Genomic DNA, 57,671 nt, shown 5'->3' with positions numbered 1-57,671 from the left:
GTTCTTGGTGGTGAATTCGATCGGCGGCGGCTCCGCCGTTGCGCGGAACCGAAATCAGCTTCAAGCTTTGTCCGGCCGGAGGTCGTTCGCCCATGGAACCGAAAGCGCAGCCGGATCGGTTGAAGCCCTATCGCGAGAAGCGCGATTTTTCCCGCACCTCCGAACCCGAGCCCGCGGCCCCGGTCGAGGAGGGGCGCGGCTTCGTCGTCCAAAAGCACGCCGCCCGCCGCCTGCACTACGATCTGCGGCTCGAATTCGAGGGGACGCTTCTCAGCTGGGCGGTGCCGGAGGGGCCGAGCCTCGTCCCGGCCGTCAAGCGGCTCGCGGTCCGCACCGAGGACCATCCGCTCGCCTATCTCGACTACGAGGGCGTGATCCCCAAGGGCGAATACGGCGGCGGGACCATGATCGTCTGGGATCGCGGCGACTGGGCGCCCGTCGGCGACGTCCGCAAGGGACTCGCCAAAGGCCACCTCGAGTTCGAGCTTCACGGCCGCCGCCTCAACGGGCGCTGGCATCTCGTCCGCATCAAGCCGCGGCCGCGCGAGAAGACCGAGCCATGGCTGCTCATCAAGGCCAACGACGCCTTTGCCAGGACGCCGGAGGCCGACAGCCTTCTCGACGACGAGATAGCCTCGGTGCTGTCGGGCCGCAGCAACGCCGACCTCGCCGCGACCAACGCCATCCGGACGGATCACGCGCAACGCGCAGCCGCCGCCGCCGGACAGCCGGCCGCGCCGGCCGACCTTCGCGGCGTCGCGGGCGCGCGCAAGGCGCTTCTGCGCCCGTTCGTCGAGCCGATGCTCGCATCCGCCGCCGAACGGCCGCCCAAGGGCGACGCGTGGCGGCACGAGGTCAAGTTCGACGGCTACCGGATGCAGGCGCGCATCGACGGCGGCGACGTCCGCCTGCTCACCCGCAAGGGGCTGGACTGGACGAACCGCTTTCCGGCGATCGCCGAGGCGCTGCGTGAGCTCGCCCTCGGCTCGGCGATGCTCGACGGCGAGATTGTCGTTGAGGATTCCGCCGGCGTCTCGCGGTTCAGCGATCTGGTGGGAGACCTGAAGGCCGGCCGCGGCGACCGGTTCCGATATTATGTCTTCGACCTCCTCTACCTCGACGGCTGGGACCTCGCCGGCGCGGCCTGGGTCGAGCGCAAGCGGATCCTGACGGCAGCCTTCGCCGCGCGCCCGCACTCGGACCGGCTGGGCTTGAGTGAGGATTTCGCCATCGACGGCGAGACGTTCTTCCAGCAGGTCAGCCGGCTCGGCCTCGAAGGCATGATCTCGAAGCGCGCCGCCTCTCCCTACCGGAGCGGCCGGACCGGCGACTGGCTGAAGTCCAAGTGCATCCTCGCCCAGGAATTCGTCATCGTCGGCTTCACGCCGTCGACGACCTCGCGCCGCGCGATCGGGTCGCTGGCGCTCGGCTACTTTCGCGGCGACGATCTCGTCTACGCCGGCCGGGTCGGCACCGGGTTCACCGAGGAGGATGCGCGGGCGCTGTTCGCCGGCCTCGACGAGACCCGCGTCGACGCTTCGCCGCTGTCCCAAAAAGCCCCGCCCGACGCGGAGAAGGGCGTCCGCTGGGTCGAGCCGCGCCTCGTCGCCCGGGTCGACCACCAGGGCTGGACCGCCGACGGCCTCGTCTGGCACGCCGTCTTCAAGGGCTTGCGCGACGACAAGGACATTCGCGAGATCGTGCGCGAGGTCGACGCCGCGCCCGCCGCCCCCGCCGCCCCCGCCGCCCCCGCCGTCCCCGGCCTCACCCATCCCGAGCGGCTGCTGTGGCCCGACGCCGGCGTGACCAAGCAGGGCCTGGCGGATTACTACGCCGGCGTCGCCGAGCGGATCCTGCCCCATCTCGCCGGGCGCGCCCTGAGCCTCGTCCGCTGCCCGAGCGGTCTCGCCGCCGACTGCTTCTTCGCCAAGCAGCCCTGGGCGGGACTGAGCGACGCGGTCCAGCGTCTGCCCGTCGGAGGCGGGCACATCGGGCTCGTGGTCCACGATCTCGCCGGGCTTCACGCGCTCGCGCAGGCCGCCGTGCTCGAAATCCATCCCTGGGGCTCGCGGTTCGAGGATCTGGAGCGGCCCGACCGGCTGATCTTCGACCTCGACCCCGGCGAGGACGTGGCCTGGGCGACGGTGACCGACGCCGCGCGCGAGGTCCGCGACCGCCTGCGCTCGACGCTCGGGCTCGCGAGCTTCGTCAAGACGACCGGGGGCAAGGGGCTGCACGTGGTGGCGCCGATCACGCCGTCGCTCGCCTGGCCGGAAGCGACCGCGCTGTGCAAGGGGGTCGCCTCCGCCATGGCGGCCGACAGCCCGGATCGCTACCTCGACCGGATGGCGAAGGCGGCGCGCAAGGGCAAGATCTTCGTCGATTATCTCCGCAACGCGCGCGGCGCGACCGCGGTCGCCGCCTATTCGCCGCGCGCCCGCCCCGGCGCGCCGGTGTCGACGCCGCTCGCGTGGGAGGAGCTCTCCGACGCGGTGCGCGCCGATCACTATCGCCTCGGCGCCATCGAAGGGCGACTGGCTCACCTGCGACAGGATCCGTGGCAGGGGTTCTTCGAACTGCGCCAGACCGCCGACGCCGGCGAGGCCAGGGCGAGGGGCAAGGGCGCCGGGTCGGGCGGGAAAGCGAGGAAGGCCTGACCCGCCGCCGACGGGTTCACCCCGGCCGACCGTCGTTGGTGGCCGCCACCCGGCAGAGATGGGCGAGGCGCCGGATCTCGGTCGCGTCCGCCGGCGACGCCGCGCCGATCTGCTCGAGAAGGCCGGCAGCCGCCGTGAACCGTCCGCTCCGCATATGCAGGAGCGCGGCATTGTGGAGCGCGTCGGCGTAGGTCGGATCGATTGCGAAGGCGCGTTCGTAGCTCCCGAGCGCCTCGGCCTCCCGCCCGGTCTTCTCCTGAAGGACGCCGAGGTTGAACCAGGCGTCCGCCATGTCCGTCGCCCTCGCGATCGCGCGCCGGTAGGCGAACTCCGCCTCCCGCGCGAGGCCCAGTTCGTCGAGGACGTTGCCGAGATTGAAGGGGAGGATGGGATCGGTCGGGTCGAGGCGAACCGCGAGCTCGTACCACCGCCGCGCGGACGCGAGATCGCCCTCGCGTTCCGCCGCCTCGGCGAGGGCGAAGGCGCCGTCGGCGTCGAGGTCCGACCCTTCAAGCGGCAGGAGAAGCTGGCCGTCCATGTCGGCCAACGCGCCCTCGACGACCTGGAGGACGGCGCCCCACGGCGCTTCGGCGAGACGGACGCTCGACAGCCTTTCCCCGCGCCGCTCGAGTTCGAGCGCGGCGGCGACGATCCTCTGGAGCCTGGCGCCGGAAGACAGGAGCTGGCCGACCGCGCGCGCCGCGACGAGGTCGGCGTAGGCGTAGCGGCCGTCGACCGGCGCGACCACGTCGAACAGCGCGAGCGCGCCCAGTTGCGCGCGGCTGAGGCCGGCGTGGCGGATCATCTGATCCTCGGAATAGGGACCGCCCGGCGCCGGCGCCGCTTCGAGCCCCAGCCGGCGCCGGAACGCGCCCTCGGAGGCCAGGCGCGCCCCGGGCTTCAGGCGCAAGCCGAGCCGAAGCTCGCCATCGTCGCAGAGGACGCGGGCGGACGGGGCGTGGCAGACGACGATGGCGTCCGCCGCCGCGCTTGCGCGCGTCAGCGCCAGACCCGCCGCCGCCGTCAACGCCTCGAGTCGCCGCCGGGTGAGCCCCCGAAGCCGGCCGTATATGTAGACTCTTTCAGCTGATGAAGTCATAGTGTCGTAAAGATCGGCTTCGTTGTCAGGTTAACGCCTTAACCACAGCGTCGATTTGCGTGGAGTTCATCCGTCATGGCCCCCCGAGCGAGCTGGAAAGGCTACCTGAAGCTTTCTCTCGTGTCCTGCGCGGTCAACCTCTATCCGGCGTCGAGCTCGTCGTCGCGGGTGGCGTTCAACACCCTCAACCGCAAGACCGGCAACAAGGTGAAGCGGCAGTTCGTCGACGCGGTGACGGGCGACGTGGTCGAGAACGACGATCAGGCGAAGGGCTATCCGGTCGCCGCCGACACCTGGGTGCTGGTCGAGGACGACGAACTCGACAAGATCCAGATCGAGAGCAACCACACGGTCGAGATCGAAAAATTCGTGCCCCGCGCCGAGATCGACCCGAGATACCTCGACGCGCCCTATTACATCGCGCCCGGCGAGCGGGTGGCGGAAGAGGCGTTCTCGATCATTCGCGACGCGATGCGGGACGAGAAGGTGGTCGGGCTCGGCAGGGTCGTGATGGCCCGGCGCGAGCGCGTCATCCTGCTGGAGCCGCTCGGCAAGGGCCTGCTCGGCACCGTTCTGCGCTACGCGTCCGAAGTGCGCAGCGAGGACACCTACTTCGAGGACATTCCGGAGCTGAAGCTCCCCGAGGAGATGAAGGACCTCGCGCACGTCATCATCGAAAGGAAGGCGGGGCATTTCGACCCGGCCGAATTCAACGACCGCTACGAGGACGCCGTCGTCGAACTGATCCGCTCGAAGCAGGCGGGGCTGCCGGCGAGGCCGTCGGAGCAGCCGCGGCCGAGCAATGTCGTCAACATCATGGACGCCCTGCGCAAGAGCATCGCGGCGGTCGGCGCCGCCGAACCGGCGACGAAGGGCGAGACGAAGCCCGCGGACGCGCCTGCGGCGGCCGCTTCGAAGCCGAAGGCCGCGTCGAAGACGCGGGGCGAGGCGGCGCCGGCCAAGGCCGCGCCGAAGGCCGCCGCCGGGACGCGGTCGCGAAAGGCCAAGTGACCGAGAGGGCGCCGTCCGCGGCGGCTCGCCGACGCCGCTGAGCGACCAACCGCGCCTCCGCGAGCGGAGGCTTTCCGCTCAACATTAAGGCACGGCGCCCAGAAAACGGGGCGGCTGAACGGCGCGGCCTGCGAAAAAAACTGCGACAATCGGCCGCGCCTCGCGGCACGCTCCTTGCGACCGCCTGTCCCCGGGGAATGGCGCGGCATTCGCGTCGGAAACGAGCAAAGGACGCCAGGATGTCGGGACCGGAAATCTCTCGCCGCACGCTGATCAGGACGACCGCGCTGGGGCTCGCGGGCGCGACGCTGAACCTCGGCGCGCTGGGCCGGGCGTTCGCCGCCCAGGACCTGACGGTCGGCGTGGTCTACGTCGGCGCGCGCGACGATTTCGGCTGGAATCAGGCGCATGCGGTCGCGATCAAGGCGCTGAAGGAGGTGCCGGGCGTCAAGGTCGTCGAGGAAGAAAACGTGCCCGAGACCGACGCCGTCTCGAAGTCGATGGAATCGATGATCAACCTCGACGGGGCGGCCCTGATCCTCGCCACCTCGTTCGGTTACTACACGCCGTTCGTCGTCGACCTCGCCAAGAAATATCCCGACGTGCAGTTCCGCCACGCCGCCCCGTTGTGGAACAAGGACAAGGACCCGAAGAACGCCGGCTCCTACTTCGGCTATCTCAATCAGGCCCATTACGTGGACGGCGTCGCCGCGGGTCTTTGCACCAAGACCAACAAGATCGGCTTCGTCGCGGCGAAGCCCATCGCCAGCGTGCTGTCGAACATCAATTCGGTGCTGCTCGGCGCGCGCTCGACCAATCCCAAGGCGACCGTGCAGGTGATCTTCACCGGCGACTGGTCGATGCCGGTGCGCGAGGCCGAAGCCGCCAACGCCCTGGTCGACGCCGGCTGCGACGTCATCACCTGCCACGTCGACGGGCCCAAGGTGGTGATCGAGACGGCGGAGAAGCGCGGCGTGATGAGCTGCGGCCACAACGCCAGCCAGGCCCCGCTCGCGCCCAAGGGCTTCATCACCGGCGCCGAATACAAGTGGGAAACGATCTACAAGGGTTACGCCGCAGACATAGCAGCGGGAAAGACTCCGCCGAATTTTCTCGCCGGCGGCTACGAGGTCGACTTCGTCCGCAACACGCCGTTCGGCGCGGCGGCGACGCCGGAGGCGCAGAAGGCGGCCCTCGCCGCGATCGAGGGGCTGAAGGCCGGCAAGCCGATCTACGTCGGTCCGCTCAAGGACAACAAGGGCAAGGTCGTGATCGACAAGACCTACGGCAACCTCGATCCGTTCCTCGACAAGATGGACTACCTGCTCGAAGGCGTGAGCGGGTCGACCACCTGACGCCGGCGAGACGGAGCAAAGTCCCATGTCGGACGCGCCAGCGACCGCAAAGTCCGCCTCGGACCTGACCCAGCCGGTCGGGCCGGAGGCGGCGCGTTCCGATTGGGCGCTGCGACTGCGCGTCAATTCGGAATATGTCGCCATCCCCCTGCTCGCGATTGCGATCGCCGCGGCGCTGTTTGCGCTGTTCCTGCTCGCGATCGGCAAGTCGCCGGTCGATTTCGTGTCCTATATCTGGCGCGGCGGCTTCGGCACCGCCTTCTCGTTCCAGAACACGCTGCAGCGCTCGGCGCCGCTGATCCTGACCGCGCTCGCCGTCGCCATCCCCGCCCGCATCGGGCTGATCATGATCGGCGGCGAGGGCGCGCTGGTGCTCGGCGGCTTCGCCGCCGCCGTGCTCGCCATCCCCATGATCGGCGTCCTGCCGCCGCTCGTCGCGCTGCCGCTGATGGCGGCGATGGCGATGATCGTCGGCGGCTTCTGGGTCGGCGTCGCCGGATTCCTGCGCTACGCCCGCGGGGTGAACGAGACGATCTCGTCGCTGCTGCTGACCTACATCGGCATCGCCATCATGAACTTCTTCGTCGAAGGGGCGCTGCGCGATCTCTCCAATCCCAACAAGCCGTCCACCAGGCCGCTCGGCGACGCCTACATGGTGGGCAAGATCCCCGGGACCGACGTCCATTGGGGCTTCGCTTTCGGCATCCTTCTGTGCATCCTCCTCTACCTCCTGCTCGAGCGCACGACCTTCGGCTTCGCCGCCCGGGTCACCGGCGGAAACTACCGGGCCGCGCTGGCGCAGGGCCTGCCGGTCGGCAAGCTGATCGTCGCCTGCTCGTGCATCGCCGGCGCCTGCGCCGGGCTCGCCGGCTTCTTCGAGGTCGCGGCGATCCAGGGGCGCGCCAACGCTTCGCTGGCGGCGGGCTACGGCTTCACCGGCATTCTGGTGTCCTTCCTCGCCCGCCACAATCCGCTGGTCATTCCGCCGGTCGCGATCCTGTTCGGCGGCATCGTCGCCGCCGGCGGCCTGATCCAGCGGCGCATGGGGCTCCCCGACGCGACGGTTCAGGTGCTCGAAGGCCTGATTTTCGTCGTGCTGCTGACGTCCGAGACTCTTTACGGCCGCTTCTCGATCTTCAAGCCGCCGGCTGCGAGGGATCGCCCATGAGCGACGCCATCCTTACGGTTCTCATCGCCATGCTGGGCGGCGCCATCCGCGTCTCGACGCCCTTCATGTTCGTCGCGCTCGGCGAATGTCTGACCGAAAAGTCGGGGCGGGTGAATCTCGGCCTCGAGGGCACGCTGGTGATGGGCGCCATGGTCGCCTACGCCGCTTCCTATCACACCGGCTCGCCCTGGCTCGGCGTGCTCGCGGCCGGCGTCGCGGGCTCGGCGCTCGGCGCGATGCACGGCTCGATCTGCGGCCTGCCCAAGGTCAACGACGTCGCGGTCGGCATCGCCATGATGCTGTTCGGCGTCGGCCTCGCCTTCTTCTTCGGCAAGCCGTACATCCAGCCGACGGCGCCGCGGCTCGATTCGATCCCGCTCGGATTCTGGAGCGACAACGTGAACCTCAAGAGCGCGCTGCAGGTCAATCCGCTGTTCTTCGTCGGCATCGTCGTCGCGCTGGTTCTCGCCTGGGCCTTGCGCAACACGCGCTGGGGGCTCGTCGTGCGCACCGTCGGCGACAGCGCGCCCGCCGCCCGCGCCATGGGCATCTCGGTCAACCTCGTGCGCTTGCTGACGACGACGGTCGGCGGCTTCCTGGCCGGCGTCGGCGGCGCGTTCCTTTCGCTCTCCTATCCCGGCTCCTGGAACCAGGGCCTGTCGTCGGGCCAGGGCCTGATGGCGGTCGCGCTGGTCATCTTCGCTCGCTGGAGCCCGGTGCGCTGCGTCTACGCCGCGCTGCTGTTCGGCGCCGCCGGCGCGATCGGGCCGTCGCTGCAATCGATCGGCGTCACCCAGGGCTACTACTTCTTCAACGCCGCGCCCTACATTTTGACGCTCATCATCATGATCGCGACCTCGAGCGCCACGCACTCGGCGCGCGACATGCCGGGCGAACTGTCGATGGCGAAGTGAGCCTGGAAAATTAGGGGAGCGTTCTCTTTGCCGACCCTCGCCGCCAATCCCTACCCGTGGCCCTGGAACGGCGACTGGCGCCCCGCCAACACGGCCGTCATCGTCATCGACATGCAGACCGATTTCTGCGGCGAGGGCGGCTATGTCGACGCCATGGGCTACGACCTGGCGCTCACCCGGGCGCCGATCGGCCCCATCAAGGCGCTGCTCGCGGCGCTGCGCGCCAAGGGCTACACCGTCATCCACACCCGCGAAGGCCACCGGCCCGACCTCGCCGACCTTCCGCCCAACAAGCGCTGGCGCTCGCAGCGGATCGGCGCGGGCATCGGCGACCCGGGCCCCTGCGGAAAGATCCTGATCCGCGGCGAGCCCGGCTGGGAGATCATCGAGGAGCTGAAGCCGCTGCCCGGCGAGCCGATCATCGACAAGCCCGGCAAGGGCTCGTTCTGCGCCACCGACCTCGAGCTGATCCTGCGCACGCGCGGCATCGACAATCTGGTGCTGACCGGCATCACCACCGACGTCTGCGTCCACACCACGATGCGCGAAGCCAACGACCGTGGCTTCGAATGCCTCATCCTCGAAGATTGCTGCGGCGCGACCGACCCCGGCAACCACGCCGCCGCGCTCAAGATGGTGACGATGCAGGGCGGCGTGTTCGGCGCGGTCGCCAATTCGAAGGCCTTCATCGAGGCGCTGCCATGAGTCATCCCGCGCGTGGGCCGTCGCTCGAAACCGTCGGCATGAGCAAGCACTTCGGCGCCCTCAAGGCGCTGCAGGACGTGTCGGTGTCCGTTCCGGCGGGCTCGTTCCATGCCCTGCTCGGCGAGAACGGCGCCGGCAAGTCGACGCTGGTCAAGTGCATCATGGGCTTCTACACGCCCGACAGAGGCAAGCTCCTGATCGACGGCGCGGAGGTCGCGGTGCGCAATCCGCGCGACGCGCAGGCGCTCGGCGTCGGCATGGTGTACCAGCACTTCACCCTGGTTCCGGCTTTGACCGCGGCGGAAAACCTCGTCGTCAGCCGCGCCGACGCGCCGGCCTTCATCGACTGGCGCAAGGAGCGCAAGGCGCTGGAGGCCTTCCTCGAGCGCATGCCGTTCCGCGTGCCGCTCGATCGGCCGGTCTCCGGCCTCGCGGCGGGCGAGAAGCAGAAGCTCGAAATCCTGAAGCTGCTCTATCTCGACCAGCGTTTCCTGATTCTCGACGAGCCGACCTCGGTGCTGACGCCGGGCGAGGCGGACGAGATTCTCGGCCTCCTGCGCGAGATGGCGCATCGCGGCGAGATCACGGTCGCGATGATCAGCCACAAGTTTCGCGAGGTCGAGGCGTTCTGCGACGACTTCACCGTGCTGCGGCGCGGCCAGCGGGTCGGCGGCGGCAAGGTCGGCGCGGTCTCGACGCGCGAGATGGCGGCGATGATGATCGGCGACGCCGTCGTCCGTCCGTCCGCGGCGCGAGCCAAGGCGCCGAAGAACGGGGTCACGCTCGAGGTCGCGGGCCTGTTCGCCGCCAACGACGAGGGACGCGACTCGGTCAACGGCTTCGACATCAAGGTCAAGGCCGGCGAAATCGTCGGCATCGCGGGCGTGTCGGGCAACGGCCAGAGCGAGCTGGTCGAGGCGCTTTCCGGCCAGCGGCCGATCAAGCTCGGCCAGGTGCTGATCCACGACCAGAATTTCGAGCCGACGCGCGACCATTTCGACCGCTTCAAGGTGTTCGGTCTGCCCGAGGAGCCGCTGAAGAACGCCTCGGTCCCCAACATGTCGGTCGCCGAGAACATGGCCTTCCGCAAGTTCGACAAGGTTCCGATGGCGCGGCTCGGCTTCTGGATGTCGCGCGAACCGATCCGCGCCGAGGCGCGCGAGTTGATCGCCCGCTACAACGTCAAGACGCCCTCGACCGAGACGCCGATCCGCGACCTCTCCGGCGGCAACGTGCAGCGCGCGATCCTGGCGCGCGAACTGTCCGGCGACGTCGACGTGCTGATCGTCGCCAATCCCTGCTTCGGCCTCGACTTCGCCTCCGTCGCCGACATCCGCGCCCAGATCATGGAGCAGCGCAACCGCGGCGCGGCCGTGCTGCTCGTCTCCGAGGACCTCGACGAGATTCTCGAACTGTCCGACCGCATCGCCGTCATGTCGGGCGGCAAGGTCGCCTACCTCACCGACGCGGCCGGGGCGGACCGGACCACGATCGGCCGCCACATGGCCGGACATTGAGCGCGATGATCGAAGTTCCGGCTCAACCCTTCGCCTACCGCTTCGATCCGGCGCGCACGGCGCTCGTGGTGATCGACATGCAGCGCGACTTTCTCGAGCCCGGCGGGTTCGGCGAGACGCTCGGCAACGATCTCGCGCCGGTGGTCGAGATCGTGCCCACAGTCGCGGCGCTGATCGCGACCTTCCGCGACAAGGGCTGGCCGATCCTGCACACCCGCGAGAGCCACGCGCCGGACCTGTCCGATTGCCCGCCGGCCAAGCTCGCCCGCGGTTTGCCGTCGCTGCGCATCGGCGACATGGGGCCGATGGGGCGCATTCTGGTGCGCGGCGAGCCGGGCGCGGCGATCGTCGAGGCCTGCGCGCCCGCGCCCGGCGAGTTCGTCGTCGACAAGCCCGGCAAGGGCATGTTCTACGCGACCGCCGTCGGCGACATCCTGCGCGAGCGCGGCGTCACCCACCTCGTGTTCGCCGGCGTCACCACCGAGGTTTGCGTGCAGACCTCGATGCGCGAGGCCAACGATCGCGGCTACGAATGCCTGCTGATCGAGGATGCGACGGCGAGCTACTTTCCGGCCTTCAAGGCCGCGACTCTCGAGATGATCCGCGCACAAGGCGCCATCGTAGGATGGACGACGCCGCTCGCGGCTTTTCGGAGTGCGATCGCATGATGGCCCCTCCCTTTGACCCCGGCGCGCTGGCGGACGCCGCTGCGCCGCTCCTCGGAATCCCGCTGACCGCGGAATCGCGGGCGCAGGCGATCGTTCATCTGTCGATCGCGGCGCAGCAGGCCGAACTGCTGCTGTCCGCCGGGATCGGCGACGAAGACGAACCCGCGCCGGTGTACCGGCCATGACGCCGCTCCTCGACGGGTCGGCCCAGGGCATCGCGGCGGCGGTCGAGGGCGGCTTCGCGAGCGCGGTCGAAGTGACCGAAGCCGCGCTCGGGCGCATCGAGGCGCGCGACGACGCCTACGGCGCCTTCACCGACATCGTCGCACGGCGCGCGCTCGCCAAAGCGGCGGCGATCGACGCGGCGCGCGCCCGCGGCGAGCGGGTCGGACCGCTCGCCGGCGCGCCGTTCGCGGTCAAGAACCTGTTCGACGTGAAGGGCCTGGCGACCCGCGCCGGCTCGAAGATCAATCGCGACCTGCCCCCGGCGGCGGCCGACGCGACGCTCGTCGCCAAGCTGGAAGCCGCCGGCGCCGTTCTCGTCGGCGCGCTCAACATGGGCGAATACGCCTATGACTTCACCGGCGAGAACGCCCACGACGGACCGTCGCGCAATCCGCACGACCTCGCGCACATGGCGGGGGGGTCGTCGGGCGGCTCCGGCGCCGCGGTCGCCGGCGGCCTCGTGCCGATCGCGCTCGGGTCCGACACCAACGGCTCGATCCGGGTTCCGAGTTCGTTCTGCGGGACGTTCGGCCTCAAGCCGACCTACGGCCGCCTGTCGCGGGCGCGCACGTTCCCGTTCGTCGCCAGCCTCGACCATCTCGGGCCGTTCGCGCGCTCCGTCACCGACCTCGCCCTCGCCTACGACGCGATGCTCGGCCGCGACAGCGACGATCCGGCGCAGGCCGACGTCGCGCCGATGCCGTCCGCGCTCACCCTGCACGACGGGATCGGCGACCTCAGGATCGCCAAACTCGGCGGCTGGTTCGCCCGCTCCGGCGATCCCTGCGCGTTCGAGGCGGTCGATCGGGTCGCGGCGGCGCTCAACGCGACGCGAACGGTCGAACTCGCCGGCGCCGCGAAGGCGCGCGCCGCGGCCTACCTCATCACCATGGCCGAGGGCGCGGCGCTGCATCTCGGGCGCCTGCGGACGCGGGCGCAAGACTTCGACCCGGACGTCCGCGACCGGCTGATCGCGGGCGCGATGTTGCCGGGCGCCTGGGTGGCGCAGGCGCAGAAATTCCGCCGGATCTTTCACACGCAGGCGCTCGACCTGTTCAGGGACGTCGACATTCTGCTCGCGCCCGCGACGCCGGTGCGCGCCCCGAAGCTCGGCCAGAGGACGTTCACGCTCGACGGCGAGGAACTCCTGCTGCGGCCGAACATCGGCCTGTTCACCCAGCCGATCTCGTTCATCGGCCTGCCGGTGGTCGCCGTTCCGGTCTGGACGGCGGGCGAGCGGTTGCCGATCGGGGTGCAGGTGATCGCGCCGCCGTGGCGCGAGGATCTGGCGTTGCGCGTGGCCAGGGCGCTCGAGCGCGACGGCGTCGTCTCGGCCCCCGTGGCGCATGTCCCGTGAGGCCTCGGGCATGACCGGCGAGGACTCGCGCTGGGCGCAGCGCAACCCGATCAAGACCGCGGCGCGCAACCGCGTCTGGGAACGGCTGGTCGCCGCCGGGGTCAATGTCGGGCCGACCTTCGACCGCATCCCGAACTTCGTCGGCGCCGATGCGGCCGCCAAGCGCCTCGCCGACCTCGACGCCTGGAAGCGGGCGCGCGTCGTCAAGTGCAACCCCGATCCGCCGCAGATCCCGGTGCGGCTCCGGGCGCTCTACGACGGCAAGCTCCTGTTCGCGCCCGTGCCTTATCTCAGCGAACGCTTCCCCTATCTGCGCATCGACCCGGAAAAACTCGCCGCCGATCACGTCGACTTCGAGACCGCCGCGACCGCGCAGGGCTTCATGGCCTACGGCGAGCCGGTGCGCTTCGAGGACATGCCGAAGCTCGATCTCTGCGTCGTCGGCTGCGTCGGCGTCACCCGGCGGGGCGGGCGGGTCGGCAAGGGCGCGGGCTTCGCCGACCTCGAGCAGGGAATTTTCCGCGAACTCGGCCTCGTCGACGACTCGACGCCGATCGCCACCACCGTCCATTCGTCGCAGGTGATCGACGAGTCCGAGGTGGTGATGGAGGGCCATGATTCCGCGCTGACAATCATCGCGACCGAGCTGGAGCTGATCGAGACCCACACGCCTTTCCGCCAGCCGGCGGGCGTCGCCTGGGACAGGGTGAGGCCCGACCAGTTTTCCGACATTCCCTTCCTGGCCGATCTGCGCGCTTCGCTCGAACGGAAACGGGGCCCATGACCCTCGACGATCCGGAGGCCCGCGCCGAGGTCGCGGCGGCGTTCGCAGATTACGAGCGGGCGCTGACCGCCAACGACGTCGCCGCCCTCGACGCCTTCTTCCTGGCCAGCGAAGCCGCGATTCGCTACGGCGCGGCCGAAAACCTCTACGGCTACGAGGCGATCAGGGCCTTTCGCGCCGCCCGATCGCCGGCCGGACTCGGCCGCCGACTGGAGAAGACCCGGATCGTGACCTATGGCCGCGACTTCGCCGTCGCCGCGACGCTGTTCCGGCGCGACGGCGCGCCCGGAAAAGTCGGGCGGCAGATGCAGACCTGGGCGCGCTTTCCCGAGGGCTGGAAAATCGTCGCGGCGCACGTCAGCGTGATCGACGAACCGGCATGAGCGCCCGGCTCGAAGGCGTCACGCTGCTGCCGACCGACGGCGCGCCGGCCGGGCCGGCCGTCGACATCGTCATCGCGGACGGCCGGATCGCGGCGATCGAACCGGCGGCGGGCGCGCCGGTTCGGCGGCGTCTCGCTCTGCCGGCGCTGGTCAACGCCCACGACCATTGCCGCGCGTTGTCACCGACCTCGTTCGGCGCGGCGGCGAAGCCGCTGGAGACCTGGCTGATGCGGCTGGCGGCGATGCCGCCGGCCGACCCCTATCGCGCAGCGCTCGCCGCCTTCGGGCGCGCCGCGCGCGGCGGCGCGGGCTCCGTCATGGCGCATTACACCCGCTTCCACGGACCCGGTCTCCCCGAACCCATGTCGCCGGTCGACGAGGCTCGGGAGATCGCGCGCGCCGCACGCGACGTCGGCGTCCGCGTCACCCTCGCCGTCTTCATGCGCGACCGCAACCCGCTGGTCTACGGCGACGAGTCCGCGCTGCTCGCGGCGCTGCCGGACGCGGCCCGCGCGGCCGTCGCCGCCGCCTTCCTCACCCCGATGCCGGGCGGCGAGGCGCAGATCGCCCGGGTCGAAGCGATCGCGGCGGCGGTCGAGAGCCCGACCTTCTCGGTGCAATTCGGTCCCAGCGGGCCGCAATGGTGCTCGGACGGGCTGATCGCTGCGATCGCCGACCGGTCGCGCGCCACTGGCCGGCGCGTGCATATGCATTGCCTCGAAACGCGCTATCAGCGCGCCTTCGCCGACGCCGCCTATCCGGAAGGCGTGGTCGCGCGGCTGAAGACGCTGGGCCTGCTGTCGCCGCGCCTGACGCTCGCCCATTGCGTCTACGCGCGCGACGCCGATCTCGACCTGATCGCCGCCTCCGGCGCGGTAATCGCCACCAATCCGAGCTCCAATTTGCATCTGTCGAGCGGCATCGCGCCGATCGGCGCGGCGCTCCGGCGCGGCTGCCGCGTCGCGCTCGGGGTCGACGCCTCGGCCCTCGACGAGGACGACGACATTGTGCGCGAACTGCGGCTCGGCCAGTTCCTGCACGGCGGCTGGGGTTTCGAGACGGTGGTCGAGCGCGGCGACTGGCTCGCGGGCGTGGTTCGCGACGGGCGCTTCGCCAACGGCGCGCCGGGCGACGGCCGGCTCGCGGTCGGCGCGCCCGCCGACATCCTCGTCCTCGACCTCGACCGGCTCGATCGCGACGCCGTGATGGCGGTCGAGCCGATCGACCTCGTCTTCGCCCGCGCCACCGCCGCCCATATCGACCGGCTGATCGTCGCCGGCCGCGAGGTTTGGCGCGACGGGCGACTGACCGGCGCCGATCTCGACGGAGCGGAAGCAGCGCTGCGGCAGGCCTATCGCGACACGATCGCGACCCGCGCCGGCTTTCTCGCCGCCTGGCGCGATCTCGAACCCGCGGCGATCGCGCATTACCGCGATCTCTGCGGCTGCTGTTGATTGGAGTCGAGGCCATGACCGATGCCTTGCCCGTCATCGATCTCGCGCCGCTCGACGACGGCGAGAAGGGTCTCGCCGACGTGGCGGCGGCGATCGGCGCGGCCTGTCGCGACGTCGGCTTCTTCTACGCGGTCAACCACGGCGTGCCGCGCGCCTTGATCGACGACGCCTTCGCCCAGTCGCGCCGTTTCTTCGCCCTGCCGCTCGAAGCGAAGCAGACGATCGCGATGGATGTCGTCGGCGGCAACCGCGGCTATTCGGCGCTGATGCGCGAGGCGCTCGATCCGGCGCAAGGCCCGGACCGCAAGGAGGCGTTCAACGTCGGCCTCGATCTCGCGCCCGACGATCCCGACCTCGTCGCCGGCAAGCCGTTCCGGGCGCTGAACGCCTGGCCGGCGCTTCCCGGATTTCGCGCGACGACGCTCGGCTATTTCGACGCCTGCGCGGCGCTGGCGTTACGCATCCATCGCGCCTTCGCCCACGATCTCGGCCTGCCGCTCGACTTCTTCGCGAGCAAATTCAGGAAGCCGATGGCGACGCTGCGGCTGTTGCGCTACCCGGCCGCGGCCGAAGACGCGGCCGGCGCCGGCGAGCATACCGATTACGGCAACATCACCCTGCTCGCCACCGACGACGTCGGCGGCCTGCAGGCGCGCCGTCGCGACGGGCGCTGGATCGACGCCCCGCCGCGCCCCGGCGCCTTCGTCGTCAACATCGGCGACTGCCTGATGCGCTGGACCAACGACATCTATGTCTCGACGCCGCACCGGGTCGTCAACGCGAGCCCGCGCGAGCGCTTCTCGATCGCCTTCTTCTTCGACCCGGATCCGGAGGCCGAGGTGGCGGCGATTCCGTCCTGCGTCGGCCAGGGCGGGGCAAAATATCCGCCTATCCTCGCCGCCGACCACCTCAAGCTCCGACTCGACGGCAGCAGACCGATGGAGCCCACGGAGGGCTGACGTCCGGTCCGATCGCATCGAGCCGGGCGCGACCAAATGCCTCGGCGACCCTTCGGCGGGTCGAACACGCCCGGGCCGAGCCATTGCGTCGCATCGCATGCGGTCGACGGCGCAGTCGCCGAGACGGAACGTCCCGGCGGCGGCGGCGACGGGGGTCATGGTCGCGCTCCCTGATTCCTGCGCGGGCGAAACCCCGTGTGGTCAATGCGTTGTCGCAAGGATGGCGACCGATCGTAACCGCCAGGGGCTGTCTGCGAGGAGCCGGACCGGGCGCGCGCTGGGAGGGGCGGCGTCCCGCCGCCCGGGGCGTGAGAGGGGCGCCCTCCCGTTGCGCCGCGATCGCCGCTCGTCCGCCCGGCTTGGGAGATACGTCACTTTGTAACCGCCAAGCCTTGGCGCGCCTTGGGAATGACCGATCTGTGCAAAACCCGCGCAGATCGCCGGCCGGCCTCGGCAACAGTGCGTAATCCTCATGGCCAATGGACGTTCGCGCGCCAGGCCTGATAGTCGGCGCCGTGCGTCGCTTGGGCGCCGGGGAGGAAAAAATGGACGTAAAGCTTGGAAACCCTGCGCCGCTCGGGTTGTTCGCATTCGCGTCGACGACCTGGCTTCTCAGCATGGTCAATTCGGGTCTGGCCGATGAAAAGGGCATCACGATGGTCCTGGCCATGGCGCTGGTGTTCGGCGGCGCGGTGCAGGCGATCGCCGGAATCATCGCATTCGCGCGTGGAAACACGTTCCCGGGCGTCGCGTTCCTGGCCTACGGCGCGTTCTGGATATCGTTCGCGACCTACGCCAAGATTCTCGGCGGCGGCGCGCCGGCGTCGTTCGTCGGCTGGTGGCTGCTGGTCTGGGGCGTCTTCAGCTTCTACATGTGGATCGCGACGTTCCGCCACAACACGGCGCTGCAGCTGACGTTCCTGGCTCTGTGGATCACCTTCCTCTTGCTGGCGGGCGCAGACCTGCTCGGCATGCCCATTCTCCACACGGCGGGCGGCTACCTGGGGCTCGTGACCGCGGCGCTCGCGGCCTATCTGTCTGCGGCGGAAATCATCAACGGCGACTTCGGCCGGGAGGTTCTCCCGGTCGGCCCGTACGCCGCCTGACGACCGAGGGCGGAGGCCGGCAGTCGGCAGTCGGCAGTCGGCGATCCTCCTCTCCCCTTGCGGGAGAGGACAGGCCGCGAAGCGGCCACCCATGACCCGGGGGGAGGGTTCGCCCCGCCGAAAGCGGGCGTTCCGCGCCCTCGCCCCACCGCCTCAGGGCGTGCAACGCCGCGCGCCTTCGAGACGGCCTTCGCACGCGACAATTCCTTGCTCGCCTCGCCAGTACGTTCTATATTTGTTCCCAGAACGGAACCGAGGCCGCCCATGTCCGGACTGCGCCGCCCGCCCGCGCGCCCGTCATCGCGAGCGGAGCGAAGCGACCCAGGGGCCGCTGGGTTGCTGTTGCGCCCTCTGGATCGCCGCGTCGCCGCTCGGGCCCATGCGATGCCGCGAGCGACATCGCCCCGCCCGCCTCGGCAAAGGCGGGCGCCGCACACCGTCGTCATCGCGAGCGAAGCGTGGCGATTCAGGGGCCGCTGGGCTGCCGTTGCGCGCCGTGGATCGCCGCGTCGCCCTTCGGGCTCCTCGCGAGGACGGCGCAGAGCGGCGCCGCCGCGCCCGGGTCGGCGGTTGCAGTCGCCCGTAACTCCCAACCCCGTCATTGCGAGGAGCAAAGCGACGAAGCGATCCACGACGCAGTTTGCGTCCATTTTGCAAGGATTGCTCCGTCTTCTGCTCGCAACGAAGCTCGAGGGACCGCGTGGCGGTCCACGAGCCGCAACAGCAGCCCAGCGGCCCCTGGGTCGCTTCGCTTCGCTCGCGATGACGGCGTTCTTCGGCGTCCACCTTGGGAGATACAGTCGCCGTAACTCCTAAGCCGGTGGCCAACAGCGCCGTCATCGCGAGCGAAGCGAAGCGATCCAGGGCCGCTGGGCCGCTGTCGCGCCCTCTGGTCGTCCAGCCGCCCTTCCTTGCGAGCAATTTCTTCCGCAGGAGGCAAGCGGCGGCATGGGTTGCTTCGTCGCTTTGCTCCTCGCAATGACGGGGTTGGGAGTTACCAGTCGCCCGCAAATTCCGCCGTATCCCCTTGATAAGGTGGAATCTGCGCCCGGAATATCGAAGGTCGGCCGACTGCGCGGCGGCGTCGCTCTCCGACGTCAGGCGGCCCGTGGACCGCCGCGTCGTCCTGCGGCGCCTCGCGGCGACGGTGGAAAGCGTCGTCGCCCCGCCGCCCGCCTCGGCAAAGGCGGGCGCCGCGTCATCGCGAGCGAAGCGTGGCGATCCAGGGGCCGCCGGGCTGCCGCTGCGCGCCGTGGACCGCCGCGTCGCCCTCGGGCTCCCCGCGATGACGGCGCACGGCGCTCGGGGCTCACGCCGTCCAGTCGAGCACGATCTTGCCGCTGTCGCCGCGGCGCATGATCTCGAAGCCGTCGAGAAATTGCGCCGCCGGCAGACGATGGGTGATCACCTTGCGCACGGCGAGGCCGCTCTCCAGCATGGCGATCATCTTGTGCCAGGTCTCGAACATCTCGCGGCCATAGATCCCCTTGAGCGTCAGCTGCTTGAAGATCACCTTGTTCCAGTCGACCAGCGTCGGCGCGGCCGGCAGGCCGAGCAGCGCGACGCGGCCGCCGGTCACGACCGAGTCGAGCAGCTGGTCGAAGGCCGAAGGCGCGCCGCTCATCTCGAGCGCGACGTCGAAGCCCTCCGTCATGCCGAGCCGGGCCATCACCGCCTTGAGGTCCTCCCGCGAAACGTCGACGGGCAGGATGTCGGCGACCTCGGCCGCGAGCGCGAGGCGCTTGGGGTTGACGTCGGTGATCACCACGTGCCGGGCGCCGACATGGCGCGCCACCGCCCCGGCCATGATTCCGATCGGCCCGGCGCCGGTGATCAGCACGTCCTCGCCGACGAGGTCGTAGGCGAGCGCGGTATGGACCGCGTTGCCGAGCGGATCGAGGATGGCGCCGAGCTCGTCGTCGACGTCGTCGGGCAGCGGCACGATGTTGAACGCCGGAACCCGCGCGTATTCGGCGAACGCGCCGGGGATGTTGACCCCGATGCCGCGCGTTTCGGGATCGAGGTGATAGCGCCCGCCGCGCGCCGCCCGGCTCTGCATGCCGATCACGTGGCCCTCGCCCGAGACCCGCTGGCCGACCGCGAGGCGCTTGACGTTGGCGCCGACCTCGGCGATCTCGCCGGCGTATTCGTGGCCGATGGTCATCGGCGTCGGGATCGTCTTGCGCGCCCATTCGTCCCAGTTGAAGATGTGAATGTCGGTGCCGCAGATGCCGGTCTTGCGGATCCGGACCAGCACGTCGTCCGGCCCGATCTCCGGGATCGGCTGCTCGGCGAGCCACAGGCCGGGCTCAGGCTTCTCCTTGACGAGGGCGCGCATGGGGGTTCCGCCTGCTAGAGATCGAAGTTGGTGGGCATCATGACCACGTCGCGGATCGTCATGCCGCGCGGCCGGGTCAGCATGAACAGGATCACCTCGGCCACTTCGCTCGCCTCGAGCAGGCTGCCCTGCGCCTTGAGCTCCTGCAGCTTGTCCTGCGGCCAGTCGGCGAGCAGTCCGGTGATGACCGGGCCCGGCGAGATCGCCCCGACGCGGACGCCGTGCTTGAACACCTGCCGCCGGACGATCTGGACGAAGGCGTTGATCGCCCATTTCGACGACGCGTAGACCGGCTCCCACGGCGTCGGATAATGGGCGGCGAGCGAACTGGTCACGATGACGTCGCCGGTCTTGCGCGCGATCATGTGCGGCAGCACGTCGTGGACGTTCTTCATCACCACGTTGACGTTGAGGGTCAGCATCCGGTCGATCGCGGCGGCGTCGGCGTCGACGAGGTCGCCGCCGACATAGGTTCCGGCGTTGGCGTGGAAGACGTCGATCCGGCCGGCCGCCGAAAGCGCCCGCGGGACGAGCGAGGCGCAGTCCGCAGGGTCGAGGAGATCGACGACCAGCGGCACGACGGCGTCGCCGTGACGGGCGTGCAGGGCCTTCAGCGCGGCCTCGTCGCGGTCCGCCGTCACGACGCGGGCGCCGGCCGCGAGCATCGCCTCGGCGCTCGCCAGGCCGATGCCCGACGCCGCCCCCGTCACGACGGCGACCTTTCCGTCCAGCGCTTTCGTCATGGTTCTCTCCCGTGCCGGCCGGGTCGAAAGTGGATTCGATCGAGCGATTCAAATTTCATGACGACTGGTATCCGCCAGTCCCCGGGGCGAGAAGCCAGTCGGCCCCTCGTGCGGAGACATTCAGAGCAGGCAGACATCGCAGTTTCGTCCAGGGGAGAGTGGAGGGGTCGTATTCCAAGACCTGATATCTGCGCCCGCATGTGCGCCAGCTTCTGCACGGAGCGACGTTGGGAAGCTTGTCCCAAGGCAGGGCCGCACGACGGCGAAGCTCGGAAATCGCTTCCTCAAGAGTCGCATACTCGCCCCCGATCAAGTCGCCATGAATTTCGTCCTCGATGACGAAAACGGTCGACACGAGAACCCCCTGTCATGCCTGTCGCCCGGCCGAAGCCGCGGTCCCCTCGGTCACCCCCAGACGCCGCCCCGCGTCGGCGAAGGCCGACACCGCGAAATCCACGTCCGCTTCCGTCAGCGCCGCCGACATCTGGGTGCGGATGCGGGCCTGCCCCTTGGGAACGACGGGGAAGACAAAGCCCGCGACATAGATTCCGCGCTCGTCGAGCGCGCGGGAAAGATCCTGCGCGAGGCGCGCGTCGCCGAGCATGACGGGGATGATCGGCGTCACCCCCGGCAGGGTCTTGAACCCGGCCGCTTCGACCCCGGCCCGGAAGCGCTTCGTGAGGTCCTGAAGCCGGGCGCGGCGGTCGTCGGCGGCGATCGCGATCTCGAGCGCCTTCAGCGCCCCGGCGGCGACCGGGGGCGCGAGCGAGTTCGAGAAGAGATAGGGCCGCGCGCGCTGCCGCAGCAGGTCGACGATCGGCTGCGGCGCGGCGACGAACCCGCCCATGCCGCCGCCGAGCGTCTTGCCGAACGTGCCGGTGACGATGGCGACCCGGTCGCCGGCGCCGGTCAGGGCCGGCGTGCCGCGGCCCTTCTCGCCCAGGTGCCCGGTCGCGTGGCAGTCGTCGACCAGCACGAGCGCGCCGTGGCGGTCGGCGAGGGCGCAGATGTCGGGAAGCTTCGCCAGGTAACCGTCCATCGAGAACACGCCGTCGGTGGCGATCAGCTTGAACCGCGCGCCGTCCGCCGCAGCCTGTTTCAGGCAGTCCTCGAGGCCGTTCATGTCGGAATTGGCGTAGCGGTAGCGCTTCGCCTTCGACAGGCGCACGCCGTCGATGATCGAGGCGTGGTTGAGGCTGTCGGAAATGATCGCGTCCTCTTCGCCGAGCAAGGGTTCGAACACGCCGCCGTTGGCGTCGAAGCAGGCGGCGAAGACGATGGCGTCGTCCTTGCCCAGATGCGTCGCGATCGCCCGTTCGAGGTCGCGATGCAGCGTCTGCGCGCCGCAGATGAAGCGCACCGAGGCCATGCCGAATCCGAAAGCCTGCATTGCGTCGCGCGCTGCGGCGATCACCTGCGGGTCATCGGCCAGGCCGAGGTAGTTGTTGGCGCAGAGGTTCAGCATCTCCCGCTCGCCGGCCTCCGCGGCGACGCGGATACGCCCGCCCTGGGGCCCGGCGAGGAGCCGTTCGCGCTTCATCAGACCGGCGGCCTCGATCTCGTCGAGCGTAGCGCGGATGTGGCGGAGGAACGCGTCGGTCATGGGCGCCTCAAAAGACGGTCGGACGCGACATTAGCAACGAAGCCGGCCCCATCAAGGCGGCCCGCCTCCGCCCCAGTCGATCAGCCCTTCGCCACGATGCAGCGCATCGGCTTCCGGCGTCAACCGCCCGTCCGTCTGGTGCAGCACGAGCGCCGGCGCAATGCGAAGCGGCGCTTTCGAGCCCTTGACGCCCGAGACGAGGAGCCGGTGCGCCGAGGCCCCGGCGCGCGGATGGACCGGCAGAAGCGCGAGCGCCCCCAGCCGGTTGCCGGCCGCCGCGAGGATCGCCGCGAGAGCGTCGGGCCGGTGGATCATGACGAACCGCCCGCCGGGCGCGAGCACGGAGAGACAGGCCCGGATCCAGCCCGCGAGCGGCTCGGCGCCGGCGTCGGCGCCGAACACATGGGCGCGCGCGCGGCCGGGATCGGCGGACGCCCGGACGGCGCCAGGGGCGAAAAACGGCGGATTGGTGACGACCAGGGCGGCGGCCTCGTCGGCGACCCCGGCCGTGCGCCGCGCCCGGGCGTCGAAGACGTCGACCCGGGCGACCATCGCTCGGGCTCCGAGCCCGTTGCGGGCCGCGTTTTCCGTAGCCAGTCCTGCCGATCGGGCGTCGACCTCGATCAGGTCCGCGACGCCGCGGGCGCTGCGCGCCAGGATCGCGAGGCCGACCGCCCCGACGCCGGCGCCGACGTCGACCAGACGGCCTTCGGCGAGATCGGCCGCGGCGGCGAGAAGCGCCGCGTCCGAACCGACGCGATGGCCTTTCAGCGGCTGCGCCAGGACCAGGCGTCCGCCGAGCCAGGCGCCCACGGACACGCCGTTCGGCTCTTGTTCGCCGAGCATCCCCGGCGCCGGGTCAGACATCGCGCAGTTCGTCCGCGAGTCCCGCCTCGGTCAGGAGCCGCCGCGCCCGCACCGCGTCGTCCTTGTCCACGAGGATGCGGCGCGGAAGGAAGCCGAGCGATCCCTCGACCGCGGCCATGTGCTGATCTGCGACGAAACAGTCGAAGCCCGCCGCCCGCAAGAGCGATTCCACGGCCGAGATCAGGACGAGATCATTGGTTCGGAGGATTTCGATCAAGGCAACCCCCGGAAGGCGCACTTGCCGCGCGGATTATGCGTCTTTATGGTCGTCTCCCGACTGGTGGCAAGGGATAGCGTGTCGTGGGTGTCGTGGTTCCGCTCGAAGAAAAGCCGGTCGATCGCCTGATTGCGCCGCTGGTCAAGCTCGTCGCCGGCGACATGACGCGGGTGAACCAGACGATCCTGTCCCGCACGGGCTCGGAGGTCACGATGATCCCCGAGGTCGCCAACCATCTGATTTCCTCGGGCGGCAAGCGCCTTCGGCCGATTCTGACGCTCGCGACCGCCGGATTGTGCGGCTACGAGGGCGGCGGGCACGTCAAGCTCGCGGCGGCGGTGGAGTTCATGCACACCGCGACGCTTCTGCACGACGACGTGGTCGACGACAGCGAGATGCGCCGCGGCAAGGCGGCCGCCCGGATGCTGTGGGGCAACGAGGCGAGCGTGCTGGTGGGCGACTTCCTGCTCGGACAGGCGTTCAAGATGATGGTCGAGGTCGGGTCGATGCAATGCCTCGACGTCCTGTCTTCCGCCGCGGTCATCATCGCGGAGGGCGAGGTGATGCAACTCTCCGCCGCCAAGGACACCGAAACCACCGAGGACGCCTATCTCGCCGTGATCCGCGCCAAGACCGCGGCGCTGTTCGCCGCCGCCTGCGAGGTCGGCCCGATCCTGGCCGGGCGGAGCAAGGCCGAAATCGCCGCCTGCCGGGCCTACGGCGCCAATCTCGGCGTCGCCTTCCAGTTGATTGACGACGCGCTCGACTACGGCGGGTCGTCGGCCAAGCTCGGCAAGAACGTCGGCGACGATTTTCGCGAGGGCAAGATCACCCTGCCGATCGTGCTGTCGTTCCGGCGCGGCTCGCAGGCCGAGCGCGAGTTCTGGCGCCGCACGCTGGAGAAGGGCGAGATCGGGGAGGGCGATCTCGAATTCGCGCTGGCGACGATGAAGAAGCACCGGGCGCTCGAGGATACGATCGAGCGCGCCCGCCACTACGGCGCGATGTCGGTCGACGCGCTGGAACTGTTTCCCGCCTCGCCCTGGAAGCAGGCGCTGCGCGACGCGGTCGAGTTCGCCATCGGCCGCGCCCACTGAGGCCTATTGCGGACAGGCGTCCGGCTGTCCGTCGAGGCCTTGCGCCTTCTTTTCAAAGGCGGCGCTTTTCTGGTCGCGGTCGATCGTGACAATGTAGACGCTGTCGAAGTCGCTCCTGTCCCATTTGGGAACGACGTCAGGGTCGCCGCCGAAATCCCTGACCAGCTGGCGGGCCGCCTCTTCCGCCATCCGGTGCTCCCACGCGACGAGGACGAGCGCGTCGCGGTACGCGTCCTTCTCGAGGGCTTTCGTCAGCCCGGCGATGTCGTCGTGGCCGTGCTGCGTATCGACCGGCATGCCGAGCGCGATCGCGGTCGGCGCGATGGTGACGAGCGGCCGGATGTAGTCGTACATGACGCCGTGATCGTTTTCCTGGACCGACGGGTTGGGGGCGAAGATGGCCGCCGGCTTGCCATACTCGGGCGCCGGGAACAGCGCCGCGAGCGTCGCCGGCAGTTTCAGCGCGCGATTGAGGCCCCGGCAGTCGATCTGCCCGAGCCCCAGGGCCGGCTTCTCCCCGTGGCGCAGGAAGACGACGGTCTCCTTCGCCTGCGCGGGGGCGAGGCCCAGCGCCGCCGCCAGGGCGAGACCCGCCAGGAGCGCCGCCGCGGGCCGGCGCACGCATGTTTGCGCCCGCAGGAATTCAACGGCGTGGCTGGTGAAAGTTGCAAGGTTCGGCGCGGACCGGCCAAGTCCCGAAGCGGTTCGGCGGCTCTCGCCCGGCATTCTGGCCGACCTCGACACCGGTATCGTGTTCGACCCCGGTTCGTCGGCGGGCGAAGGAGTCCCCGGTTGGCGGAGGCGAGGCGAGAGCGAAGCGAGGCGCATCGAATGTCCGGTTTGGGTCCTGAACGAACAACATACGTTATTGCTTCTGTTTTGTACAAGGGCCGGCGTGCGGAATATCTGCAACGCGAATCCTGAGCGCGACCGTCTCCGTCTCTGGCGCGCCGAAGCGGCGATCGACTCGCAACGCCGTCCGGCACGCGTCGCCGTTATTTTGAGGAGCTCAAGACGAAATACGGGTTCTCGAGACCGACGGAATTCGTAGGGTTCAGACGGAGCTTTCGATCCGTCGCCGACCTGCGACAAGAAGCCTCTGCCTTCCGATGTCTGGAGTTTTTTCGACCGGCAGGGTTCGCGCTCAGCGCCCTCCTTCGGGCGTCCGACGAGGTCGAGTGCATCGCCGTCAGCCGCGCCGGGATCGCCGATCAGGTCTCCCGCATCATGACGAAGCCTGGCCGCCGACATAAGTGCGCCGGTAGCGCCGGCCGAGGCTCGTCAGCAGGCGATAGCCGATCGTGCCGCTTCGCGCGGCGAAATCGTCGATCTCGATCCCGGCGCCGAACAGCTCCGCCCGGTCGCCCGGCCGGACCGCCGCCTCGGGGACGTCGGTCACGTCGGCGATGACGAGGTCCATCGACACTCGTCCGACCAGCGGGCAGCGCCGCCCGGCGAGCAGAACCTCGGCGCCCGGCTGCTCGTCGGTCGCGCCGGCCGCCCGCGGCAGGCCGTCCGCGTAACCGGCGAGGAGGGTCGCGAGCCGGGTTCTGCGCTTCGCCGTCCAGCGGGCGTTGTAGCCGCACGGCACGCCGGCCTCGATCCAGCGGGTCTGCTGCACCGCGACCGTGAGCGTGGCGACCGGCCGCATCGGGTTCGGACGCCCCGGCGTCGGGTTGCCGCCGTAGAGGGCGTAGCCCGGCCGGGCGAGGTCGTGGATCGGGCGCTGCGGCAGAAAGATCGCGGACGAATTGGCGAAGGAAGCGCGAAGGTGCGGAAACGCCGCCCGCGCCGCCGCGAACCGCGCGATCTGGATCGCGTTCAGCGGATCGTCGGGGATTTCCGACGACACGAAATGGCTCATGAGCAGGTCGGCGCCGCTCGCGGCGCCGTCGCGCTCCATCGCGATTGTCAGCGCCGCGAGCGAATCGAAGCCGAGCCGGCGCATGCCGGTGTCGAGATGGAGCGCGCAAGGCGACGGCCGCCCGCGCCGCGCCGCGAAGGCCGTCCATCGCGAAAATTCCTCGGGGCTGCCGATCGCGGGCTTCAAGCGATGCGCGCCGTAGTCGGCCGGATCGGCGTCCCCCTCGAGCCCGTTCAGGACGTAAATCTCCGCTTCCTCCGGCAGGAGGTTGCGCGCAAGGACGCCTTCGCCGAGGTGAGCGACGAAGAACGCGCGCGCGCCGGCGGCCCAAAACGCAGCGACCGCCCGTTCGAGGCCGATCCCGTAAGCGTCGGCCTTGACCACGGCGGCGCACCGGGCGGGCGCCACGCGGCGCGCGAGCGTCGAATAATTGTCGGCGAGGGCGGCGAGATCGATGGTCAGGCGGCCCGGCGCGCTGTCGAGGGGGGCGGTCACCGGAGCGGCTTCTCCATCACTGCGACCGTCGGCCTGTCGAATCCGGCGTGCGCCTCGACGCTGACGCGGACGAAACCGAATCGCCTGAACAGCGCCTCGTTTTCCGGAAGCGCGAGCCGCACCCGGAGTCGCAGGCGCTCGACGGCTTGCGCGCGCGCAGCCTTTTCGCAGGCGACGAGGAGTTTTCGACTCAGTGTGCGCCCGCGATAGTCCGGCAAAGCGCAGACGCGCCCGATCATGACCGCGTCGCCGTCGGGCTGCCAGAGCGCGACGGCGACGAGCCGGGCGTCGTCGAAGACGCCGAACCCGCCGCCCGCGGCGATCCTGGCGGCGATCGCCGCCGCCGTCTCGCGCAGGGCCGACGACGGCGGTTCGGTCGCACGGGGCTGCGCGGCGAAGGCGGTTCGAACGACGGCCGCGGCGGCCTCCGCGTCCGCAATCGACAAGGGTCGCAGAGCAAGGGCGTCGCCTTCGGGGCGCAGGCGTTCGGAGGGGGAAGCGATATCGGTCATGATCGCCCCGCCCTACACCTCGACGATCCGCCGCGGCAAGGCCGGGCCCTCGCGGGACGGTCGGAACCCGCCGCTCGGGATGAAATCGTCCGCCGTGGGCGCGGCGCGATGGGCGACGACCCCTCTACGCCTGGTCCTGGCGCGGCGGCAAAGTCGAAGCGGGCGGCGACAGAGGCCGGGACATCGGATAGCCCGAGTTCATCCCGAATTTCCTGACCGGCGCGCTGACCTCCCGATAGCCCCGCGCGAGATAGAACGCTCGCGCCGTTTCCGTGCTGATCAGCGTGCAGCGCGTCGCGCCGCGCTCGGCGGCGCGGGCTTCCAAAGCGGCGAGCAAAGCCCGGCTCGCGCCGCGAAACCGGAAATCGGGGGACACATAGTCGAGAAGAACCTCGCCGGCGTCGGTGACGGCCCCGACCGCAGCGATCGCGCCCCGATCGACTGCGACAAGGTAGGACACGTCGATCCGCTTCATCCAGCCTGCGATCGCCTCCGGCGTCTTGTTGCTCAGCCACGCCGCGAGGAGGGCCGGTTCGTCGCCATGGTCGACCGCGCAGAGCTCGACGATCGAGCGGCGAAGAACCGCGCAGATATCCGCGGCGTCTGGCGCCGCTGCGTCGCGAATGATCATCCGCGCATTCAGCTTCAGGACGCGGCGCGAGGCAAGCCGCGTCCTCCATGGACGAATCTTAATGTCCCCCGACCGGCGGGTTCATCCGCCCGCCTCGCTTTCGCCGCGGTCGCTGGCCATTCGCCATGGCGCGCGGTAAAGCGCGGAAGGCGAGCGGAGTGGAACTCATGGCGGGGGTCATCACGCGGAGGGCGGCGCTGAAGGCGGCGGGGGCGGGCGCCCTCGCCACGGTCCTTCCCCGCCCGCTCGCGGCGCTTGCCGATGATTCGGTCGAGACCTGGGGCCTGTCGTCGTTCGGCGACCTCGCCCTGCCGGCTGACTTCCCGCATTTTTCCTACGTCAACCCACAGGCGCCGACCGGCGGGCTCCTGTCGCTTCAGACCACCGGCACGAGCGGCAACCAGACCTTCGACACCTTCGACACGCTCAACATCTACAGCTGGAAGGGCAACGGCGCGGCCGGCATGGGCGCGACCTTCGACACGTTGATGACGGCCAACGGCGACGAGCCCGATTCGGTCTACGGCCTCCTCGCCCAGTCGGTGCGCGTCTCCGGCGACAAGCTCGACTATCGCTTCCGCCTGCGCCCCGAGGCGAAATTCTTCGACGGCTCCCGCGTCACGGCGGCCGACGTCGCCTTTTCCCTCACCATTCTGAAGGACAAGGGCCATCCGATCTACGCCCAGCTTCTCAGGGAGGTCGAATCCGCCGCTCCGGAGGGGGACGACGTGGTTCACGTCCGCTTCGTCAAGGACAGAAGCCGCGACGCGCACCTGATCGTCGTCGGCATGCCGATCTTTTCGGCGGCCTGGTGGAAAGGACGCGACTTCACCGCCGCGACCCTCGACGCCCCGCTCGGCTCCGGCCCCTACCTTGTGAAAACCTTCGAGCAGGGCCGGTTCATCGAATACCAGCGCCGGCCCGATTATTGGGGCGCGAAGCTGCCGGTGAACCTCGGGCAGAACAATTTCGACCGGGTGCGGTTCGAGTATTACCGCGAGCGGCAGGTCGCCTTCGAGGCGTTCAAGGGCGGCGCGATCAACTACCACGAGGAATACACCTCGCGCTTCTGGGCCACGTCCTACGACTTCCCCGCCGTCAAGGACGGGCGGGTGAAGAAGGAGACGCTGCACGACGGCGCGCCGTCGCGCACGCAAGGGTGGTATCTCAACACCCGCCGCGAGCAGTTCAAGGACCCGCGGGTGCGCGAGGCGATCGGGCTCGCCTTCGACTTCACCTGGACCAACAAGAACATCATGTATTCCGCCTACAAGCGGGTGGTGTCGTTCTTCCCGAATACGCCGATGGAGGCGAAGGGCCTGCCGGGCGCCGACGAACGGAAGCTGCTCGATCCGTTTCGCGACAGGCTGCCGGCCTCGGTGTTCGGCGAGCCCTATACGCCCCCCGAAAGCGACGGCTCGGGCTTCGACCGCGCCCTGCTCAAGCAGGCCTACGAGCTTCTGATCGCCGCCGGATGCCAGCGCGACGGCAATGTGCTGAAACTGCCCGGCGGCAAGCCGCTGACCATCGAGTTCCTCGATTTTTCGAGCGCCCTCCAGCCGCACACCCTGCCGTTCATCCAGAATCTCGGCCGCCTCGGCATCCAGGCCAACATCCGGGTCGTCGACGCGACGCAATACAAGGCCCGCACCGACGCCTTCGACTTCGACGTGGTCACCGCGGCCAACGGCGGTTCCTCCACCCCCGGGTCGGAGCTCAAGGTCGCCTTCACCTCCGAGGCGGCGGCGCGGCAGGGCTCGCGCAACCTCGCCGGCGTCTCCGATCCGGTGGTCGACGCGCTCGTCGAAACGATCGCCGACGCGAAATCGCGCGAGGCGCTGAATACCGCCTGCCGCGCGCTCGACCGCGTGCTCAGGGCGGGCCATTATTGGGTGCCGATGTGGTATCGCGACACCGCCTGGATCGCCTACTGGGACGCCTTCGCGCGGCCCGAGCGGCAGCCGAAGCTCGGCGTCGGCGCGCCCGGGACGTGGTGGTGGGATGCGGAGAAGGCGAAGGCGATCGGGCTGTGAGGGCGATGCGGCAGTCGGCAGTCGGCACTAGGCAGCGGGAGACGTCCGGGCGGCGCCGATTGCCGATTGCCGACGGCCGATTGCCGACTGCCGTTCTTGCGCCGGCTGCCTGACCGATGCTCGCCTACGTCGTCCGCCGCCTCCTGTTGATGATCCCGACGATCCTCGGGATCATGGCGGTCTCGTTCGCCATCGTGCAGTTCGTTCCGGGCGGGCCGGTCGAGCGGGCGATCGCGCAGCTTCAGGGCGCCGACCAGAGTTCGACCGCGGGCTTCGGCGGCGGGGGCGGGCAGATCGGCGCGGGCGGATCGCAGGCGGCCGGCGACATCGCCTCGCGCTACCGCGGTTCGCAGGGACTCGATCCAAAATTCATCAAGGAACTCGAGAAGCAGTACGGTTTCGACAAGCCGGCGCTCGATCGCTTCCTCATCCTGGTGCGCGACTACGCGACCTTCAATTTCGGCAAGAGCTATTATCGCGACACGCCCGTCTTGATGCTGATCGCGGAAAAGCTGCCGGTGTCGATCTCGCTCGGCCTCTGGATGACGCTCCTGTCCTACGCGATCTCGATCCCGCTCGGCATCCGCAAGGCGGTCAAGGACGGCACGCGCTTCGACACCGCGACGTCCGCAATCGTCATCTTCGGCTACGCGATCCCGAATTTCCTGTTCGCGGTGCTCTTGATCGTGCTCTTCTGCGGCGGCTCGTTCTGGCAGATCTTTCCGCTGCGCGGCCTGACCTCGGACAATTTCGCCGACCTCGATCTCGCCCACAAGGTCCTCGATTACCTGTGGCACATCACGCTGCCGGTGACAGCGCTCGTGCTCGGCTCGTTCGCCACCACGACGCTGCTCACGAAAAATTCGTTCCTCGACGAGATCAAGAAGAACTACGTCCAGACGGCGCGCATGAAAGGGTTGTCCGAGCGCAGCGTGCTCTACGGCCACGTCTTCCGCAACGCGATGCTGATCGTGATCGCCGGCTTTCCCGGAGCCTTCCTCGCTGCCTTCTTCACCGGCTCGCTGCTGATCGAGCAGGTGTTCTCGCTCGACGGGCTCGGCTATCTCTCCTACGATTCGCTGATCCAGCGCGACTATCCCGTCGTGCTCGCCAACCTCTACATCTTCGCCCTCCTGGGCCTGGTGGTGAACCTGATCTCCGACCTCACCTATACCTGGATCGATCCGCGTATCGATTTCGAGACGCGGGAGGTCTAGAGGGTGGAGCCCCGCGACGGCCCTTCGTCCTCTCCAGGCCCGTCCGTCGAGCCGTCGTCGCTCGACGCTCTTCGTTCCGGCGAAGGCGAATCGCTTCTGCCCTTCACGGAGGAAGGCGGCCGGCTCGAAGACAAGGCGCTGGCGCTCGGGCGCGACCCGGCGGTCGGGCCCGGCGCAGACCGCCGATGGCTGAACCTCTCGCCGATGAACCGCCGGCGGCTCGACAATTTCCGCCGCAACCGGCGCGGGGCGTGGTCGCTTCTCATCTTCCTCGTCCTGTTCGTCGCCTCGCTCGGCGCCGAGTTCCTCGCCAACGACAGGCCGCTGGTCGCCTCCTACAAGGGCCAGCTTCTCTTCCCCGTCTTCGTCAATTATCCCGAGGACATGTTCGGCGGCTTCCAGGCGCAGACCGACTATCGCGATCCGTTCGTCGCCGACGAGATCAAGGCGCACGGCTGGATGATCTGGCCGCCGGTCCGGTTCGCCAATTCGACCACCATCCTCAATCCGGCGACGCCGCTGCCGACCCCGCCGACATGGGCGCTCACCGACGCGCAATGCCGCGCCGCGCTGGGGAAGCAGAATTTTCCCGACGCCGAAACAGTCCCCAGGCCCTGCTCCAGGCTCGAGCCGCTGTGGCTGGGCTCCGACCAGGACGGGCACGACATCGTCGCCCGGCTGCTCTACGGCTTCCGCATCTCGGTGCTGTTCGGGCTGATTCTCGCCGGCGTGTCGTCGGTGATCGGCGTGTTCGCCGGCGCGGTGCAAGGCTATTTCGGCGGCCTGCTCGACCTCGTCATGCAGCGGGTGATCGAGATCTGGTCGTCGCTGCCGCACCTCTACATCCTCATCATCCTGTCGGCGATCCTGGCGCCCAGTTTCGTCGTGCTGCTGGTGATCCTGCTCTTGTTCTCGTGGGTGAGCCTCGTCCATGTCGTGCGCGCCGAGTTCCTGCGCGCGCGCAATTTCGAGTACGTCAACGCCGCCCGGGCGCTCGGGCTGTCGAACGCCAAGATCATCGTCAAGCACGTGCTGCCGAACGCGATGGTGGCGACGCTGACGTTCTTGCCGTTCATCATCAATTCGTCGATCTCGACGCTGACCTCGCTCGACTTCCTCGGGCTCGGCATGCCGCCGGGTTCGCCCTCGCTCGGCGAGCTTCTCCTGCAGGGCAAGTCCAACCTCGCGGCGCCCTGGATCGGCGTCTCCGCTTTTGTTGTCATCGCGGCGCTGCTGTCGCTGCTGATCTTCATCGGCGAAGCCGTGCGCGACGCCTTCGACCCGCGAAAGACCTTTTCGTGACCGCCGGTCCGAACCATCCCCTCGCGCCGCGGCGCGGGCGACGCTCGAGGTCGCTGTGCGCGGCCCGGGGACCAGGGGGCCAGCCATGAAGGCCGACCCGCCGCTGATCGACGTCCGCGACCTCTCGATCGCCTTCGCGCAAGGCGCCGCGCGTAAAACTGTGGTCGACCGGGTTTCGTTCCGGCTCGAGAAGGGGAAGGCCTTGGCGCTGGTCGGCGAATCGGGCTCGGGCAAGACGGTGACGGCGCAGGCGATCGTCCGGCTGCTGCCGCAGCCGGCGGCCAGCTATCCGACCGGCGAGATCCTGTTTCGCGGCCGCGACGTCCTCAAAATGCCGGACGCCGAATTGCGGGAGATGCGCGGCCGAAACGTCACCATGGTGTTCCAGGAGCCGATGACCTCGCTCAATCCGCTGCACACGATCGAGGGGCAGATCGGCGAGATCATCGCGCTCCACGAAGGACGTGCGGCGGCGACGCGGGAGCGCATCGTCGAGTTGCTGACCGAGGTCGGCATCATCGATCCCCAAGAGCGGCTCGGCGCCTACCCGCATCAGCTTTCCGGCGGGCAGCGCCAGCGCGTGATGATCGCCATGGCGCTCGCCAACCGCCCCGACCTCCTGATCGCCGACGAGCCGACCACCGCCCTCGACGTCACCGTTCAGGCCCAGATCCTGAAGCTGCTGAAGGACTTGCAGCTGAAGATGGGCATGGCGATGCTGTTCATCACCCACGACCTCGGCGTCGTGCGCCGGATCGCCGACGAGGTGATCGTGATGCAGAACGGCCGGATCGTCGAGCAGGGGCGCACCACCGCGGTGTTCGCCGACCCGCAGCACCCCTACACCAAAGCCTTGCTCGCGGCCGAGCCGAAGGGCGAGCCGCCGCCGGCCGACAGGAGCGCCCGGACGATCGCGAGCGCCGAAGGCGTAAAAGTCTGGTTCCCGATCCGCCGCGGCCTGTTCCGCCGCACGGTCGGGCACGTGAAGGCGGTCGACGGCGTCAGCCTCGCGGTGCGCGAGGGGCAGACGGTCGGGGTCGTGGGCGAATCCGGCTCCGGCAAGACCACGCTCGGCCTCGCGATCCTGCGCCTGATCCGCTCGGAAGGCGCAATCGCCTATTGCGGACGGCCGATCGAAAAGCTGACCGCCCGGGAGATGCGCCCGCTCCGACGCGACATGCAGGTGGTGTTCCAGGACCCGTTCGGCTCGCTGTCGCCCCGCATGTCGGTGGCGGAGATCGTCGAGGAGGGGCTGATCGCGCAGGGGACCAAGCTCAACGCCGCCGAGCGGCGCCGGGTCGCCGAGCAGGCGCTCGGCGACACCGGCCTCGATTCGTCCACCCTCGACCGCTACCCGCACGAGTTTTCCGGCGGCCAGCGCCAGCGCATCGCCATCGCCCGCGCCATGGCGCTCGACCCGAAATTCGTCGTGCTGGACGAGCCGACCTCGGCGCTCGACATGACGATCCAGGCCCAGATCGTCGACCTGCTCCGGGATTTGCAGAAGCGGCGCAAACTCGCCTATCTGTTCATCTCGCACGATCTCAGGGTCGTGCGCGCTCTGGCGAGCGAGATCATCGTGATGCGGCGCGGAAAAGTGGTGGAGAGCGGCGAGGCGCGGGCGATCTTCGCCGCCCCGCAGAGCGACTACACCCGCGCCCTGTTCGCCGCCGCTTTCTCCAACGAGGCGACGTTTTCCGGCGTCGTCAGCCAGTGAGGCGAATCATGGGCCGCGCGATTCTCGTCGTTCTCGACTCGGTCGGCTGCGGCGGCGCGGAGGACGCCGCGGCTTATGGCGACGAGGGGGCGGACACGCTCGGGCACATCGCCGAAGCCTGCGCGCTGGGCCTCGGCAACCGCGACGGCGTGCGGCGCGGGCCGCTCGCCGTTCCCAACCTCGCAGGCCTCGGCCTCGCCCACGCCATGCAGGCCTCGACCGGCCGCGCCCCGCCCGGCTTCGACCTCGACGCCGCCCCGCGCGGCCAGTGGGGCTACGGGATCGAGACCTCGCGCGGCAAGGACACGCCCTCGGGCCACTGGGAGATCGCCGGCACGCCGGTCGAGTTCGACTGGGGCTATTTTCCCGACACGGTTCCCGCCTTTCCGCCGGCGCTGACCGATGCGCTGATCGCCGAAGGCCGCCTGCCCGGCGTTCTCGGCAACATGCGCGCCTCGGGCACCGTGATCATCGAGGAATTCGGCGAGGAGCATGTCCGCACCGGCAAGCCGATCTGCTACACCTCGGCCGACTCGGTGTTCCAGATCGCCGCGCACGAGGAGGCGTTCGGGCTCGAGCGGCTTCTGGACCTCTGCCGCATCGCGCGAAAACTGTGCGACCCGCTGAACGTCGGCCGGGTGATCGCGCGGCCGTTCGTCGGGGCGGACGCGAGCAACTTCGTTCGCACCCCGCACCGCAAGGATTTCGCCGTGCCCCCGCCCGACGGAAACCTGCTGCAGCGCGCAGCGAAGGCGGGGCGCGCGACGGTGTCGATCGGCAAGATCGGCGACATTTTCGCCCATCGCGACACCGGGCGCGAGATCAAGGGCAAGAACAACGACGGCAACGTCGATCTGCTGATCGAAGCGCTGAAGGACACGCCCGACGGCGGGTTGATTTTTGTGAACCTCGTCGATTTCGACACGGAATGGGGCCATCGCCGCGACGTGCCCGGCTTCGCCGCCTGCCTCGAGGCGTTCGACCGGCGCCTGCCGGACATCGAGCGCGCGATGCGCCCCAGCGACGCCTGCCTCATCACCGCCGACCACGGCAACGACCCGACCTACAAGGGCTTTGACCACACGCGGGAGCACGTGCCGATCCTGGCGTTCGGCGCCGGCGCGCCGGCCGGCCCAATTGGCGGGCGGAAAAGCCTCGCCGACATCGCCGAGACGTTGGGGGCAAAGCTCGGCCTGCCGACGGGGCGGTACGGGAAGGCGTGGGCGGCATGAGCTTCTCGCTCCACCCGCGCCTGTCGCAGGATGCGGACTTCGTCGGCGACCTGCCGCTCTGCCGCGTCCTGCTGATGAACGACGCGCGCTGGCCGTGGCTGATCCTCGTGCCGCGGGTCGCCAACGCCGTGGAGCTGAGCGATCTCGACGCCGCCGCCCGCGCGCTTCTGATCGAGGAGGTTTCGCAGGCCGGAGACTGGCTCGTGGCCCACGCGGGCGCGGAAAAAATCAACGTCGGCGCGCTCGGCAACATCGTGCGGCAGTTGCATGTCCACGTGGTCGCGCGCCATGCCGGCGACCCGGCCTGGCCGGGCCCGGTCTGGGGCTTTGGCGCGGCCGTCGGCTATGGCGAGGCCGAGTTCACGGCCATGGTCGCGGCGGCGCGCCGCGGGCTCGGGCTGTAGGCCGGGCAGGGCGGTTCACCCCAGGCTCGGCAGATCGAGCCCCTTTTCCTTCGCGCAGCGAATCGCGTCCTCATACCCCGCGTCGGCGTGGCGCATGACGCCGGTGGCGGGATCGTTCCAGAGCACGCGGCCGACGCGCCGTGCGGCTTCGGGCGTGCCGTCGGCGACGACCACCATGCCGGCATGTTGGGAAAAGCCCATGCCGACGCCGCCGCCGTGATGCAGCGACACCCAGGTCGCGCCCGAGGCGCAGTTCAGGAGCGCGTTCAGGAGCGGCCAGTCGGAGACGGCGTCGGAGCCGTCCTGCATCGCTTCCGTCTCGCGGTTGGGCGAGGCGACCGAGCCCGAGTCGAGGTGATCGCGCCCGATCACGATCGGCGCCTTCACCTCTCCGCTCGCGACCATGGCGTTGAAGGCGAGGCCGAGGCGGTGGCGGTCGCCGAGGCCCACCCAGCAGATGCGCGCCGGCAGCCCCTGGAACTTTATCCGCGCCCGCGCCATGTCGAGCCAATTGTGCAGGTGCGGGTCGTCGGGGATCAGTTCCTTCACCTTCGCGTCGGTGCGAACAATGTCCTCGGGGTCGCCGGACAGCGCCGCCCAGCGGAACGGCCCGATCCCGCGGCAGAACAGCGGGCGGATGTAGGCCGGCACGAAACCCGGGAAGTCGAACGCGTCCGCGACCCCCTCCTCCAGCGCCATCTGTCGGATGTTGTTGCCGTAGTCGACGGTCGGAACGCCGGCGTGGCAAAAGTCGAGCATCGCGCGCACGTGGTCGGCCATCGAGGCGCGCGCCGCGCGTTCGACCGCCTTGGGGTCGGAGACGCGGCGCTCCTCCCACTCGGCGAGCGTCCAGCCCTTGGGCAGATAGCCGTTGAGCGGATCGTGCGCCGACGTCTGGTCGGTGACGATGTCCGGCCGGACGCCGCGCCGCACAAGTTCGGGCAGCACCTCGGCCGCGTTGCCGATGAGGCCGACCGAGACCGGCTTGCGGTCCTTGACCGAGCGGTCGATGATCGCGAGCGCCTCGTCGAGCGTCTGGGCGGCGACGTCGAGATAGCCGGTGCGCAGGCGGAACTCGATGCTCGACGGCCGGCATTCGACCGCCAGCATCGAGGCGCCCGCGAACGTGGCCGACAGCGGCTGCGCGCCGCCCATGCCGCCGAGGCCCGCCGTCAAAATCCAGCGGCCCGCGAGCGTGCCGCCGTAGTGGCGCCGGCCCATCTCGACGAAGGTCTCGTAGGTGCCCTGCACGATGCCCTGCGAGCCGATGTAGATCCACGAGCCCGCGGTCATCTGCCCGTACATCATCAGGCCCTTGCGATCGAGCTCGTGGAAATGGTCCCAGGTCGCCCAGCGCGGCACGAGATTGGAGTTGGCGATCAGCACGCGTGGGGCGTCAGCGTGGGTCGTGAACACGCCGACGGGTTTTCCGGATTGCACCAGCAGCGTCTGGTCGCCCTCGAGGCGGCGCAGCGTCTCGACGATTCTGTCAAAAGCGTTCCAGTCGCGCGCCGCGCGGCCGATGCCGCCATAGACCACCAGCTCGCCCGGCCGCTCGGCGACGTCGGGATCGAGATTGTTCATCAGCATCCGCAACGGGGCTTCGGTGAGCCAGCTCTTCGCGGAGCGCTCGGTCCCGTGGGGGGCGCGCACGACGCGCATGTTGTCGAGGCGGGCGTGGGTCATGGCGGGTCCTTTCGGGGGCGCGAGCAGAGGACAGGCGGGAACCGCGTCCACTTTCTCCGCGAAGCGGGGAAGGTGGCGCGAAGCGCCGGATGGGGTGTGGCCCGCGTCTTCACTGTCGACGGATTGCACGACTTTCGCTGCCTGCGCGTCACCGACCGAGTCCTGCTTTGCGCACCCCATCCGGCCCTACGGGCCACCTTCCCCAGCGAAGCTGGGGAAGGGTCGCGCTCCAAAGCCATCCGAGCTATCCGACCGGTCTCAGCTTGCATGCGTCCAGTCGATCAGCACGTTCAACAGCACGCGCAGCGTCGCGCGGGTCGGCGCAGCGCGGGCCTCGTCGACGGGGCCGGGCCAATTGTCCGGCGACGGCTCGGCCGGCTCGGCCATATAGGCGCGGCAGGCCAGTTCGAGCTGCACGGCCTCGACGCCGGTCTCGGGACGGCCGAAATCGCGGGTGATCCAGCCGCCCTTGAACCGGCCGTCGACCACGAAGTCCTGGCCGCTTTCGGCGAGCGGCGCGGCGAGCCGTTCGCGCAGACCGTCCGAGCAGCTTCGCCCCGAGTTCGTCCCCAGGTTGAACACCGGCAACTCGCCGTCGAACAGCCGCGGAACGACCGAGCGGATCGAATGCGCGTCGTAAAGGGCGACGCGCTCGTGGCTTCGCCGCAGGCGGGCGATCTCGGCCCTCAGCGCCTCGTGGTAGGGCGCCCACCAGCGCGCGCGGCGCCCGGCGATCTCGGCGGCGTCCGGCGCCTCGCCGTCGCGATAGAGCGGCTCGCCGTCGAACGTCGTCGTCGGGCAGAGCTCCGTCGTCGCCTGGCCTGGATAGAGCGAGACGCCGTCGGGATGGCGGTTCACATCGACGATGGAGCGCGAAATGCCGGTCCTTACGATCGTCGCCCCGAGCGAGCGGGCAAAATCGTAGAGTTCCGGGATGTGCCAGTCCGCGTCGCGGCGCGCCAGCCACGGGCTGACGAAGCGGCCCTCGGCGCCGGCGAGGTCGGTCCCCGCGTGCGGGATGCTGACGATCAGCGGCGCGTCGCGCCGCTCGATGTGGAGCCATTCGTGCGTCATCTCGGATCGAGCTCCGGCCAGCCGATGTCGCCCGCGGCGGCGACGAGCGCCTCCGAGGCGACCAGCGCCGCGGCGGCGGCGATGTCGGGATGAAAATAGCGGTCGTCGTCGAGCCGCGGAATCTCGCGGCGCAGGCGTGCGCATACCGTTTCCAGCGCCGAGCTCGACCGCAGGGGGGCGTGGAACTCGATCGCCTGGACCGCGGCGAGCGCCTCGATCGCCACGACATGGGCGGCGTTGCGCGCCATGTCGAGGAGACGGCGCGCGCCGTGGGCGGCCATCGAGACGTGGTCCTCCTGATTGGCCGAGGTCGGAATCGAGTCGACGCTCGCCGGATAGGCGCGCTGCTTGTTCTCCGATACCAGCGCCGCCGCCGTCACCTGCGGGATCATGAAGCCGGAGTTCAGGCCCGGCCGCGGCGTCAGGAAGGCCGGCAGGCCGGACAGCGCCGGATCGACCAGCATGGCGGTGCGCCGCTCCGACAGCGAGCCGATCTCGCACACGGCGAGCGCGATCATGTCGGCGGCGAAGGCGACCGGTTCGGCGTGAAAATTGCCGCCCGACAGCGCCGCGTCATCTTCGGGAAAGATCAGCGGATTGTCGGACACGCTGGCGGCTTCGTCGGCGAGCGTCGTCGCGGCCTGGCGGAGCAGGTCGAGGCAGGCGCCCATGACCTGCGGCTGGCATCGCAGGCAATAGGGGTCCTGGACGCGCGGATCGCCGCTGCGGTGCGATTCCCGGATCGAGCTTCCCGCCATCAGCGACGCGAGGGTCGCGGCGACCTCGCGGGGGCCGCGATGGCGACGCAGCGCGACGATGCGCGGATCGAAGGGCGCGTCGGAGCCGCGCGCCGCGTCGGTGGCGAGCGCGCCGGCGACCAACGCCGCGCGGAACACGCGCTCGACTTCGTAGAGGCCCGCGAGCGCGAGCGCGGTCGAGAATTGCGTGCCGTTCAGGAGCGCGAGGCCCTCCTTCGGGCCGAGCGTGCACGGGCCGAGCCCCGCGCGCTCCAGCGCGACTGCGGCCGGGAGAACCTCGCCGCCGAGGCGCGCCTCGCCGAAGCCGATCATCGCGGCGGCCATGTGGGCGAGCGGCGCGAGATCGCCCGACGCGCCGACCGACCCCTGCGCCGGCACGACGGGCGTGACGCCGCGGGCGATCATCGCCTCGAGCAGCGCCAGCGTCTCGAGGCGGACTCCGGACGCCCCTTGCGCGAGCGAGTCGAGCTTCAGCGCCATCATGAGCCGCGTCGCCGCGACCGGCGCCGGCTCGCCGACCCCGGCCGCATGCGACAGCACGATGTTGCGCTGGAGCCGCAAGAGGTCGGCGTCGGCGACGCGCACGTTGGCGAGCTTGCCGAAGCCGGTGTTGACGCCATAGACGGGCTCGCCGCGCGCGACGATGCGCCCGACCGCCGCCGCGCTCGCTTCGACGCCCCTGGCGCAGACGGGATCGAGCGCGACGCTCGCGCCCTGGTAGACCCTGCGCCAGTCGGCGAGCGACGCCGAGCCGCCGGCGAGATTGACCGTCATCGTCCTCTCCAGATACGCGCGTGCAACGGATTGAAACCGAGCCGATAGACGAGTTCCGCCGGCCGCTCGATGCTCCAGATCGCGAGGTCCGCCCATTTGCCGGACTCGAGCGAGCCGGCGTCGGTTTCGATTCCGAGCGCGCGGGCGGCGTTCAGCGTGACCCCGGCGAGGCATTCCTCGACGGTCAGGCGGAACAGCGTCGCCGCCATGTTGAGCGCAAGCAGCAGCGAGGTCATCGGCGACGTGCCGGGATTGCAGTCGGTCGAGACCGCCATCGGAACGCCGTGCCGGCGGAAGAGGTCGACCGGCGGCGCCTTCGTCTCGCGCAGCATGTAGTAGGCGCCGGGGAGCAGCGTCGCGACGACGCCCGCGCGCGCCATCGCCGCGACGTCGTCTTCGTTGACGTGTTCGAGATGGTCGGCCGACAGGGCGGCGAATTCGGCCGCGAGCCGCGCGCCGCCGCAGTTCGACAGCTGCTCGGCGTGCAGCTTGACCGGCAGGCCGAGCTCGCCGGCGCGGACGAATACGCGCCGGATCTCGTCGGGCGAGAAGGCGATCGTCTCGCAAAAGCCGTCGACCGCGTCGACCAGGCCTTCCGCCGCGAGCGCAGGCAGCGTCGCGTCGGCGACCTCGGCGAGATAGGCCTCGCGATCCGCCGCGAACCCGGGCGGCAGGGCGTGCGCGCCGAGAAAGGTCGTGCGCACGTCGACCCGGCGCTCGTCGGCGAGACGGCGGGCGGCGCGCAGCATCTTGCGCTCGCTGTCGCGATCGAGGCCGTAGCCGGACTTGATCTCGACCGACGTGACGCCCTCGCCGATCAGCGCGTCGAGGCGCGGCAGGGCCTGGCGCACGAGGTCGTCCTCGCTCGCCGCGCGCGTGGCGCGGACGGTCGCGGCGATGCCGCCGCCGGCGCGCGCGATCTCTTCGTAGCTCGCGCCGGCGAGCCGCGCCTCGAATTCCGCCGCGCGGTCGCCCGCGTAAACCAGATGGGTGTGGCAGTCGATCAGCCCGGGGGTGATCCAGCGGCCTTCGCAGTCGACCACCCGCGCGGCCGACGGCGGAGACGGCAGCTCCCGTTCCGGCCCGGCGAACACGATGCGGCTCCCGCGCGCGACCACCGCGCCGCGCTCGACCACGCCGAGGCCCGGGGCTCCGCCGGCGAAGGTCGCGAGCCGGGCGTTGCGCCAGATGGTCGTCTCGTCGCCGTCCGCGGTCATGGACTCCACCGTCGCCCCTTGGCCTGCGGGAATTTTTAATGTATAGACATATTCGTGTCAAGCGCGAAGGCGGACGATGACGGCGTTGCATTTCGAGCGGGCGCTCACGCCCGAAGGGTGGGCGTCGAACGTCAGGATTTCGATCGACGGCGGAAGCATCGTCTCGGTCGAGCGCGGCGCGGCGCGCGCGCCCGGCGACGAGCGTTGCGGGATCGGCGTTCCCGCCATCGGCAACCTGCACTCGCACGCCTTCCAGCGCGCCATGGCCGGCCTCGCGGAACAGCGGGGCGACACGGACGACAGCTTCTGGACCTGGCGGGAGGCCATGTACCGCCTCGCGCTCGCCGTGACCCCCGACGACGTGGAAGCGATCGCCGCTCAGGCCTATGTCGAGATGCTCGAGGCCGGCTTCGGCGCGGTCGCGGAGTTCCACTATCTGCATCACGACGTCTCCGGCGGCGCCTACGCCAACCGGGCCGAAATGGCAGAGCGGATCGCGGCCGCCGCCGCCGGGACGGGCGTCGGGCTCACGCTGCTGCCGGTGTTCTACGCCCACGCCGGCTTCGGCGGCGCGCCCGCGCGGCCTGAGCAGCGCCGCTTCGTCAACGATCTCGACTCCTACGCCGCGCTCGTGGCGGACTGTCGCCGGGCCCTCGGCGCCGCCGCCGTCGTGGGCGTCGCGCCGCACTCGCTGCGCGCGGCGACGCCGGAGGAGCTTGCCGCCGTCACCGGCCTCGCGGGCGACGCGCCGATCCACATCCACGTCGCCGAACAGACGGCGGAAGTCGAGGCGTGCCTCGCCTGGTCGGGGGCGCGGCCGGTGCGATGGCTCCTCGACCATGTGGGGGTCGACCAGCGCTGGTGCCTCGTCCACGCGACGCATCTCGACGCAGGCGAAGCCGCGGCGCTCGCTCGCTCGCGCGCCGTCGTCGGCCTTTGCCCGATCACCGAGGCCAACCTCGGCGACGGGGTGTTTCCGGCGCGCGCCTTTCTCGACGCCGGCGGCCGGTTCGGCGTGGGATCGGACTCCAACGTCGAGATCACGGTCGCGGGCGAATTGCGGCTGCTCGAATACGCGCAGCGCCTTGTCTCGCGCGCCAGGAACGTCTGCGCGCGCAGGGGCGGATCGACAGGGCGGGCGCTCGTCGACGGGGCGGCGGCCGGCGCGGCGCAGGCGCTCGGCCGGCCCGGCGGGGCGCTCGCGCCCGGCGCCGCGGCCGACATCGTGTCCCTGAACGCCGGCTCGCCGCTGATCGCCGGCCGCGCCGACGACGCCGTTCTCGACACCTGGATTTTCGGAGCCGGGCGCGATCTCGTCGACCGCGTCTGGAGCGGCGGCCGCGAGGTCGTGGTCGAGGGCCGGCACGTCCGGCGCGAAGCGATCGCCGCGCGGTTCGGCGACACCCTGCGGCGGCTCGCCGCCTCGGCCCTGTGACGGCCCGGCGGGTGAGCGCGCATTCGGCGGACGACGCGGCGCCGGTCCCGGCCGAGGGCCCGGACAGCGGGCGCAGCGCCTCGCTGCACAGCCGGATCATCGCCGACATCGAGACGAAGATCCTCAATGGCGAATGGCCGCCGGGCCACCGCATTCCCTACGAGCACGAGCTGACGGACCAGTACGGCTGCTCGCGCATGACGGTCAGCAAGGCGCTGACCGAACTCGCCCGGGCGGGGCTGATCGTCCGGCGGCGCAAGGCCGGCAGCTTCGTCACCCGTCCGCACGTCCAGTCGGCGCTGCTGGAGATCCGCGACGTCGCCTCGGACGTCGCCGCGCTCGGCTTGCCCTATGGTTTCGCCCTCATCGAGCGGCGGCGGCGGCGGGCGTCGCAGGCGGATCGCGACCGCATCGCCGTCCCGCCGGGCGCGCCGCTGCTCGCCATCGTCTGCCGGCACGACGCCGGCGCGCGGCCGTTCTGCTACGAGGACCGCCTGATCAATCTCGCCGCCGTCCCGTCCGCCGCTGAAGAGCCATTTACGGCGACGCCGCCGGGCGCCTGGCTCGCGGCGCAGCAGCCCTGGACGGCCGCCGAGCATCGCATCCGCGCCGCCGCCGCCGATCGCGACCTCGCCCGGGTCCTCCGTCTCGTCGAAGGCGCGCCGTGTCTCGTGGTCGAAAGGCGGACGTGGATGGCGGGCCAGCCGGTCACGCAGGTGACGCTCGCCTATCCGGCGGCGGCGCACGAACTGGTCGCGAGCTTCACCCCCTCGACGAGTTGATCGGGCGGACCTCAGCGCAGCCGTTCCAGATCCTCGATTCTCTTCCTTGCGAAGTCGCCGAGGCGCTCGGTGACGGCCGCAGTCAACGCCTCGACCACCGCCATGAGGGCGACGCTCGAGTCCCAGCGCGACGGCTGGGCGACCCGGCAGGCGACCACGTGCTTGGCCTGCCGCGACAGCGGCGAAATCCACTGATCGGTCACGAGGACGATCTCCGCGCCGCGCGCCGCCGCGTCTCGTCCGAACGCCACGACGTCGTCCTGATAGCGGCGGATGTCGAAGGCGATCAGCACGTCGCGGCGCTTGAGGTCGAGCAGGCGGTCGCGGCGAAACCCGACGTCCGACGGAACGTGGCGGACGTCGGACCGCACGAGACTGAGATGGGCGGCGAGATAGCGGGCGAGCGCGTCGGTGAAGCGGCCGCCGATGAGATGGACGCTGCGGCGCCGATCGCTGACCAGTTCGACGATCGCCGAAAAATCCTCCTCGGGGAGATGGCGGAACGTGCCCTGCACATTGGCGATCGCGGCTTCCGCGAACGGGTCGATCAGCGGGCGCGCGCGGCTCTGCGACGCCGGCCGGTGCGCGGGCTTCACGAGCGGCGAGGCCAGTTGCGCCTCCAGCTCCTCGCGCAATTGCCGCTGGAAGTCGGGATACCCGGCATAGCCGAGCTTGGCGACGAAACGCAGGACGGTCGGCGCGCTGACCCGGGCGCGGGCGGCGAATTCGGCGACCGGCGCCAGCCCCGCCGCCGGATAGTTCGTGAGCAGGACCTGGCCGGCCTTGCGCTCCTGCGCCGTCAGGCGGCCCTGCGAGGCGCGAATCTGCTCCGCGATCGAGGCGCGATCCTCGACCGGCGCCGAGTCCATCAAACCGATCCCTCCCCTGAAGCCGCCTCCCCGCCGCGCGAGGCGGCTGCGACTGTAACGGAAATTACGCGGTTGACAAATTCCGCGATCCTGAAACTACTATGCCATATTCCGCAAGCGCTGCGGCGATCGTCGGGAGTGGGGGCTGATGAAGGGTGCGAATGACGCCCTGGTTCACGAGCCGGCCGTCGCGGTCGAGCGGCCCGACGCCGCGTCCCCCATCGTTCTTCTGTGCGACCACGCCTCCAACCGCTTGCCCGCCCGCCATCGCGCGCTCGGGCTGAGGGAAAGCGACTTCCTCGAGCACATTGCCTGGGATCGGGGCGCTCTCGCGGTCAGCCGCCGCCTTTCCGCGTTGCTGGACGCGCCGCTGGTGTACGGCCTCGTGTCTCGCCTCGCGCTGGACGTCAACCGCGATCCTTCTGACGCCGACTCGATCGTCGAGGTGGCCGACGGCAGGATCGTGCCCGGCAATCGCGACCTTTCGCCCGCCGAGAGGGGACGGCGCGCAGCCGAGATCTATGCGCCCTACCATGCGGCGGTCGATGACCTGCTGACGAAGAGGAAACGCGCCGGACTGCGCAGCGCATTGGTCGCCGTCCACACCTACACGCCCAACCTGGGAGGGGTCGACAGGCCATGGCATTGCGGTGTGATTTTCGCCTCGGATTCGCGGCTCGGCGCGCCGCTGGCCGGCGCGCTCGCGGCGGAGGACGGCCTGATCGTCGGCGTCAACCAGCCCTACGCGCCCTCCGACCGGGTCTACCATACGCTGTCGCGGCACGGCGACGACAAGGGGAATCCGTCGGTGATGATCGAGGTCAGGAACGATCTGGTCTCGACCGAAGCCGGCCAGGCGGATTGGGCCATGCGCCTCGCGCCGCTCTTGCAACGCATTGCGCAGACGGTCCTCGGAGCCGGGGACCGCGCTGCGCCGACAGACGACACGACCGCCTGATGCAGAGCCCGATACGGGCGAGGAGGAGCGGGCAATGACAGACCTGTTCGACGACAAATACTCGGAAAGCGACAGGAAGGAGGATGTGAAGATCCTCCACTCGATGGGTTACGCCCAGGAACTCGAACGGAGGATGAGTCTCTTTTCGAATTTCGCGGTTTCGTTTTCCATCATCTGCATTCTTTCCGGCGGCATCAACTCGCTCGCCCAGGCGACCGCCGGCGCCGGCGGCGCCGCGATCGGCATCGGCTGGCCGCTCGGCTGCTTCATCTCCGGCGTGTTCGCCCTGGGGATGGGTCAGATCGCGTCGTCCTATCCGACGGCGGGCGGCCTCTATCACTGGAGCTCCATCCTCGGCAACCGGTTCACCGGCTGGCTGACGGCCTGGCTCAATCTGCTCGGCCTGATCACCGTGCTGGGCGCGATCAACGTCGGCACCTGGGGCTTCTTCTCCGGCGCGATCGCCCCCTGGTTCCCCTGGATCAACGTCGACACGACTGTGGCCGAGGGGTTCCGCAATCAGATCGTCTTCGTGGCGATCATCACCGCCATCCAGGCGCTGATCAATCACTACGGCATCCGGCTGACGGCGAAGCTCACCGATTTCTCCGGCTACCTCATCTTCGCCGCGACGATCGTGCTGACCGTGTCCTGCTTCGTCTTCGCCGAGCATTGGGATTTCTCCCGGCTCTGGACCTTCTCCAATTTCTCCGGCGATCCGACCCTGAACGGCGCCGGCGAACTCAAGGGCGATCCGATCTGGCCGAGCCACGTCAGCGGGTTCATGGTGTTCCTGCTCGGCCTGCTGCTGCCGATCTACACCATCACCGGATACGACGCCTCGGCCCACACTTCGGAAGAGACGCACAAGGCGGCCGAATCCGCGCCGCGCGGCATGGTGAGCTCGGTCTGGTGGTCGTCGGTGTTCGGCTACGTCATGCTGATCGGCTTCCTCGTGCTCATTCCCGACATGAAGGATGCGGCGAAGCAGGGCTGGAACGTGTTCTTCTGGGCGCTCGACGCGCGCTTTCCGGTCTGGCTGAAGAACGGCCTCTACGTCGCGATCTTCCTCTCGCAATTCCTGTGCGGACTTGCGACCGTGACCTCGGCGTCGCGCATGCTGTTCGCCTTCGGCCGCGACGACGGGATCCCGGGGGCGCGCTTCCTGAAGCGGGTGAGCCCGGCGCACCGCACGCCGGATGCGGCGATCTGGGCGGTGTCGATCCTTTCGTTCCTGTTCGTCTGGGGCGCTTCGCTGGTGACGATCGCCGGCGCTTCGGCCTACTCGATCGTCGTCTCCTGCACCGTCATCTTCCTGTTCTTCTCGTTTGCGATCCCGATCGCGCTCGGGCTCGTGGCCCACGGCAGGACCTGGACGCGGATGGGGCCGTGGAACCTCGGCGAGCCGCTGTTCAAGACCGTCGCCGTCCTCTCGATCCTGTCGGCGATCCTGATCTTCTTCATCGGCGTCCAGCCGCCCAACGACTGGGCGCTCTGGATCACCGTCGGATTTCTGGTGCTGGCCGGCGTGATCTGGCTCGCCTTCGAGCGCCGCCGCTTCAACGGCCCGCCGATCGGCGACATGATCGCCAAGCGGCAGGCCGAGATTCTCGCGGCCGAAAAGGCCGTCGGCGAAATCTGACGAAGTCCGTCGTATCGGCGCTGGGCGGCCGTCGCCCCCCGGCGCCTCCTCCATCCCATCGCCCGTTTCGCACCCGCGGAACGCGGCCCCCGAGACCTTTGTTCAATGACCGATCTCAACATCAAGACCGCGGAAGAGCTGGCGAACTACGTCCGCGAGCGCAATTGCGACTACGTCAAGGTCGGCGTGTTCGACGTCGACGGCGTCATGCGCGGCAAATACATGGGTCGCGACAAGTTCCTGTCCTCGCTGGAAAAGGGTTTCGGCTTCTGCGACGTGGTGCTCGGCTGGGACAGCAGCGACCAGCTCTACGACAACGTCGCCGTGACTGGCTGGCACACCGCCTATCCCGACGCCGGCGTGCGCCTGCTCCCCGAAACGACGCGGCTCTTGCCGTTCGAAAACGATCTGCCGCTGGTGCTCAGCGAGTTCGTCGGCGCGCACGGCGAAGTCTGCCCGCGCGGGACGCTGCGCCGCGTGCTCGCGCGCGCCGCGGACATGGGTTACGCCGTCTCCGCCGCCGTCGAGTACGAATTCTTCCTGTTCGACGAGACGCCGCATTCGGTGCGCGAAAAGAGCTATCGCGACCTCAAGACCATCACGCCGGGATTCTACGGCTATTCGATGCTGCGCTCGACGGTTCACTCCGAGTTCTACCACGAGCTGCTCGACACCTGCCGCGCCATGGACATGGAGCTCGAGAGCCTGCACACCGAGACCGGACCCGGCGTGCTCGAAGCCGCGATCAAGGTGGACAATGCCCTCGCCGCCGCCGACAAGGCGGCGCTGTTCAAGACGATGACCAAGGTCCTCGCGCAGCGCCGCGGCTGGATGGCGACCTTCATGGCCAAGTGGTCGCGCGACTGGCCGGGCCAGTCCGGCCACATCCACCTGTCGCTGACCCGAGACGGCAAGCCGGTCTTTCACGATGCGGAGAAGGACCGCGGCGTCTCCGACGTCATGCGCTGGTGGATCGGCGGCCAGCAGGCGCTGATGCCGGAATTGCTGGCGATGATCGCCTGTACGGTCAATTCCTACACCCGGCTGATCCCCGGGTTCTGGGCGCCGACGGACGCGACCTGGGGCTACGAGAACCGCACCTGTGCGCTGCGCGCCATCACCGGATCGGCGAAGTCGCAGCGGGTCGAGTACCGGATCGCGGCGGCGGACATCAATCCGTACATCGCGCTCGCCGCGGCGATCGGCTCCGGCCTGTGGGGCGTCGAGCGCCGAATCGAGCCCGACCAGCCGATCGAAGGCAATTCTTACGCGGTGACGCACCCGGTCGAGCGCCAGCTGCCGCGCACCCTCTGGGACTCCGCGCAGCGTCTGAAGGCGTCCGGACCGGCGAGGGCCCTGTTCGGCGACGCCTTCGTCGAGCATTACGCTGCGACCCGCGAATGGGAGGAGCGCGAATTCCGCAAGGCGATCACCGACTGGGAGATGGATCGCTACTTCGAAATCATCTAAGTCGCGACGCCCGGGGATCATCTCGTCGCGACGCGCGCCGGATCGCGAACCGGCGCCCGGGAGTTTGTCATGACGCGCCACATCACCTGCATCTCGCCGGTCGACGGCCGGGTCTATGTCGACCGGCCGACCGCGAGCGAAGCCGAAATCCGGACGACGCTCGAGCGCGCCCGCGCCGCCCAGAAGGCCTGGCGCCGCGTGCCCTTGAGCGAGCGCATCGCGCGGGTCATCGGCTTCGTCGACGTCCTCAAGGGGCTCGGGCCGCAGATCGCGGAGGAACTCGCCTGGCAGATGGGACGCCCGATCCGCTACGGGCAGGGCGAATTGCGCGGCCTCGAAGAGCGCGCCCGCTACATGGCCGAGGTCGCGCCGGCGGCGCTCGCGCCCGTGCGCCCGATCGACGACCGCCCCGGGTTCGAGCGGTATGTCGCGCGCGAGCCGGTCGGCCTCGTCTTCACCATCGCGCCGTGGAACTACCCCTACCTGACGACGGTGAACTCGGTCGTGCCAGCACTGATCGCCGGCAACGCCGTCCTGCTCAAATCGGCCGCGCAGACGCTGCTGGTCGGCGACCGCTTCCAGCAGGCGTTCGCCGCCGCCGGCCTGCCAGAGGGGCTGTTCACCCACATCGTGCTCGGGCACAGCCAGACGGAAGCGATCCTCTCGGGCGGCCAGGTCGATCACGTCGCCTTCACCGGGTCGGTCGAGGCGGGGCGGGCGATGGAGCGCGCGGCGGCCGGCACGTTCACCACGCTGGGCCTCGAACTCGGCGGCAAGGACCCGGCCTACGTCGCGCCCGACGCCAATTTGACGTTCGCGATCGAGAATCTGGTGGACGGCGCGTTCTTCAATTCCGGGCAATGCTGCTGCGGCATCGAGCGCATCTACGTTCATGAGCAGCGCTACGACGCGTTCGTGAAGGGGTTTGTCGAGCTGACGGCGCAATACGCGCTCGGGGATCCGCTCGATCCGGCGACGACGCTCGGGCCGATGGCCCGGACAAACCTCGCCGACGTGGTGCGCGCGCAGACGCGGGAGGCGATCGACAAGGGCGCAAGAGCCCACATCGACCCAGGCTCCTTCCCTCGCGACGAGGCCGGCACGCCCTATCTCGCGCCGCAGGTTCTGACCGACGTCGATCACACGATGGCGGTGATGCGCGAGGAGAGCTTCGGCCCGGTCATCGGCATCGCAAGAGTCCGCGACGAGGACGAGGCGATCGCGCTGATGAACGACAGCCCCTACGGCCTGACCGCCTCCGTCTGGACCGAGGACGTCGCCACGGCCAGGCGGGTCGGCGAGCGGATCGAGACCGGCACGGTCTACATGAACCGCTGCGACTATCTCGACCCCGGCCTCGCCTGGACCGGCGTCAAGGACACCGGCTACGGCGCGTCGCTGTCTTCGCTCGGCTACGGGTCGCTGACCCGCCCCAAAAGCTACCACCTGCGCCTGTCGACCGGCGGCTGACGGTCCGCCCCAGGCGCATCTTTTCGCAAGGACCCCGACTTCGATGTCCGTGAAAGCAAACTGGAACTATCCCACCGCGATCCGCTTCGGCGCCGGCCGCATCGCCGAGCTTGCCGACGCCCTGAAGGTCGCGGCGATCGCAAGGCCGCTGCTCGTCACCGATCCCGGCATCCGCGACCTGCCGATGCTCGCCGCGGCGTTGAGGGTCCTCGAGAGCGCCGGCCGGCCGGCCGCCGTCTTCAGCGAAGTGCAGGGCAACCCGGTCGATCGCAACGTCGAGGCGGGCGTCGCCGCCTATCGCGCCGGCGGTCACGACGGCGTCATCGCCTTCGGCGGCGGCTCGGCGCTCGACGTCGGCAAGGTGGTCGCCTTCATGGTCGGACAGACGCGGCCGATGTGGGACTTCGAGGACATCGGCGACTGGTGGACGCGCGCCGACCCTGAGGGCATCGCCCCGATCGTCGCCGTCCCGACCACCTCGGGCACCGGCTCCGAGGTCGGCCGCGCCGGCGTCATCACCCATTCGGCCTCGCACACCAAGAAGGTGATCTTTCACCCGAAGATGATGCCCGCGGTCACGATCTGCGACCCCGAACTGACCGTCGGCCTGCCGCCCGTTCTGACCGCCGCCACCGGCATGGACGCGCTTTCGCATTGCCTCGAGGCCTATTGCGCGCCGGGCTACCATCCGATGGCCGACGGCGTCGCGGTCGAAGGCATGCGGCTGGTGAAGGAGAACCTCGCGCGCGCCGTCGCCGACGGAACCGACATCGAGGCGCGTGGGCACATGATGTCGGCGGCGGCGATGGGCGCGACCGCCTTCCAGAAGGGGCTCGGCGGCATGCACGCGCTGTCGCATCCGGTCGGCGCGCTCTACAACACCCATCACGGCATGACCAACGCCGTGTTCATGCCCTACGTGCTGGCGTTCAACGACGCGGCCATCGCGGACCGGATGGCGCGGCTCGCGCGCTGGCTCGGGCTGGCGACGCACAGCACGGCCGGCGTGATCGACTGGGTCCTGCGGTTGCGCGACGAGGTGGGCGTTCCCCATACGCTCGCCGGCCTGAACGTCGACGGCGCCCGGATCGAGGAGATCGCCGCGGCCGCCGAGGTCGATCCCTGCGCCGGCGGCAATCCGGTTCCCTTCGACCGCGCCGCGGCGAGGCGGGTGTTCGCCGCCGCGCTCGACGGAAAACTCTGACCCTGCGGACTGGCGGCGATGGCGCGGCAGGATCCCCTTCACGTGGCGGCGACGCTGCCCTGCTGGGGCGCGCGCGTGTCGCCGGTCCCGCTCGGCGGCGGCATGACCAACGACAATTTCCTCGTCGAGGACGGCGGCCGGCGCTACGTCGCGCGCATCGGCGGCGACATCCCGGCGCATAACGTCGTGCGGGCGACGGAGGCCGCCGCCAGCCGCGCCGCGCACGCAGCCGGCGTCTCGCCGCGGGTTCACTACGCGGACCCCAACGCGCTGGTTATCGATTTCGTCGAGGGGCGGACCCTGAGCGTCGAGGACATCCGGGCGCCCACGACCCACCCCCGCCTCGTGGATCTCATCCGCCGCGCGCATCATGAGATTCCCAAGCATTTCCCTGGGCCGGCGCCGCTGTTCTGGGTGTTTCAGGTCGTCCGCCACTACGGCCGCGTCCTTAACGACCTGCACAGCGAGCACGTGTCGGCGTTGCCGGCCTTCGCGGCGATGGCGGAGCGGCTGGAGCGGGCGGTCGGCCCGATCGACATCGTCTTTGGCCACAACGACCTGCTCGCGGCCAACCTCATCGACGACGGCGAGCGGCTGTGGCTGATCGACTGGGAATACGCCGGCTTCAACTCGCCGCTGTTCGACATCGCCGGCCTCGCCTCGAACAGCGAAGCGCGCCCCGAGGCGATCGAGCATCTGCTCGCGCTCTATTTCGGGCGCCCGGTCGACGACGACCTGCGTCGCCGGATGGCGGCGATGACGGCGGCGTCGCTGATGCGCGAGACCCTCTGGAGCATGGTCTCGGAACAGACGAGCGGGATCGACTTCGACTACCGCGCCTATACCGCGGACAATCTCCGGCGGTTCCAGGCCGCCTGCGCAGCTTTCGAGGACATGGGGCCATGAGCGCGACCGAACTGCCGTCGTCGGCCAAAGTCGTGATCGTCGGCGGCGGGATCGTCGGCGCGTCGGTCGCCTATCACCTGGGCGCGATGGGCGTGAGCGACGTCCTGCTTGTCGAGCGGGGCAAGCTGACTTCGGGCTCGACCTGGCATGCGGCGGGTCTGGTCGGGCAGCTGCGCTCCTCGGCCAACATCACCCAGCTGCTCGGCTATTCCGTCGCCCTCTACGACCGGCTCGAGGCCGAAACCGGCCAGGCGACGGGGTGGAAGCGCAACGGCGGCTTGCGCCTCGCCTGCAACGCGGAGCGCTGGACCGAGGTGAAGCGTCAGGCGACGACCGCGCGCTCCTTCGGCCTCGAGATGCAGCTCCTCACGGCGAAGGAGGCGCAGGACCTGTGGCCGCTGATGCAGGTCGACGACGTGGTCGGCGCGGCCTTCCTGCCGACCGACGGCCAGGCGTCGCCGTCGGACATCGCGGCGGCGTTGGCGAAGGGCGCGCGGATGAAGGGCGTCGCGATCCGCGAGGGCGTGAGACTCGTCGGCGTCGAGGTCGACAACGGCGCGGTCTGCGCCGTCGTCACTCAGGCCGGCCGGATCGCCTGCGAAAAACTCGTCATCTGCGCCGGGCAATGGTCGCGCGCCGTCGGCCGCCTCGCTGGCGTCAACGTGCCGCTGACTGCGATCCAGCACCAGTACATCGTCACCGAGGCGGTCGAGGGCGTCACGCCGGGTCTGCCGACGCTGCGCGATCCCGACCGGCTGACCTACTGGAAGGAGGAAGTGGGCGGGCTGGTGATGGGCGGCTACGAGCCGAACCCGAGGCCATGGCTGGCTGACCCGTTGCCGGAGGATTTCGCGTTCCAGCTGCTTCAACCCGACTGGGATCATTTCGAGCCGATCATGGAGCAGGCGTTGGGCCGCGTTCCGTCCCTGCGCGACGTCGGCGTCCGGCAGATCATCAACGGCCCGGAGAGTTTCACCCCGGACGGCAATTTCATCCTCGGCGAGGCGCCGGAAATCCGCAACGTCTTCGTCGGCGCCGGCTTCAACGCCTTCGGCATCGCCTCCGGGGGCGGAGCGGGCATGGCGCTGGCCGAATGGGTGGTCAACGGCGCGCCGCCGTTCGACCTGTGGCCGGTCGACATCCGGCGCTTCGGACGCAATCACCGCGACGCCGACTGGGTCCGCTCGCGCACGCTCGAGGCCTATTCGAAACACTATACGATGGCCTGGCCGTCGGAAGAGCATCACTCGGGTCGACCGCTGCGGCGCTCGCCGCTCTACGGCCGCCTGCGCGCCGCCGGCGCCGTCTTCGGCGAAAAACTCGGATGGGAGCGCGCCAACTGGTTCGCGGAAGGCGACGAACCGGGGCAGGACCTTTACACCTACCAGCGGCCGAACTGGTTCGACGCAGTCGCGCGCGAGCACCGCGCCGCGCGCGAGGCGGCGGCGCTGTTCGACCAGACCTCGTTCGCAAAATTCACCCTCGTCGGTCCCGACGCGGAAGCGGTCCTGTCGGAGATCGCCGCCAACGATGTGCGAAAAGTCGACGGGTCGATCGTCTACACGCAGATGCTCAACGACGGCGGCGGGATCGAGGCCGATCTCACCATCGTTCGTCACGCGAAGGACCGGTTTTCGATCGTCACGGGCACCGGCTTCGCGACCCACGATTTCCACTGGATCGCCTCCTCGATCCCGGCGGGGGCGCGGGCGTCGCTGATCGACACGACGTCGCAGACCGCGGTGCTGGCGCTGATGGGGCCGAAGTCGCGCGCAATTCTGCAATCCCTGACGCGTGACGACCTCTCCAACGCGGCGTTTCCGTTCGCCGCCGCGCGGGACGTCTCGATCGCAGGCGCGCCCGTGCTCGCGCTACGCATCACCTATGTCGGCGAACTGGGCTACGAGCTGCACGTCGCGGTCGAATTCGCGGCGACCCTTTACGACGCCCTGGTCGCCGCCGGCGCGCCGCATGGGCTGAGGCTCGCCGGCTACCGGGCGATCGAGACTCTCCGCCTGGAAAAGGGCTATCGCGCCTGGGGCGCGGAAATCGGCCCCGACCATTCGCCGCTGGTGGCGGGCCTCGGCCGCTTCGTGAAACTGAAGTCCGGCCTGCCGTTCCGCGGCCGGGCGGCGCTCGAGGCGCAGCGGGCTTCGCCGCTGCCCCGCCTGCTTGCGGGGTTCACGGCGGCGAGCGACGTGATCCTGCTCGGCCGCGAGACCATCTACCGCAACGGCGAGCGCGTCGGCTGGCTGGCGAGCGGCGGCTTCGGGCACACCGTCGGCAAGGCGATCGGTTACGGTTACGTACGGCGCGCGGCCGGCGTGGACGCCGATTTCGTCCTGTCCGGCGACTACGCGCTCGAGGTCGCCGGGGAAAGGATTCCGGCGCAGCCGTTCCTGGAGCCGCCCTACGATCCTGCGGCGACGCGCGTCAGGGCGTAAGCGCCGCGGCCGGTCGTTCCGAAGTCAGGCCCGTCGCCCGTTCCCACCGGCGTCGTCGGCGCCACCGCGCGTGGCGGCGCCCTTTCCGTCCCCCGGGCGTGCATCAAGGGGGTCGTCGGTCCTCGCGCCGCAGGCCCGGGTGCACGGCGACAAAAACCTCGCCCTACGCGGCCGACGCCGGCTCTCGGGTCGTCTCCCGGTCCTTGCGCCCCTGTCCCAGTCCGATCTTCTTCGCCAAAGCCGAACGCTGCGCGGCGTAGTTGGGGGCGACCATGGGATAGTCGGACGGCAAGCCCCACTTCTCACGATACTGCTCGGGCGTCAGGCCGAGCGCGCTGAGGTGACGCCGCAAGGACTTGAACCGCAGGCCGTCATCGAGACAGATCAGGTAGTCGGGCGTGATCGACTTGCGGATCGAGACCGCAGGGGCCCTCGCCTCGACCTTTTCCGCAGCCATCTCGGGCCCCGTCCCGTCGGCGCATCGCTTGACCGACTCGTGAACGGTCGCGATCAGAGCCGGCAATTCGCCGACCGGAAGAGAGTTGTAGGAGACGAACGCCGACACGACCCTGGCCGCGAGTTCGACCAAATTTGAACCACTCACGTTCGATATCTCCCGCCGAAACAGCTTATGCTTGAGACAAGCAGATATTCGGGCGCTCAACTGAGAGCAACCTAATAATTCAAAATACCGCTCAAAATCTGACGGCAATCGCGTTTTTCTGGACGACATCGAGTCAGTTGGTCGTGATCGCCGCCGGGGCGACCATGGCGTCGCGCAAGGCGCCGTTCGCTCGTGCGATCGGCGATCGAGGCGTTGTCTCCGAGGATCGAAGGTTTCGAGAGCGCGCGCACAAGGGTTCGAACCTCGGACCCGCTGAACAGGAGTCGGCGATCTCCCGCCAGTTGGCGGCAGGATACGCTAGCCGATCCCACCGTGCAGAACCCGCTTCGCCGAACGGAGTCGATCGTTCACATCGCCTCACAAGACTGAGGAAATTGTCGCTTGCGCAGCGTCAATCAATATGTTTACGTCGTCAGACGGCGGAAGGGCGGGGCCTGACCGGCTCGGAACGATCGGGCGGGCCAGGCAAGGGGTCGAGAGCATTGGAGGTCGGGCGAGACCGCCGCAGCGGGGCGGTGGTCTTCTGATTTCACGAAGCTTGACGACGGAGCGCCTCTCCAGCCGGCGGAAACGGCTGTTCAGGGGAGGCTCTCGTGTCGACAGCTCATGTGCTGATCGGCAAAACCCGATGCCGTTGCTTCGATCAAACGCACGCCGCGCATTGCGTCGTCCAGGCCGCCTGTCGACGCCTTGGTCGGCATTCCCAGCCGACCGACCTCCCCTTTGGTTCCCGGTTCACGAAACGCTCGCTCCCAAGCGTCGCGGACGTCCGCGCGCGACCGGGTCCTGCTCTCTCCGCGCTTCTGTACGACCGATTCCCTGAGCCCCTTTCAACGACGGATATATTGCCATGACGACCAAGACCTGGAAAACGCTCAGCGGAAATTGGTCCAATGCAACCAACTGGAACCCCGCGGCGATTCCCGTCGCCGGGGACGCCGTCGTCATCAACACGGCCTCGCCGGTCACCGTCACCTTCGACAGCGGCGCGCCCTCGGTCAGCGTCAACAGCCTGACCGTCGGTAACGACACGTTCGATCTCGCGGGCGGCAATACCCTCACGATCACCGGATCGGCGAGCTTCGGCGGACTGCTCGAAATCGACGCCGGAACCCTCAATCTCGGGGCGGTCAGCGCGACCGCGGCCTCGTTCGCCCAGACCGGCGGCGCGCTGTCGGGCGCGGGCACGCTGACGGTTTCGGGCGCGGCGTCGTTCTCCGGCGGCGGATACGACCAGCAGACCGGGAAAGGGACGACGCTGCTTCAGGGCGTCACCACGGATTCGAGCGACTATGTCGCCCTCGACGGCGGGCGGGTGCTGGAAAACGCCGGGACGTTCAACGTCAACGCGGCGACCGCCAATTGGGGCAATTTCTATCTCGGCTACAACTACACCGGGACGACGGTCGGCGGCGGCGCGATCAAGAACGATTCCGGCGCGACCTTCGACTTCCAGTCGGCTTCCACTGTCTCCGGCAATACGGGAACAACCGGCTTCACCAACGCGGGCACGCTCGAGCAGACGATCACCACGGGCACGACCGACATCGCGGTCGCGCTGACCAACACCGGCGCGGTGTCGGTGCAGACGGGCACGCTGCAACTCGACGGCGGCGGGTCGGCGTCCTCGACCGCGTCGTTCGCGATCGCGAGCGGGGCGGCGCTCGATTTCGACGCCGGGACGTTCACCCTCTCGGGCGCCGCCTTCAGCGGCGTGGGCGTCGCGGAACTGACCGGCGGCGTGCTTTCGGTGGCCGCGGCCACGACGATCGGCTCGGGCTTCGCGCAGTCGGCGGGCGCGATTGCCGGCACGGGCACGCTGACGGTTTCGGGCGCGGCGGCGTTCACCGGCGGCGGATACGACCAGCAGACGGGGAAAGGGACGACGCTGCTTCAGGGCGTCACCACGGATTCGAGCTACTATGTCGCCCTCGACGGCGGGCGGACGCTGGAGAACGCGGGGACGTTCAACGTCAATGCGACGACCGCCGGTTGGGGCAATTTCTATCTCGGTTACAACTACACCGGGACGACGGTCGGCGGCGGCGCGATCAAGAACGATTCCGGCGCGACCTTCGACTTCCAGTCGGCTACCAGCGTGACGAGCAATACCGGAACGACCGGCTTCACCAACGCGGGCACGCTCGAGCAGACGGTGACCACGGGCACGACCGACATCGCGGTCGCGCTGACCAACACCGGCGTGGTGTCGGCGCAGACGGGCACGCTGCAACTCGACGGCGGCGGGTCGGCGTCCTCGACCGGGTCGTTCGTCATCGCGAGCGGGGCGGCGCTCGATTTCGACGCCGGGACGTTCACGCTCTCGGGCGCGGCCTTCAGCGGCACAGGCGTCGCGGAACTGACCGGCGGCGTGCTTTCGGTGGCCGCGGCGACGACGATCGGCTCCGGCTTCGTCCAGTCGGCGGGTGCGATCGCCGGCACGGCCAAGCTGACGGTTTCCGGCGCGGCGGCGTTCACCGGCGGCAATTACGACCAGGAGACCGGGACCGGGACGACGCTGCTTTCCGGCGTCACCACGGATTCGAGCTACTATGTCGCCCTCGACGGCGGGCGGACGCTGGAGAACGCGGGGACGTTCAACGTCAATGCGACGACCGCCGGTTGGGGCAATTTCTATCTCGGTTACAACTTCACCGGGACGACGGTCGGCGGCGGCGCGATCAAGAACGATTCCGGCGCGACCTTCGACTTCCAGTCGGCTT

General features: G+C 69.6%; 48 protein-coding genes. 32 read left to right on the top strand and 16 right to left on the bottom strand.

Annotated features, from left to right (window positions below):
• Positions 1–92 precede the first annotated feature (92 nt).
• On the top strand, positions 93–2,657 hold the full coding sequence (ligD, locus tag DFR50_RS16160) for a DNA ligase D (RefSeq protein ID WP_113890304.1): 2,565 nt from the start codon (positions 93–95) through the stop codon (positions 2,655–2,657).
• 16 nt (positions 2,658–2,673) lie between these two features.
• Here the strand turns inward: ligD and DFR50_RS16155 are convergent, their stop codons facing one another.
• The gene (locus DFR50_RS16155) at positions 2,674–3,756 is read right to left on the bottom strand and encodes a tetratricopeptide repeat protein (RefSeq protein ID WP_147262784.1); all 1,083 of its coding nucleotides are present in this window, start codon (positions 3,754–3,756) and stop codon (positions 2,674–2,676) included.
• A gap of 75 nt (positions 3,757–3,831) precedes the next feature.
• Here DFR50_RS16155 and ku point away from each other — a divergent pair, with 75 nt between their 5' ends.
• The 14 genes from ku to DFR50_RS16085 all read left to right on the top strand — a co-directional run bounded on the left by ku (position 3,832) and on the right by DFR50_RS16085 (position 17,362).
• Positions 3,832–4,767 (top strand): non-homologous end joining protein Ku, encoded by a 936-nt coding sequence (gene ku / locus DFR50_RS16150; protein ID WP_113890302.1) that lies wholly within the window; start codon positions 3,832–3,834, stop codon positions 4,765–4,767.
• Positions 4,768–5,006: 239 nt separating this feature from the next.
• A complete protein-coding gene (locus tag DFR50_RS16145) occupies positions 5,007–6,122 on the top strand; it encodes a BMP family ABC transporter substrate-binding protein (protein WP_113890301.1) in 1,116 nt (371 codons plus the stop codon).
• A 25-nt stretch (positions 6,123–6,147) separates the two neighbouring features.
• Positions 6,148–7,290, top strand: a complete 1,143-nt coding sequence (locus tag DFR50_RS16140; RefSeq protein ID WP_113890300.1) for an ABC transporter permease — start codon at positions 6,148–6,150, stop codon at positions 7,288–7,290.
• Positions 7,287–8,204 (top strand): ABC transporter permease, encoded by a 918-nt coding sequence (locus tag DFR50_RS16135; protein ID WP_113890299.1) that lies wholly within the window; start codon positions 7,287–7,289, stop codon positions 8,202–8,204. Before DFR50_RS16140 ends, DFR50_RS16135 begins: the two co-directional genes overlap by 4 nt.
• Before the next feature lie 27 nt (positions 8,205–8,231).
• Complete coding sequence (biuH, locus tag DFR50_RS16130; protein WP_113890298.1) at positions 8,232–8,909, top strand: biuret amidohydrolase; 678 nt, start codon at positions 8,232–8,234, stop codon at positions 8,907–8,909.
• A complete protein-coding gene (locus DFR50_RS16125) occupies positions 8,906–10,426 on the top strand; it encodes an ABC transporter ATP-binding protein (RefSeq protein ID WP_210208927.1) in 1,521 nt (506 codons plus the stop codon). Before biuH ends, DFR50_RS16125 begins: the two co-directional genes overlap by 4 nt.
• Positions 10,427–10,431: 5 nt before the next feature.
• Positions 10,432–11,094 (top strand): cysteine hydrolase family protein, encoded by a 663-nt coding sequence (locus tag DFR50_RS16120; RefSeq protein WP_113890297.1) that lies wholly within the window; start codon positions 10,432–10,434, stop codon positions 11,092–11,094.
• Positions 11,091–11,279, top strand: a complete 189-nt coding sequence (locus DFR50_RS16115; protein WP_170153238.1) for an AtzG-like protein — start codon at positions 11,091–11,093, stop codon at positions 11,277–11,279. Before DFR50_RS16120 ends, DFR50_RS16115 begins: the two co-directional genes overlap by 4 nt.
• Positions 11,276–12,676: an AtzE family amidohydrolase gene (locus DFR50_RS16110; RefSeq protein ID WP_113890295.1), complete on the top strand. Its 1,401-nt coding sequence runs from the start codon at positions 11,276–11,278 to the stop codon at positions 12,674–12,676. The genes DFR50_RS16115 and DFR50_RS16110 overlap by 4 nt, the downstream gene beginning before the upstream one ends.
• Before the next feature lie 10 nt (positions 12,677–12,686).
• Complete coding sequence (locus tag DFR50_RS16105) at positions 12,687–13,460, top strand: 5-formyltetrahydrofolate cyclo-ligase (RefSeq protein ID WP_113890294.1); 774 nt, start codon at positions 12,687–12,689, stop codon at positions 13,458–13,460.
• Positions 13,457–13,843, top strand: a complete 387-nt coding sequence (hpxZ, locus tag DFR50_RS16100; RefSeq protein WP_113890293.1) for an oxalurate catabolism protein HpxZ — start codon at positions 13,457–13,459, stop codon at positions 13,841–13,843. Before DFR50_RS16105 ends, hpxZ begins: the two co-directional genes overlap by 4 nt.
• Complete coding sequence (locus tag DFR50_RS16095; protein WP_113890292.1) at positions 13,840–15,297, top strand: amidohydrolase family protein; 1,458 nt, start codon at positions 13,840–13,842, stop codon at positions 15,295–15,297. The genes hpxZ and DFR50_RS16095 overlap by 4 nt, the downstream gene beginning before the upstream one ends.
• A gap of 14 nt (positions 15,298–15,311) precedes the next feature.
• The gene (locus DFR50_RS16090; RefSeq protein ID WP_113890291.1) at positions 15,312–16,256 is read left to right on the top strand and encodes an isopenicillin N synthase family dioxygenase; all 945 of its coding nucleotides are present in this window, start codon (positions 15,312–15,314) and stop codon (positions 16,254–16,256) included.
• Between the two features lie 545 nt (positions 16,257–16,801).
• On the top strand, positions 16,802–17,362 hold the full coding sequence (locus DFR50_RS16085; protein WP_113890290.1) for an acetate uptake transporter: 561 nt from the start codon (positions 16,802–16,804) through the stop codon (positions 17,360–17,362).
• Between the two features lie 1,309 nt (positions 17,363–18,671).
• Here the strand turns inward: DFR50_RS16085 and tdh are convergent.
• The 5 genes from tdh to DFR50_RS16060 all read right to left on the bottom strand — a co-directional run bounded on the left by tdh (position 18,672) and on the right by DFR50_RS16060 (position 23,130).
• The gene (tdh, locus tag DFR50_RS16080) at positions 18,672–19,700 is read right to left on the bottom strand and encodes an L-threonine 3-dehydrogenase (protein ID WP_113890289.1); all 1,029 of its coding nucleotides are present in this window, start codon (positions 19,698–19,700) and stop codon (positions 18,672–18,674) included.
• Between the two features lie 14 nt (positions 19,701–19,714).
• Positions 19,715–20,443 carry an SDR family oxidoreductase gene (locus DFR50_RS16075; protein WP_113890288.1) on the bottom strand — a complete coding sequence of 243 codons (729 nt, stop codon included), beginning with the start codon at positions 20,441–20,443 and terminating at the stop codon, positions 19,715–19,717.
• Between the two features lie 367 nt (positions 20,444–20,810).
• The gene (locus DFR50_RS16070) at positions 20,811–22,046 is read right to left on the bottom strand and encodes a glycine C-acetyltransferase (RefSeq protein ID WP_113890287.1); all 1,236 of its coding nucleotides are present in this window, start codon (positions 22,044–22,046) and stop codon (positions 20,811–20,813) included.
• 51 nt (positions 22,047–22,097) lie between these two features.
• Positions 22,098–22,913 carry a tRNA1(Val) (adenine(37)-N6)-methyltransferase gene (locus DFR50_RS16065; protein ID WP_113890286.1) on the bottom strand — a complete coding sequence of 272 codons (816 nt, stop codon included), beginning with the start codon at positions 22,911–22,913 and terminating at the stop codon, positions 22,098–22,100.
• A complete protein-coding gene (locus DFR50_RS16060; protein ID WP_113890343.1) occupies positions 22,906–23,130 on the bottom strand; it encodes a putative signal transducing protein in 225 nt (74 codons plus the stop codon). Before DFR50_RS16060 ends, DFR50_RS16065 begins: the two co-directional genes overlap by 8 nt.
• Positions 23,131–23,213: 83 nt before the next feature.
• On the opposite strand from DFR50_RS16060, the gene DFR50_RS16055 reads away from it, so the two are divergent.
• The gene (locus tag DFR50_RS16055) at positions 23,214–24,227 is read left to right on the top strand and encodes a polyprenyl synthetase family protein (RefSeq protein WP_245427831.1); all 1,014 of its coding nucleotides are present in this window, start codon (positions 23,214–23,216) and stop codon (positions 24,225–24,227) included.
• Between the two features lie 3 nt (positions 24,228–24,230).
• Here the strand turns inward: DFR50_RS16055 and DFR50_RS16050 are convergent, their stop codons facing one another.
• The 4 genes from DFR50_RS16050 to DFR50_RS16035 all read right to left on the bottom strand — a co-directional run bounded on the left by DFR50_RS16050 (position 24,231) and on the right by DFR50_RS16035 (position 27,729).
• Positions 24,231–24,848, bottom strand: a complete 618-nt coding sequence (locus DFR50_RS16050; protein WP_113890285.1) for a hypothetical protein — start codon at positions 24,846–24,848, stop codon at positions 24,231–24,233.
• Positions 24,849–25,452: 604 nt separating this feature from the next.
• Positions 25,453–26,586, bottom strand: a complete 1,134-nt coding sequence (gene alr / locus DFR50_RS16045) for an alanine racemase (RefSeq protein WP_113890284.1) — start codon at positions 26,584–26,586, stop codon at positions 25,453–25,455.
• Positions 26,583–27,098, bottom strand: a complete 516-nt coding sequence (locus DFR50_RS16040) for a GNAT family N-acetyltransferase (RefSeq protein WP_113890283.1) — start codon at positions 27,096–27,098, stop codon at positions 26,583–26,585. The genes alr and DFR50_RS16040 overlap by 4 nt, the downstream gene beginning before the upstream one ends.
• A gap of 124 nt (positions 27,099–27,222) precedes the next feature.
• On the bottom strand, positions 27,223–27,729 hold the full coding sequence (locus DFR50_RS16035; protein WP_113890282.1) for a GNAT family N-acetyltransferase: 507 nt from the start codon (positions 27,727–27,729) through the stop codon (positions 27,223–27,225).
• Between the two features lie 167 nt (positions 27,730–27,896).
• Between DFR50_RS16035 and DFR50_RS16030 the strand changes: the two genes are divergently transcribed.
• From DFR50_RS16030 to DFR50_RS16005, 6 genes are all read left to right on the top strand, one after another.
• Positions 27,897–29,762, top strand: coding sequence for an extracellular solute-binding protein (locus DFR50_RS16030; RefSeq protein WP_113890281.1), 1,866 nt, complete (start codon positions 27,897–27,899; stop codon positions 29,760–29,762).
• Positions 29,763–29,878: 116 nt separating this feature from the next.
• Entirely contained in the window at positions 29,879–30,979 is a 1,101-nt protein-coding gene (locus DFR50_RS16025) for a microcin C ABC transporter permease YejB (protein ID WP_113890280.1), read from the top strand.
• Positions 30,980–31,117: 138 nt separating this feature from the next.
• On the top strand, positions 31,118–32,281 hold the full coding sequence (locus DFR50_RS16020) for an ABC transporter permease (RefSeq protein ID WP_245427848.1): 1,164 nt from the start codon (positions 31,118–31,120) through the stop codon (positions 32,279–32,281).
• Between the two features lie 85 nt (positions 32,282–32,366).
• Positions 32,367–33,998, top strand: a complete 1,632-nt coding sequence (locus DFR50_RS16015) for an ABC transporter ATP-binding protein (protein WP_113890279.1) — start codon at positions 32,367–32,369, stop codon at positions 33,996–33,998.
• An 8-nt stretch (positions 33,999–34,006) separates the two neighbouring features.
• Entirely contained in the window at positions 34,007–35,230 is a 1,224-nt protein-coding gene (locus DFR50_RS16010; protein ID WP_113890278.1) for a phosphopentomutase, read from the top strand.
• On the top strand, positions 35,227–35,634 hold the full coding sequence (locus DFR50_RS16005; protein WP_210208926.1) for an HIT domain-containing protein: 408 nt from the start codon (positions 35,227–35,229) through the stop codon (positions 35,632–35,634). The genes DFR50_RS16010 and DFR50_RS16005 overlap by 4 nt, the downstream gene beginning before the upstream one ends.
• A gap of 15 nt (positions 35,635–35,649) precedes the next feature.
• Here DFR50_RS16005 and hutU read toward each other — a convergent pair whose 3' ends face one another.
• The 4 genes from hutU to hutI form a co-directional block, all read right to left on the bottom strand.
• Positions 35,650–37,320 (bottom strand): urocanate hydratase, encoded by a 1,671-nt coding sequence (gene hutU, locus DFR50_RS16000; RefSeq protein WP_113890276.1) that lies wholly within the window; start codon positions 37,318–37,320, stop codon positions 35,650–35,652.
• A gap of 258 nt (positions 37,321–37,578) precedes the next feature.
• Entirely contained in the window at positions 37,579–38,394 is an 816-nt protein-coding gene (gene hutG, locus DFR50_RS15995) for an N-formylglutamate deformylase (protein ID WP_113890275.1), read from the bottom strand.
• Positions 38,391–39,926, bottom strand: a complete 1,536-nt coding sequence (gene hutH / locus DFR50_RS15990; RefSeq protein ID WP_113890274.1) for a histidine ammonia-lyase — start codon at positions 39,924–39,926, stop codon at positions 38,391–38,393. The genes hutG and hutH overlap by 4 nt, the downstream gene beginning before the upstream one ends.
• Complete coding sequence (gene hutI, locus DFR50_RS15985) at positions 39,923–41,143, bottom strand: imidazolonepropionase (protein WP_113890273.1); 1,221 nt, start codon at positions 41,141–41,143, stop codon at positions 39,923–39,925. Before hutI ends, hutH begins: the two co-directional genes overlap by 4 nt.
• A 76-nt stretch (positions 41,144–41,219) precedes the next feature.
• Here hutI and DFR50_RS15980 point away from each other — a divergent pair, with 76 nt between their 5' ends.
• Both DFR50_RS15980 and hutC read left to right on the top strand, forming a co-directional pair.
• The gene (locus DFR50_RS15980) at positions 41,220–42,578 is read left to right on the top strand and encodes a formimidoylglutamate deiminase (protein ID WP_113890272.1); all 1,359 of its coding nucleotides are present in this window, start codon (positions 41,220–41,222) and stop codon (positions 42,576–42,578) included.
• Between the two features lie 11 nt (positions 42,579–42,589).
• The gene (hutC, locus tag DFR50_RS15975) at positions 42,590–43,360 is read left to right on the top strand and encodes a histidine utilization transcriptional repressor HutC (protein WP_113890340.1); all 771 of its coding nucleotides are present in this window, start codon (positions 42,590–42,592) and stop codon (positions 43,358–43,360) included.
• Between the two features lie 11 nt (positions 43,361–43,371).
• Here hutC and DFR50_RS15970 read toward each other — a convergent pair whose 3' ends face one another.
• Entirely contained in the window at positions 43,372–44,229 is an 858-nt protein-coding gene (locus DFR50_RS15970) for a MurR/RpiR family transcriptional regulator (RefSeq protein WP_113890271.1), read from the bottom strand.
• 148 nt (positions 44,230–44,377) lie between these two features.
• Here DFR50_RS15970 and DFR50_RS15965 point away from each other — a divergent pair, with 148 nt between their 5' ends.
• The 7 genes from DFR50_RS15965 (at position 44,378) to DFR50_RS15935 (ending at position 54,323) form a co-directional block, all read left to right on the top strand.
• Positions 44,378–45,187, top strand: coding sequence for an N-formylglutamate amidohydrolase (locus tag DFR50_RS15965; RefSeq protein WP_113890270.1), 810 nt, complete (start codon positions 44,378–44,380; stop codon positions 45,185–45,187).
• 34 nt (positions 45,188–45,221) lie between these two features.
• Positions 45,222–46,829 carry an amino acid permease gene (locus DFR50_RS15960; RefSeq protein ID WP_113890269.1) on the top strand — a complete coding sequence of 536 codons (1,608 nt, stop codon included), beginning with the start codon at positions 45,222–45,224 and terminating at the stop codon, positions 46,827–46,829.
• Positions 46,830–46,934: 105 nt separating this feature from the next.
• Positions 46,935–48,299, top strand: coding sequence for a glutamine synthetase family protein (locus DFR50_RS15955; RefSeq protein ID WP_113890268.1), 1,365 nt, complete (start codon positions 46,935–46,937; stop codon positions 48,297–48,299).
• A 69-nt stretch (positions 48,300–48,368) separates the two neighbouring features.
• The gene (locus tag DFR50_RS15950) at positions 48,369–49,769 is read left to right on the top strand and encodes an aldehyde dehydrogenase family protein (protein ID WP_113890267.1); all 1,401 of its coding nucleotides are present in this window, start codon (positions 48,369–48,371) and stop codon (positions 49,767–49,769) included.
• Between the two features lie 43 nt (positions 49,770–49,812).
• Positions 49,813–50,973, top strand: a complete 1,161-nt coding sequence (locus DFR50_RS15945; RefSeq protein WP_113890266.1) for an iron-containing alcohol dehydrogenase — start codon at positions 49,813–49,815, stop codon at positions 50,971–50,973.
• An 18-nt stretch (positions 50,974–50,991) separates the two neighbouring features.
• Entirely contained in the window at positions 50,992–51,879 is an 888-nt protein-coding gene (locus DFR50_RS15940) for a phosphotransferase (RefSeq protein ID WP_113890265.1), read from the top strand.
• Positions 51,876–54,323, top strand: a complete 2,448-nt coding sequence (locus DFR50_RS15935) for a GcvT family protein (protein ID WP_113890264.1) — start codon at positions 51,876–51,878, stop codon at positions 54,321–54,323. The genes DFR50_RS15940 and DFR50_RS15935 overlap by 4 nt, the downstream gene beginning before the upstream one ends.
• 163 nt (positions 54,324–54,486) lie before the next feature.
• Here the strand turns inward: DFR50_RS15935 and DFR50_RS15930 are convergent, their stop codons facing one another.
• Complete coding sequence (locus DFR50_RS15930; protein ID WP_245427843.1) at positions 54,487–54,936, bottom strand: Ros/MucR family transcriptional regulator; 450 nt, start codon at positions 54,934–54,936, stop codon at positions 54,487–54,489.
• 862 nt (positions 54,937–55,798) lie between these two features.
• On the opposite strand from DFR50_RS15930, the gene DFR50_RS32130 reads away from it, so the two are divergent.
• Positions 55,799–57,671, top strand: a 1,873-nt coding sequence (locus tag DFR50_RS32130; protein ID WP_210208925.1) for a beta strand repeat-containing protein, incomplete at its 3' end; no start/stop codon positions are given.

The organism is Roseiarcus fermentans (genome assembly GCF_003315135.1).
GTDB lineage: Bacteria > Pseudomonadota > Alphaproteobacteria > Rhizobiales > Beijerinckiaceae > Roseiarcus > Roseiarcus fermentans.
The sequence above is the reverse complement of the archived record's forward strand: the minus strand, read 5'-3'. Positions and strand labels throughout refer to the sequence as shown.

What these genes read in the sequence shown, in the direction of transcription:
- ligD (WP_113890304.1), top strand. Translation starts at nt 93, where the DNA reads ATGGAACCGAAAGCGCAGCCGGATCGGTTGAAGCCCTATCGCGAGAAG.
- DFR50_RS16155 (WP_147262784.1), bottom strand. Translation starts at nt 3,756, where the DNA reads ATGACTTCATCAGCTGAAAGAGTCTACATATACGGCCGGCTTCGGGGG.
- ku (WP_113890302.1), top strand. Translation starts at nt 3,832, where the DNA reads ATGGCCCCCCGAGCGAGCTGGAAAGGCTACCTGAAGCTTTCTCTCGTG.
- DFR50_RS16145 (WP_113890301.1), top strand. Translation starts at nt 5,007, where the DNA reads ATGTCGGGACCGGAAATCTCTCGCCGCACGCTGATCAGGACGACCGCG.
- DFR50_RS16140 (WP_113890300.1), top strand. Translation starts at nt 6,148, where the DNA reads ATGTCGGACGCGCCAGCGACCGCAAAGTCCGCCTCGGACCTGACCCAG.
- DFR50_RS16135 (WP_113890299.1), top strand. Translation starts at nt 7,287, where the DNA reads ATGAGCGACGCCATCCTTACGGTTCTCATCGCCATGCTGGGCGGCGCC.
- DFR50_RS16125 (WP_210208927.1), top strand. Translation starts at nt 8,906, where the DNA reads ATGAGTCATCCCGCGCGTGGGCCGTCGCTCGAAACCGTCGGCATGAGC.
- DFR50_RS16120 (WP_113890297.1), top strand. Translation starts at nt 10,432, where the DNA reads ATGATCGAAGTTCCGGCTCAACCCTTCGCCTACCGCTTCGATCCGGCG.
- DFR50_RS16115 (WP_170153238.1), top strand. Translation starts at nt 11,091, where the DNA reads ATGATGGCCCCTCCCTTTGACCCCGGCGCGCTGGCGGACGCCGCTGCG.
- DFR50_RS16110 (WP_113890295.1), top strand. Translation starts at nt 11,276, where the DNA reads ATGACGCCGCTCCTCGACGGGTCGGCCCAGGGCATCGCGGCGGCGGTC.
- DFR50_RS16105 (WP_113890294.1), top strand. Translation starts at nt 12,687, where the DNA reads ATGACCGGCGAGGACTCGCGCTGGGCGCAGCGCAACCCGATCAAGACC.
- hpxZ (WP_113890293.1), top strand. Translation starts at nt 13,457, where the DNA reads ATGACCCTCGACGATCCGGAGGCCCGCGCCGAGGTCGCGGCGGCGTTC.
- DFR50_RS16095 (WP_113890292.1), top strand. Translation starts at nt 13,840, where the DNA reads ATGAGCGCCCGGCTCGAAGGCGTCACGCTGCTGCCGACCGACGGCGCG.
- DFR50_RS16090 (WP_113890291.1), top strand. Translation starts at nt 15,312, where the DNA reads ATGACCGATGCCTTGCCCGTCATCGATCTCGCGCCGCTCGACGACGGC.
- DFR50_RS16085 (WP_113890290.1), top strand. Translation starts at nt 16,802, where the DNA reads ATGGACGTAAAGCTTGGAAACCCTGCGCCGCTCGGGTTGTTCGCATTC.
- tdh (WP_113890289.1), bottom strand. Translation starts at nt 19,700, where the DNA reads ATGCGCGCCCTCGTCAAGGAGAAGCCTGAGCCCGGCCTGTGGCTCGCC.
- DFR50_RS16075 (WP_113890288.1), bottom strand. Translation starts at nt 20,443, where the DNA reads ATGACGAAAGCGCTGGACGGAAAGGTCGCCGTCGTGACGGGGGCGGCG.
- DFR50_RS16070 (WP_113890287.1), bottom strand. Translation starts at nt 22,046, where the DNA reads ATGACCGACGCGTTCCTCCGCCACATCCGCGCTACGCTCGACGAGATC.
- DFR50_RS16065 (WP_113890286.1), bottom strand. Translation starts at nt 22,913, where the DNA reads ATGTCTGACCCGGCGCCGGGGATGCTCGGCGAACAAGAGCCGAACGGC.
- DFR50_RS16040 (WP_113890283.1), bottom strand. Translation starts at nt 27,098, where the DNA reads ATGACCGATATCGCTTCCCCCTCCGAACGCCTGCGCCCCGAAGGCGAC.
- DFR50_RS16035 (WP_113890282.1), bottom strand. Translation starts at nt 27,729, where the DNA reads ATGATCATTCGCGACGCAGCGGCGCCAGACGCCGCGGATATCTGCGCG.
- DFR50_RS16030 (WP_113890281.1), top strand. Translation starts at nt 27,897, where the DNA reads ATGGCGGGGGTCATCACGCGGAGGGCGGCGCTGAAGGCGGCGGGGGCG.
- DFR50_RS16025 (WP_113890280.1), top strand. Translation starts at nt 29,879, where the DNA reads ATGCTCGCCTACGTCGTCCGCCGCCTCCTGTTGATGATCCCGACGATC.
- DFR50_RS16015 (WP_113890279.1), top strand. Translation starts at nt 32,367, where the DNA reads ATGAAGGCCGACCCGCCGCTGATCGACGTCCGCGACCTCTCGATCGCC.
- DFR50_RS16010 (WP_113890278.1), top strand. Translation starts at nt 34,007, where the DNA reads ATGGGCCGCGCGATTCTCGTCGTTCTCGACTCGGTCGGCTGCGGCGGC.
- DFR50_RS16005 (WP_210208926.1), top strand. Translation starts at nt 35,227, where the DNA reads ATGAGCTTCTCGCTCCACCCGCGCCTGTCGCAGGATGCGGACTTCGTC.
- hutU (WP_113890276.1), bottom strand. Translation starts at nt 37,320, where the DNA reads ATGACCCACGCCCGCCTCGACAACATGCGCGTCGTGCGCGCCCCCCAC.
- hutG (WP_113890275.1), bottom strand. Translation starts at nt 38,394, where the DNA reads ATGACGCACGAATGGCTCCACATCGAGCGGCGCGACGCGCCGCTGATC.
- hutH (WP_113890274.1), bottom strand. Translation starts at nt 39,926, where the DNA reads ATGACGGTCAATCTCGCCGGCGGCTCGGCGTCGCTCGCCGACTGGCGC.
- hutI (WP_113890273.1), bottom strand. Translation starts at nt 41,143, where the DNA reads ATGACCGCGGACGGCGACGAGACGACCATCTGGCGCAACGCCCGGCTC.
- DFR50_RS15980 (WP_113890272.1), top strand. Translation starts at nt 41,220, where the DNA reads ATGACGGCGTTGCATTTCGAGCGGGCGCTCACGCCCGAAGGGTGGGCG.
- DFR50_RS15970 (WP_113890271.1), bottom strand. Translation starts at nt 44,229, where the DNA reads ATGGACTCGGCGCCGGTCGAGGATCGCGCCTCGATCGCGGAGCAGATT.
- DFR50_RS15965 (WP_113890270.1), top strand. Translation starts at nt 44,378, where the DNA reads ATGAAGGGTGCGAATGACGCCCTGGTTCACGAGCCGGCCGTCGCGGTC.
- DFR50_RS15960 (WP_113890269.1), top strand. Translation starts at nt 45,222, where the DNA reads ATGACAGACCTGTTCGACGACAAATACTCGGAAAGCGACAGGAAGGAG.
- DFR50_RS15955 (WP_113890268.1), top strand. Translation starts at nt 46,935, where the DNA reads ATGACCGATCTCAACATCAAGACCGCGGAAGAGCTGGCGAACTACGTC.
- DFR50_RS15950 (WP_113890267.1), top strand. Translation starts at nt 48,369, where the DNA reads ATGACGCGCCACATCACCTGCATCTCGCCGGTCGACGGCCGGGTCTAT.
- DFR50_RS15945 (WP_113890266.1), top strand. Translation starts at nt 49,813, where the DNA reads ATGTCCGTGAAAGCAAACTGGAACTATCCCACCGCGATCCGCTTCGGC.
- DFR50_RS15940 (WP_113890265.1), top strand. Translation starts at nt 50,992, where the DNA reads ATGGCGCGGCAGGATCCCCTTCACGTGGCGGCGACGCTGCCCTGCTGG.
- DFR50_RS15935 (WP_113890264.1), top strand. Translation starts at nt 51,876, where the DNA reads ATGAGCGCGACCGAACTGCCGTCGTCGGCCAAAGTCGTGATCGTCGGC.